Origin of the sequence: Filifactor villosus (assembly GCF_042652965.1) — a bacterium.
Lineage (GTDB): Bacteria > Bacillota > Clostridia > Peptostreptococcales > Filifactoraceae > Filifactor > Filifactor villosus.
The window spans coordinates 1-57,671 of sequence record NZ_JBHSHL010000042.1; the positions used below are offsets into that span (position 1 = coordinate 1).

The following is a 57,671-nucleotide window of genomic DNA, read 5'->3' on the forward strand; positions in this document are numbered from 1 at the left end:
ATTTGACAAAAAAATAAAGCATTTAGAATGCTTATAGTGATTTTTTCCCTTTTAAACTGTCAAACTCCCGATTCTAATTTTATGAAAATGGGGTATGTTTTTTTAGAGATGGTTTTGTAAGACCATCTCTTGTTTTTGTTTCAGAACGTCAGGAAAACACCTCATAATTCGAAAAAGTAGTAGAAATTTAGTTTTTCTTGAACAAACCCATTCCTGAAAGCTTTTATTTGGAGGGATTTCTACACTTTGTGAATCAAAGGGGAAGTCATTTTGTGCCTTTGTGCGTATTTCCTTAGTATCCATTTTTCGGTAATGATAAAGATATTATATTTGACAAGAAATAGTCGTTAAAATATAATAGTTACAAGAAAATTCAAAACACAGGAGGGGTTTTGTTATGTTGAAGACGAAAAAGTATTTTTACGATGGAGATCAAATATATGAAAGTGAGGAAGAGTGTAACGCGAGTACGATGGCAGAGTGGATACTCTCGGATCCGGAGCTGCCTGAACTTGAAGAGATCGTGATCGGTTGCTGGGGAGAGTCCTATGACAACAGTATTCAAGATCTTTTGGATGCCTTTGTAGCACACAAGGATAAGCTTCAGCACATCAAGAGCCTTTTTGTGGGAGATATGGGCTTTGAAGAGTGTGAAGTCTCTTGGATCGAGCAAGGGAATTATGAGGAACTGTTGAAGGCTCTTGTAAACTTGAGTAAACTTACTGTCAAAGGAAGTAACGGTCTAAGCTTCGGTAAGATAGACCATTCGAATTTGGAAGAATTGGAGATTATTTGCGGTGGGCTACCGGGAAGCGTTATGGAGCAAATCGCGGATGCACATCTTCCGAACCTCAAAAAACTAAACCTCTATTTAGGGGTGGAAGATTATGGGTTTGAGTCGAATCCCGTATATATTGACAAACTCTTGAATTCCGATGTGATCAAAAACTTGGAATATCTGGGCTTGGGTGATAGTGAGATCCAAGATGATATTGTAGAGGCGATCATGAAGTTGGATATGCTTGAGAATCTAAAAGTTTTGGATTTGTCCAACGGAACTTTGACCGATAAAGGAGGAGCTCTTCTTCTTGAGAACGAGGAAAGATTGAAGTCTTTGGAGAAGCTGGATCTGACCTACCATTTCCTCAGTAACGATATGATGAAGGCGTTTGAAGACTCATCGATCAATGCGGTCTTGGACGATCAGCAGGAGGCGGATGAGTACAATGGAGAAATGTGGTACTATCCGATGTTGACGGAATAATGAGACTTGTTTTGGTAGGAAGAGAAGGGAAGCGACACGATTACTTTCTTAAGGCTTGTCGAGAGAAAGGAGTGGAGCTTCTCTTTCTTGACATTGAAGGGAATTTTGAAGAAGGAAATCTTCACAGAGGAGATAGGGTAAAGATTGATCCGGTATCAAACGATACTATTTATCTCGATCAATTGAACCGTAATATGCAGGAGTATCACGGATATTTGAAGAGGTTGTCCGTGGTCGGGGGTGTTCACTTTTTGAATTCGCCCGTTTCAATCAAAGCGACTTTGGATAAGAGACGGTGTAAGCGGATTTTGAAAGAAAAAGGGATTTTAGTAACGCCGATACTCGATTTTTATGGTTTTTCATTTGAAGATTTGATGGAGTACTTGAGAAGAGAACGAATCAGTCGAATTTTTATAAAGCCGAATCTGGGTTCGGGTGCGGCAGGAGTTGCAAGTCTCAAGTACAATCCCAAGCTGGATGTCTGTATTATGCAGACCTCCCTGTTAAAGCAAGAGGGATATGTCAACACCAAAAAGGTGAGGACGTTTACGGACCGGGCGAGTATCCGTGAGATGGTGGACTTTTTGCTTAAGGAAGGAGCGGTAGTCGAACGATGGATACCCAAAGAAGCAGTGGGTCAAGCAGTATATGATTTGAGAGTAGTGTATCAGTTTTCGCATATCTCCTATATTCAAGCACGCGGAGCCAAGACTTCGGCGATTACAAACCTGCATTTGAACAACTTTCCTTTGACTATGGGGGAAATCGGTTTGACCGAGGAAAAGAAGATGGAGCTCGAAGAACTTTGTGCAAACGCAATGGCATGTTTTGACGGCTTAAACAGTGCCGGTTTCGACATTTTGCTCGAAAAAAATACTGAAAAGCCCTACATCATAGAGATCAATGCACAGGGAGATTTGATGCATAGGGATGTCTACGGAGAAAACAGAATCTATAAGGAACAGGTGGAAAGGATGATAAGAGGATGAAGAGGGCGGTAACGGAAGTTCCAAAGAGTGTGATAGGAGATCCACGTAAGGCAAGGATGTCAGTCAATATGAATGAGGTGGTCGGAGACTGTGACATCTTGTTCGTCTGTTTGGACACCCTGCGTTACGATGTTGCGAAGGAGGAAGAGATACTGGGGAATACGCCTTCTATCAATCGCTATGGTGGATGGGAGAAACGCCATGCACCGGGGAACTATACCTTTCCTTCACACATGGCGATGTTTATCGGCAACCTTCCTTCTCCCTCGGAGCCTGTGCCCCTCTACGAGAGGGAGAGACTCTTTGTTGCAAAGGAAAATCAAGCGATGGGAAAACTCCATCCCTACTCCTTCGTCTTTGAAGGAGACAGTTTTATCCGGGGGCTTGAACGAGCGGCTTACACGACAGTTTGTGTAGGAGGGGTAGGTTTCTTCAATAAGAGGACACCGATCAACAACATTCTACCGTCCTTCTTTATGGAATCGTATTGGAATACGAGGTTCGCGTGTCACATCAAGGAAAGCTTTGAGAACCAGATAAACTTTGTTGAAACTTGGCTCAAAAAGAGAAGGGAAGGAGAGAGGGTCTTTCTCTATCTGAATGTAGACAGTATCCACTATCCCAATTCCTTTTATATCGAAGGAGAAAAGGAAGATTCTCTCAAGACGCATGCAGCTGCCCTGCGTTATGTCGATGTTCATATAGAAAGGTTGTTTTCTCTTTTTAGAAAGAGGAACAAGACTTTTTGCATCCTGTGCTCGGATCACGGCACCTGTTATGGGGAAGAAGGGTATTACTTTCACTGTCTGTCTCACGAGATCGTCTACACGGTCCCCTATATGCACTTTTTTCTGTAATAGACGGGAGGTTGTTTGGCAAAAGACAACACATGGGATCGGAGAGCGTAAGGGGCTTGACCGCTCCGTTAGAACAGCTCCGAATGATTAGAAAAACCGGCATAACGTCAATTTTGTATGAAGGTCCAGGTTCTTGAAAGAGTTGATCCGAGAAACGTTGATGCTTTGTAAACTCGTAAGAGGATCAGGAGTTCATTTTGTGCGGCGTTTCCTTATACGATTCGTCCTTTGAATCATGAATCACGTCGAGTTGTATTCCATGAAAGCTCAAATGAATATTTGTGGTTGCAAAACGGATATACTACCATGATCTATTGCATTTATCCGATCGAGAAGTTGAAGTTCTGTGCTTACTCAAAACGTTCCCGGTAAATATATGTTCTGTTTACTTGACATTTTAAATGGAGAATAGGATGAATGTGTATTTCCGCAAATTTGGCAGAGGGAGAAAGAAATATGAAGGGGAAGGAAGATTACAGAAGCATCTATACGCAGTATATGTACAGTTATCCTCACAAAAGGACCTATGAAAAGGTGGAGAGGTTGGATCTGTCATTGTATAGGAGCAGGTTTCGAGGCAGGGAGATGGGGTTGTATATCCACCTTCCTTTTTGTCGAAGCAAATGCGGTTACTGCAATTTGTTTTCAGTCACAGGTGTAAAAGAGAGGGGGGCTTATCTATCGGCCGTGCGAAGGCACTCCGATCAAATGAAGCAAGAGGTGGACACATCCGAAACACGCTTTACCTCCTTTGTTTTGGGGGGAGGAACGCCACTCATCCTCTCTGAAAAGGAGTTGGAAGCTCTTTTTGTCCTTGCGCGGGATGAATATCGTTTTTCGTTTGAGAGCGGGTTTTCTGTCGTGGAGACTTCTCCCTATGAGGCAACAGGCGAAAAGTTGAAACTGTTGGAGGAAGTCGGGGTCAAGAGGGTAAGTGTAGGCATCCAATCTTTTTTGGAAGAGGAACTTAAGGTTTTGGAGAGGGTGCAGAGTACATCCGATATGTATTCTGCCTTGGAGAAAATTAAGAAATGTTCTTTTGAGGTCCTCAATATCGACCTTATTTACGGGATTCCCGGTCAGAGTGTGAAAAGCCTGATTTACTCCATCGAGGAGGCCCTGCGTTTTGAACCGGAAGAAATTTTTTTATATCCGCTGTATAAACAGGAAAATGCGAGACTCTATCACAAATTCGAAATGGATTTCGAGTTACAGCATCGCCTTTACCGAGAGGGGAGGAGGTACCTTCTCGAAAAGGGATATGTTCAAAACTCTATGAGAGATTTTTCGAAGAGAACGAAGACGGGAGCGGACTGTGGTTTTGAGAACACTTTATCCCTTGGTTGTGGAGGACGAAGCTATTTCGATGAACTTCATTTTTGTGAAAAGTACGTAAGTTTGCAGGAAGAATGTAGGAGGGAATATCGGGCCTATGTTGAGAAACAAGATTTTTTGAGGAATCTGTCCTTCTTTCTTCTGGATGAGGATGAGAGGAAGCGTAAGTATGCAATAAAAAATCTTCTCTACGTTACGGGACTCAGCTGTTCCGACTATAAAGAGAAGTTTTGCTCGGAGATAGAGGAGGACTTCCCCTTCCTGACAGAACTTTGTGAACAAGGTCAGGTCCGTCTTTCAGACGGAAGGTGGTATTTGACGGAGGAAGGATTTGGGTTTTCCGACAGGATCGGACCTTTGTTTATGTCCGAGAAGGTCAGGGAGAAGATGGGAAACTATGATTGAGACTATTTATTACAGAGGTTTTGTCAATTTCTGCAATTACAGCTGTTCTTACTGTCCGTTTTCCAAGAAGAAGAAAGAGCCCTCTCGAATTCGAAAAGATATGGAGGTTCTGGATAGGCTCTATGGGGAACTGAAGCAGGAGAAACTAAGGAAAAACCTTATGATAACTCCTTATGGAGAAGTGATGTGCCTGGAGGAATATCAAAAGAGGTTCATATCCTTTTCTTCCTTGGAACAGATTGCATATATAGGAGTTCAGACCAATCTTTCCTTTGAAGTAAACTCTTTCCTTAAGGAGGTTGTCAAACAGGGAGGAAGGCCCGATAAGATGGTGTTTTGGGCAACCTGGCATCCTGAGTTTGTAAGTCCTGAGGAGTTTGCAGCTAAGGTCAACCTCCTGTCCGAGTCATGCAAGATCTCGGTCGGAGCGGTTGCAAACGGGAACAACGTCGAGCAGATGAAGACAATGAGGAGGCTCTTGAACAAAAAGATCTATTTCTGGCTCAATGCGACGGACAAACTCCGAGTTTCATTTAAGGAGAATCAAATCGAGAAATTTTGTGAGATTGATCCCATGTTTTCTTACGAATTTTCGAGAAACAGAGAAGAGTTTAAGATCTGTGCTTCTCATCGAAACACCTATATGGACGGATATATTGTATCAAAAACTTGTTTTTTCAAGAAGAAAAAAAACATCGATATCACTTGTAGCGATCACAAGCAATGTAACTGTTATTTGGGCTATTCCAACTTTATCGACACCAAGCTCCGAACTTTTTTTGGAGACACCATCGCTTTCCGTCTTCCTCAAAAAAGGAAGTTTGAGTGTGTCTTCCTTGATTTTGACGGCATCCTTACCGATGGGGAAGGGAAGATGAGAAGTGATGTTTTCCCGATCTTGGAAGAATTGAGTGCAAAATCAAGGCTCTATTTGGCAACGGCTCGCAGTTTCGGATCGGTCAGGAGAAAGCTTGGCACAAAGATGGCTTATTTCAGAGGAGGGGTGTTTTCGGACGGTGCCGATATCAGGGAGGATTCCCTTCGTTTAAGGGAGAGGTTTTTGCTTGATAGAGACCTCGTGTCCGACATTTTCGAGAGCTGTGCGGGCTTTTCGGGCATCCATATCGACAAAGCTGAGGGCGAAGGAATATTGAGATTGGGACTTCCTTCTTCGGTAGCTGAGATAATGGGGGACGGGAGGATTCAAAGGAGGAGGTATGCTACGAAGTGCTATCTTCAACATAGGGAGGCCTCGAAAAAAAACGGAATTTTGAAGATTGTGGAAACCTATGGTTTGAACAAGCGGGATGTTTTGTTTGTGAGCGATAATATGCAGGACGACGAGGTGTTCAGGGAACTCCCCTATACCGTCTCTCCGCTTTGCAGGAAGGAGTTAAGGGAGAAGAGTTCATACAGCCTAAATTTGGAGCACCTGATTTGGATCTTGGAATAGTTGGATATCTTTCGTTTTCGTATCGGAACATTTGGATATTAATGCGATACCGCATACTTCAAAAAAATCAGCATAAAATCCATTTTGTACGAAGGATGAAATTCTTGAAAACATTGATATGACAAACTTTTGTCTTCTATAAAATCGAAGAAAAATCGGGAGCTTTCCTTTGTACGGCTTTTCCATAAGTCTTATTTGGTTCCACGTTATAAAGTGGAAGACCTTGCAACATAGTTGAAGTTGTTATGAATATCAAGGTTTCACAATACCGATAGTCATTTGATTTGTGCTCCGTAGAAGATAAAGCGAATGTTCGTGTTTACAAAACAAATGTAACTACACTTCCGATCCTATTATCTATTGAAGTTGTCCGGTCGTGAAGTTTGAATTCTACGATTACTCAAAACGTTTCCGACAAAGATATACTCTGTTCACCTGACGTTTTATGCCATTTATTGTTTTGAGTTGTGGATATAAACCGTTTGTGACCCGCAGAAGATAAATTGACTTTTCATGGTTTGAAAAACAGATATATCTACTACTTCTATTGAAAGATAGTATTAAACGAAGAATAGTATGAGGGAGAACAGTATCGGATAAATCTCGGGATAAGGATGCGATGTTGCTCTATATCAATAGCTGACAATATACAGAAAAGACCGTTTCGGAATATCCTATCCTCGAACGGTCTTTGTTATTACTTGAGTTGTATAGTTGTCAAAGCAGTCGGCTTATCGGGATCTACAACCTTTGCATACCTGCATCGTCTAATCCGCATAGTTATCAAAGTAGCCTTGGATCAGGATAATCGGAGTTCCCTTATCTCCGCTTCCGGAAGTCAAGTCGCACAGAGATCCGATCAGGTCGGTGAGGCGTCTCGGGGTGGTTCCCTGTGTCGCCATCGTACCTTTGAGGTCCTTATCCTTGTGAGAGATCGAATCTACAATGGCGGCCTTCAGTTCTTCCCCCTTTAAAGAAGCAAAGTCGTTGTCTGCGAGGTATTTCAACTTTAGTTCGTTCGGGGTACCTTCCAATCCGGCGGTATATCCCGGAGATACGACAGGGTCTGCAAGTTCCCAGATCTTACCGACGGGATCCTTGAAGGCTCCGTCGCCATAGACAAGGACTTCGAGATGTTTTCCGGTGCGTTCTTTGATTTGTCTCTGGACCTCGATCACAAATTCTCCACAGTTTCTGGGAAAGAGCTTGACGGTATCCTCTGTGGACTTATTTGAGCCCAACAGACCGTATTCCGTGTTGAAACCGCTTCCCTCTATGGAGGAAGTCATGATGTCGCTGAGGCTGAGTACCTGTTTTGCACCTTTGTTCAAAAGAATACGCTTGGTTCGCGCTCTGGTGTGGATATCACAGTTGAGAACGTAGGGGGTGTAGTCCAAAATTTTTGAAGGTTGATTGGACAGGATGACTTCGACCTCGCAGTTTTCTCCGAGGATGAGTTCCTTATAGTATTCGATATAATCCACACCTGTAAATACATGGGTCTTGTATCCGAACAGATCCCTGAATTCTTCTTCCGTAAGGCTGTCGGAGAAGGGATTGACGTCCTTTGCATCCAATTCGTCCAGGGAAATGAGGTGGTTGCCTACTTCGTCGGAAGGATAGGTCAGCATAAGGGTAATCTTTTTTGCGCCTTTGGCAATTCCTTTTAGGCAGATTGAAAAACGGTTGCGGCTCAAGATCGGAAAGATTACTCCGATATGGCTGTCTTCAAACTTGGATTTCACATCGCCTGCAATTTGGCTGACACTGGCGTAGTTACCCTGTGCCCTTGCGACAACAGCCTCGGTAACTCCCAACACATCTCTGTCATGCAATTCAATATGATCGCTTTCGCAGGCTTCCATCAACGAGTTTACCACCATGGAAGCAAGGTCATCTCCTTCCCTCACAATACCTGTTCGAATTCCTCTGGAAACGGTTCCTACACATCTGGACATAAAAATACTCCTTTACAATATATAAAAAATAGTAATTGAACACAAATTCAAAACCCGCACTCTATAACATCCACTCAATTATATAATAGAGAAATAGTATAGTAAAGATATCAGGGGGGATAAATTTTTCGGACAACACATTATAATACAAGTTTTTAAGATTGAAAAGGATTTTTTTCTTTTTTGAAAAATCCTATGTAATATAGGTACATACTATATTTAAATTATTTTTTCGATTCAAAAACTACAATTTAAAAAAGAAAAAAAGATATAAAATATGAACTTTTTATTTAAACTGATATAATAATATACGGATTTGTTGAAGATAAAAAAACTCACACGAAAAACTTTCGTGTGAGCTGTATATCAATGTAACAAAGCGCTTATGCTTAGAGCATATCCTCTCCGGGGTTCCAGTCCGCAGGGCACAGTCCGCCGGCTTGAAGTCCTTGGAGTACACGCAAGGTCTCGGAAGCGGAACGTCCTACATTCAAATCATGAACTACTTGATATTGGAGAACTCCTTCGGGATTGATGATGAAGAGGCCTCTCAATGCCGCTCCGGTCTCCTCGATATAGATGCCGTAGTCTTTGGACACCTGGTGTGTCGTATCCGCGGCAATCGGGAACTTCAACTCTCCGATACCGCCTTTTTCTGCAGCGAGCTCAATCCAAGCCTTGTGGGAGAACTCACTGTCCGTACTTACTGCCAATACATCCGCATTCAATTTTTGGAATTCTTCATAGTGGGAGTCCATAGACTTGATCTCTGTCGGACAAACGAAGGTAAAGTCTCTGGGATAGAAAAACATAACCAGCCACTTTCCTTTATAGTCATTTAATGTCAATTCCTTGAATTCTTTTCCGTCTCCTGTTGTAACAACCATTTTAAAATCAGGTGCGGGAACACCTACCATTCTGTTAGCCATAACATTCACTCCTCTTCCTTGTTCATAAAATTTAGAGAAACCCGATGTTCCTCCACTTCCAATAACATATCACAAACATTAACGAAATTCAATATCAAAATGAAATAATTACATTTAAATGAATGAATATGTCTTTGAAGTTGTTGCATTGCAATGTTTTTGTGAAAAAATCGGACCCGAATTTTCTCGGGGTGTTGTTGCAGGATATAAAAAGAATACTCGATGACAACAGGATAAATATCATACTGTTCTTCCTCATATAATAAAGTAAAGTATACCGATATACTTTCTCATCGGAGTTCAGGTTCTATCTGAAACTTCAAAATAAAATCAAAAAACCTTCCTTTCTCTCTCTTTTATGGGATAATAGACAAGATCGAGGTTGTAGTGTTATACTACTATTCCTTTGAATGATGGATATAACTAATCTTGTGATCCACAGAAGATAAAACAATGTTTCATGGTTTGAAAAATAGATATATCCATACTTCCATCGAAGAATAGTATAAGAGTGTAGACTGTTTTCTGATAACAGTATGCTTCTATCCGCCTTGGTTATCAAAACGAAGTTCTTCGGATCTGATAAAGGTACAATATTCGATATCGAGTGTTCAAACGGATCGCGGTATTGGAGGAAAATAGTTCGGTTTTGCAAGCGAAAGAAGTTGAAAAAAGCTGTGTGGTATAGAGCACCAAAAGAGGAACAGTCTAAAATATCCTTTGTAAAGTGCCGAATTGATGGTATATAATAGAAAAATAACTGAAATAGAGAACGGCCGGGCCGAATATGGAGTTGAAAGAAGATGTCTAACTACTGGTCGCTGAAGAATAAGGCGAAGGATGAGAAGAGCTCTGAACGGGAGCTTATATACAAGATCATAAGAGAACGGGGGATCAATGATATCCAAGAGTTCTTTGAACCGACGGACAAGTCCTTTCACGACCCCTTTCTGATGAAGGACATGGGAAAGGCGGTTGAGAGGATCAGAACTGCCGCCGCACATGCACAGAAGATCACTATTTACGGAGATTACGATGCGGACGGTATTTCCGCAAGCTCCATCCTTCAACGTTACTTTAAGGAAGAAGGCTATGAGTTTGATTACTATGTACCCGATAGGCGTAAAGAGGGCTACGGCTTGAACAAGTTGGCGCTGGAGAAGCTTCGAAATGCAGGTACTGACCTGGTCATCACCGTGGACTGCGGAATAAGTGCCTTGGAAGAAGTACGATTTGCAAAGGAGCTGGGGCTGGATATGATCATTACCGACCATCATCAGTGTCGGGAAGATCTTCCTGAAGCTGTTGCCGTAATCGATCCGCATCAAAAAGACTGCACCTATCCCTATACGAATCTTTGCGGAGCGGGACTTGCGTTTAAGCTGGTTCAAGCTCTTTCCGGGAAGGAGGCTTCAAGGTTGGAGCCTTATCTTGAAATTGCAGCGATTGCAACCGTTGGAGATATCGTCGAGTTGACAGGGGAGAATCGCGCCATCGTCAAGTTGGGATTGGAGAGTATCAACACGAAGGGACATAACCCGGGGATCCAATGCTTGAGAGAGGTAGCCGGCTTGTCACAGGCGAAGATCGACGCCTACCACATCGGCTATATGCTGGCGCCGAGGATCAACGCTTCGGGACGTATAGGCAGTGCGGAATCGGGGATCCGTCTGCTTACGGCGCAGGCTTGTGAGAAGGCGATGATCTACGCGGTTGAGCTCAATGAATACAACAGGGAGAGACAGTCAATAGAAGAAGAGATTGTAACATCGACTTTACAGGCTCTGGAAGCGGACGAACACTATTTAACGGAAGATGTCCTCGTAGTTGCGGGAGAAGGTTGGAATGAAGGAGTCATAGGGATTGTAGCTTCCAGATTGACCGAAAAATACTACAAACCTTCCTTCGTTATTTCGATTCGGGAGGATGGGATTGGAAAAGGATCGGGAAGGAGTATCCCGTCCCTACACCTCTTTGAGGCGATGAGCGAGATCCAAGAGGTATTCCTGGGGTTCGGGGGTCACTCTCAGGCGGCCGGCCTGTCGATAGAAGCAAATAGGATCGAAGAGTTTCGAAGACGAATCAACGAGGTGGCAGGCAAAAAACTGACCGTTCGGGACAGGAAGAGAAGTTTTAAGGCGGAGAGCGTTCTTGAAGCCGAGATGTTGAATCCCTCCTTGTTGAAGGAGGTTTCGGCAATGGAACCCTTCGGGATGAAGAATCCGCGTCCCCTTTTCATTGTACAGGGAGCCGAGCTTACTCAGATGAAGAGGATGGGAAAGAACGGCGAGCACTTCTCCGCCCTTTTGGGTTCACATCGGCTCGTAGGTTTTCAACAGGGGAATCTTGTTGAAGAGTGGAAAAGGGAACCGTGCTCGGATGTCGACCTCCTCGTGTCGATCGAAGAAAACGAATATAGATCTGTGACCTATCTTCAATCAAAGATGAGAGATTTTAAGTTTGTGCCAAGAAGACTTCGCCTGAAAGATTGTATAAGGTTTGCCGAACGCCTGTCGGAGTTTGGACAAAACTTCGGTGCTTCAAAAGATTTGAATGCGGAGCTGAAGCTGCAAGACAAGAAGCGAGTTACGGATCTCAGGGTTGCCTCTGAAGAAGAATTACAGAAGGAAGGGATCTGCTTTGTCACCGGACTTTCGCAAGTCTATCGGGACATGGTGACCTTCGTCTCTTATTCAGGCTTGGAACAAAGTGAGGTAAAGTTTTGCCCGGACATTGAAAAGATAGGGATAAGAGGCTATAATAGTATCGTTATTTGCGATTCTTTGGCATGGAAGCTCTGTCGTGATCTCGTCGATGGTAAGACGCTTCTCCTGCATCCCCGGTTTGAAAAAAACAGTGTGCAGGCGGCGCAGTTCGTACAGGATGCAAAAGCGGTACGCGTCTTTCTGGGCAAACTGGTTCAAAACAGGAAGACCCTGGTCTCTCGAACAAAGCTGGAGGCCATGGATGTCGATGCGAGGCTGAAACTCCTCCTGTGTTTAAAACTCTTCGAGAAATACTCGCTGATAGAGATAAGGGAAGAGAACGGAGATCTTAAGGTAAATGCCGTCACTTCTTCGGACCATGCTTGGGAAGAAGGGCTGCGAAGAATAAATGAGGAGATAGTTCAATTTTAGAATACGAAAACAAAGGGGTATGATTATGGACTTAAAATCAAAAATCAGAATCGTGGAAGACTTTCCCAAAAAAGGGATCAGTTTCAAAGATATTACAACTCTGCTCAAAGACGGGGAATATTTTCGAAAAACTGTGGATCTGATTGCAGAGCATTTGAGAGACAAACAGATTGATCTTATCGTAGGACCTGAAGCCAGAGGTTTCGTTTTGGGATCGGCTACGGCATATGCTCTGGGAATAGGCTTTGTTCCCGTGAGGAAGCCCGGAAAGCTTCCGGCGGAGGTAGAGAGCTATGAGTATGAGTTGGAGTATGGAAGTGATGTTTTGGAGATCCACAGGGATGCGATCGAGAAGGGAACGAGGATTGCCATTGTGGATGACCTTTTGGCGACAGGCGGAACGATGAAGGCCACAGTGGATCTGATAGAATCCCTCGGAGGAATCGTATCGGATTGTGTGTTTTTGATTGAGTTGGAAGAGCTTAAAGGCAGGGAAAAGCTCAGGGACAAGGAGGTATATTCCTTCGTTTCCTATCCCATTTAGAGAATTTTTTGAAATATAAAACAAAAGCTTGAAATTTCATATCAATCGTAGTATAATCAAGAATTATACTATTGACTTTTTAACACTTGTGTTATATAGCTGTATTTTACAATCGATCAGGTGCTTGAGAAAGTGATGTCGTTTTTTCGGTCGGTTCTGATCGGATAAGGGCAGGGACATCTCTTTGTGTTTCAAGTCGAGGCACCTTTCTTTGAAGTATTACAAAAAGAGAGATGGATTATAGTTCTTCCTTATAGGCTCACTCTTGAAAAGGGGGAGATTTGTAAGAGAGAAAGAGGGTGAATGGATATGTTGGAGAACCTGTTACAATTGATTTGTGAGTACAATCCCGATGCAAACCTTGATGTAATCATCAAGGCATTTCGTCTTGCGGAGAGGCAACACCGCGGTATAAAAAGGAAGTCGGGGGAAGAATATATCATTCATCCCGTGGAAGTTGCCAAAATCCTTGTTGAGATGCGTATGGACACCGATACCGTCGCTGCCGGCCTGTTGCACGATGTTCTGGAAGATACAAGTACGACCTATGAAGAAATGAAGAGAGAGTTCGGTCAAACCATTGCCGATTTGGTCGACGGTGTTACAAAACTCGGAACCATCAAATATAAGAAAAATCCGGAAGGTGAAGATGGCGAGGACGAAGCCTCCGCGGCAAATACCAAAAAGCCTAGGGATCTTGAAGAAGATGACGATAAAAAAGACAAGAAAGATAAGAACGATAGAGAGACCGAAGCGGAGAACATACGCAAGATGTTTCTGGCCATGGGCAAAGACATTCGGGTCATTTTGATTAAACTGGCGGATCGTCTTCACAATATGCGTACGATGAAATATATGCCTCCCGAAAAAGCGAAAAAGAAGTCCGAGGAGACTTTGGATATCTATGCACCGATTGCCAACCGTCTGGGTATCTTTCACATCAAATGGGAGATGGAAGATCTGGCGTTGAGGTACACGGATCCTGAAATGTATCAGGAATTGATTGAAAAAGTGGCGAAAAAAAGACAGGAGAGAGAAGCGTATATCTCCGAAGTCAAAGAGATTCTCACAAAAAAACTGGAAGAAAACGGGCTGAAATTTGAAATTACGGGACGTGCGAAGCACTTTTACAGTATTTACAGAAAAATGAAGCATCAGGGAAAGGATTTCGATGAGATTTACGACCTGACGGCGATTCGCGTTTTGGTGGAAACCGTTCCGGATTGCTATTCCGTCTTGGGATATGTTCATACCCTGTGGAAACCCATTCAAAAGAGGATGAAGGACTACATCTCCTCTCCGAAATCCAATATGTATCAATCCCTTCACACTACGGTCGTAGGGATGGACGGAGAACCTCTTGAGATCCAGATCAGAACGTGGGACATGCATAGGACCGCGGAATTCGGGATTGCCGCCCATTGGAAGTATAAGGAATCCTTCCGTGCGAAAGGCTCTGCCGATGAGGAGATGGAGAAGGAGCTTTCCTGGCTTCGTCAAATGACGGAGTGGCAGAAGGAAGTCTCCGATCCGGAAGAGTTTTTGAATTCCACACGGAGGGAGTTGTTTGCGAACGAGGTCTTTGTCTACTCGCCCAAACAGGAAGTAATGGAATTTCCGCGAGGAGCCTGCCCCTTGGACTTCGCCTACAAGGTACACTCTGAGGTCGGGCACAAGTGTGTAGGGGCGAGGGTGAACGGGAAGATGGTCCCGATCGACTATGAGTTGAAGACCGGTGACATCGTCGAAATCATCACCTCAGGTCATTCGCAAGGGCCGTCGCTGGACTGGTTGAAACTCGTAAAGACCTCTGGAGCCAGAACGAAGATAAGACAGTGGTTCAAGAAAGAAAAACGCGAAGAAAACATCGAAAAGGGCAGGGAGCTCTTGGAGAAACATGTAAAAAACTCCGGCTATCCCCTCGATAAGTTTTTGAAGACGCGTGCTCTTACTCAGGTCGCCAAGTCCTTCCAACAGGAAGATATTGAGAGTCTGTATGCGACCTTGGGCTATGGAGGGCTTCTTACCCATCAGGTCGTTCCCAGACTGAAGGAGATCTATGAGGCGGAGAATAAGGAGATTCTTGAGAAAAAAGCGGCGGAAGAAAGAGCGAAGGAAGCTAAAAAAGCAGGTGAAAGGTCCAAACTCGTAACTCGGGGAGCGAAAAAAACACGACCCGATACAGCCATCCATGTCAAAGGCATCGAAAACATCCTGATCAGGATGGCAAAATGTTGCAATCCGGTTCCGGGAGATGAGATCGTCGGCTATATCACAAAAGGAAGGGGAGTTTCCATCCACAGGACGGACTGCGACAATATAGAGCACGATCCCGACAAACAGGATAAAAGGGTGGAAGTATATTGGAATGAAAAGGTTTTGAAAGAAAAGGCCTTTGAAACCGAGGTTCGTATCATTGCTTACGATCGCAAAAACCTCTTCAACGACTTGACCATTGTTTTGGCGAACGAAAAGATAGATATAAACGGGATCAATGCCAAGACCAACTCCGACGGTATTGCGATTATGAGTTTTTTGATAGAGGTGTCGAGTGTCGAGGTTCTGCGTTCGATCATGAATAAACTCAAGCAGGTGGAAGGTGTCAGAGAGGTAACGCGAGGCAAGTGATCGAAGAACGATCCGATATGCCCGGGGGAGGAAGAAGGACTTATGCGTTTGGTCATTCAACGAGTTTTGAAAGCGAGCGTCCAAGTGGGCGCAGAAACAGTGGGACAGTGCAAAAGAGGGTATATGGTCCTTGTTGCCGTCACACACGAGGACACTCAAAAAGATGTCGCCTACTGTGTCGAGAAGACGGCGGGGCTTAGAATATTTGAAGATGAAGAAGAGAAGATGAATCTGTCGATACGGGATATAGGAGGTGAGATCCTCGCTGTTTCACAATTTACCTTGTATGCGGATACCCGAAAGGGAAAACGTCCCTCCTTTGTTCGATCTGCGAGACCCGACTATGCCGAAAAGCTCTACGAAGAGTATGTGGAAGGCTTGAGACAAAGCGGGATTCATGTGGAGACGGGCAGGTTCGGTGCGACCATGCAGGTGGAACTGATCAACGACGGACCTGTTACCATCCTGATCGACAGCAGTAAGCTGTTTTGATCGATCGGCGATTGACATATCTCTGCGAACCTTTTTGAAAAAAGTAGGGGAGGATGATGGCGAAAAACGAGTGAAACGGACTTCTGAACAGCTTCGATGACTTTCCGGAAAAGAGAAGGCGCAGGTGAGAACAGGTCCTCTCTGTGTTGAGAAAGGCGATCTGTGATATATAAAAAGGCGATGGTTCCTATCGCCTTTTAGCAATTGTAGAATAGGACAATACCGTGTAATTCGACAACTCAATATAGCATGATATCATATGAAGAATGAAATCGCTGAAAATGTTGATATGGCGAACTTTTGAATTTTATAAACGGAAAAGAAAGTCGGAAGTTTATTTTTGTGCGGTATTTCCATGGATAAAATGGAGGATGAGATGGAATATAAGAAATTTTCGGAGAATAGGTATGACATCAACAGCTACCTTTTCTTTGACAAAAACACGGGGTTCGCGGCAGTGATCGATCCGGGGATCAATTCAAAGGCCTTGATCACATTTATGGAAGAAAACAACTTGAATCTGTCGATGATCCTGCTCACTCACGGGCATGTCGATCATATCTTGGAGATTCCCGTGCTGTTGGCAAAGTACGATGCAAAGATCTATGCGCATCAGGAGGAAAAAACTCTGTTGGCGGATGCGAGTAAGAACCTTTCGGCAGCGATGGGACCCGCCAAGTTGGAGCTGGACGCCGACTACTATCTGGCGGATGGAGACAGTGTTCGGTTGGAAGACCTTGAGCTCAAGGTGCTTCATACTCCGGGGCACACCAAGGGAGGGATCTGTTTTTACAGCGAGACCGATATTTTCACGGGAGACACCTTGTTTCGCGGCTCGATCGGCAGGACCGACTTATACAGTGGAAACTATGACGAAATGCTCAATTCTCTTGTAAAGCTCTCCAAGCTGGATAGAAACTTGAAAGTATTTCCGGGACATGGAGGAAGCTCGACCCTCCAAAGAGAAGTGGATACAAACCCTTTCTACAGGGGATTGATATAAGAATAGGAGGAAGAACATGGATACCATTCACGGATTGAAAAGAACCAATTACTGTAATGATCTGAATATGGATTTTGTTGACAAAGAAGTGACCTTGATGGGTTGGGTGCAGAGGGCCAGAGACCTCGGAGGGCTCTTGTTTATCGATTTGAGAGACAGGAGCGGACTGGTGCAGATCACCTTTGACGTCAATGATGACAAGACCTTGTTTGAAAAATCGAAGGAAGTGGGCTCCGAATATGTCATTGCCGTTCGCGGAAAGGTCAGGGAGAGGAGTGCGAAGAACCCCAACCTTGCAACCGGAGACATCGAAGTCGTTGCAACCGAACTCAGGATCTTGAACGGGGCAAAGACACCCCCGATCTACATCAAAGATGACGACACCGTATCCGAAGAACTTAGACTGAAATATCGTTATCTCGACCTTAGAAAACCCAAGATGCAGTATAACTTTATGATGAGACACAAGGTCATGCAGGCGGTTCGTAACTTTCTGTCGAGCGAAGGCTTCCTGGAGATCGAGACCCCCATTCTGACCAAGCCCACTCCCGAAGGAGCGAGGGACTACCTTGTGCCCAGTCGTGTCAACAAGGGACACTTCTACGCCCTGCCTCAGTCTCCTCAATTGTTCAAGCAATTGCTTATGACATCGGGGATGGACAGATACTTCCAGATTGCCAAATGCTTCCGTGACGAAGACCTTCGTGCGGACAGACAGCCGGAGTTTACCCAGATAGACTGTGAGATGTCCTTTGTGGAGATCGATGATGTCTTGGATGTGACCGAGAGGTTGATGCAGAAGGTATTCAAGGATGTTCTCGATGTCGATATCAACCTTCCTCTGAAGAGGATGACTTGGCAGGAAGCGATGGATCGATACGGCTCCGACAAGCCCGACATTCGTTTCGGCTTTGAGATCAACGATGTGTCCGAGGTGGTAAAAGACAGCGGATTCAAAGTGTTTGAAGAAGCTCTGACGGCAGGCGGGACTGTAAGAGGGATCAACCTGAATGCGGTAGAAGAACAGTTCTCCAGGAAGGCGATCGATGCCCTCGGAGAAGTAGCCAAACTTTACGGAGCAAAGGGCTTGGCTTGGATCCGAATCAATAAGGAAGGAATCAACTCGCCAATCGCCAAATTCCTGTCCGAAGACTGTATGAAGGACCTCATCGAGAAGATGGGAGGAAAGGAAGGAGACCTTCTCGTCTTCGTTGCGGACAAAACCTCCGTTGCACTCAACGCGCTCGGACATATCCGTCTGGAAGCGGCGAAGAAACTTGACATCATCAACAAGGACGAATTTTCCTTCCTCTACGTGGTCAAGTTCCCCTTGTATGAGTTCGACGAAGAAAACGGACGCTATGTGGCGGCCCACCATCCGTTTACGGCTCCTGTCGATGAAGATATGGATATGTTCGACACCACGCCCGAGAAAATGCACGCGAAGGCCTACGACATCGTGCTGAACGGTGTCGAGCTCGGAGGCGGAAGTATCCGTATCCACACTAAGGAAGTACAGGACAAGATGTTTCAGGTACTCGGATTTACACAGGAAGAAGCGGAGGAAAAATTCGGTTTCCTTCTCAATGCCTTCCAATACGGAACGCCTCCTCACGGCGGGATCGCCTTCGGCCTTGACAGGATGTTGATGCTGATGCTCAAGAGAGACAGCATCCGTGAAGTGATCGCCTTCCCGAAAAATCAAAATGCGATCTGCCCCTTGACCGATGCTCCTGCAGTTGCAGATGAAAAGGCCTTGGATGAATTGGGAGTTGCCGTGGTTAAAGAAAAATAATACTGTTATGGAGATATCGCATAAATCAAAGAACAGAGAAAAACCGGTCTCATGCAAAGAGTAAAATTCTTGGAAGCGTTGCTTTCACAAGGTTTTTGATCTGTATAAAACAAGAGCGAGATATGCCTTTATGCGGTATCTCTCTTATAATATCATTTTTAATATAAGCTGATGTTTCGAATTATGCACTGTTGGCTAAGAATAAAATGAAGACTGAACTCTACATTGCTTCCCTTGAAGTGGAAATAAAATTTTTATTTTAAGAAAATAACTTTTTTACTTCGGAGCTTTAATTTTCGTAGAAAATCATCTTGACAGAAGGGCAAAAAAGGACTATAATCCATTGTAATTAAATATAAATGGCTTTGACGAAGAAGAGTAGCAGAAGATGTTTTGTTCAGAGAGGGAGTGGTCGGTGAAAACTCCTACAAAAGCTTTTGTGAAGACCGCCTTCCAGCCTTTCTCGACCGCGCAAGACCGCCTAAGAGATACGGGTATGCCCGTTACAGCTAAAAGAGTCCCAAATTGGGTGGAACCACGATATCATCGTCCCATGAGCAGTTTTGTTCGTGGGATTTTTTTATTTGGAAGTGGAAAGACAGATAAACTCCTGTACGAGCTTTGAGCTTTGTAAAAAACATCTAATACTCTTACCTGTCTAAATGGTTTATATCAATGGATTGTACTCCGCTGATACCGGGACGATTTTCGTCTCTGCGGGGAGGACGTTGTTGCGTTTCGATCAGGTCTCAGTACAAAATATGTTTTGGTAAATCGGGAGAATAAAAAAGAAAAAGGAGGAATCACCATGATTCAAGTAGTATTGAAAGATGGAAGCAAGAAGGAATTTGAACACGGAGTAAAGGCGATAGAAGTTGCCTCCGCCTTGAGCGAAGGTTTGGCAAGGAGTGCGGTTGCAGCAAAGATCAACGGAGAGGTGAGGGATCTGACAGCTGAAGTTCCTGACGGCGCCAATGTGGAATTTTTGAAGTTTGAAGATGCGGAAGGAAAGGATGTGTTTTGGCATACTTCGACACATATCATGGCACAGGCGGTGAAGCGTCTTTTTCCCGACGCGAGATTCGGGATAGGTCCCGCTTTGGACAACGGTTATTACTACGACATCGATCTGGAGCATAAACTCACTGCCGAAGACTTGGAAGCGATTGAGAAGGAAATGAAGAACATCGTAAAAGAAGACCTTCAGATCAGACGATTCGAACTTCCGCCGGCGGAAGCTAAAAAACTGATGGAAGACAGAGGCGAGATCTATAAGGTAGAGTTGATTGCGGACATCGAGGACAGGGGAGAAAACATTTCTTTCTACGAGCAGGGAGAGTATGTGGATCTGTGCAGCGGTCCCCACCTTCCCAGTACAAAGAAAGTCAAGGCCTTCAAGGTGATGAGCGTAGCGGGAGCCTACTGGAGAGGGGACCAGGCAAATAAACAACTACAAAGATTGTACGGAATCTCGTTTGAAAAGAAAAAAGAGTTGGATGATTATTTGAATTTCTTGGAAGAGGCTAAGCGAAGAGACCATCGAAAGATAGGAAAAGAGTTGGGCTTGTTCACTCTTATGGAAGAAGGTCCGGGTTTCCCGTTCTTCCTGCCCAAGGGCACTGTTCTTAAAAATGAATTGATGAAGTATTGGAGGGAGATCCACTATAAGGACGGCTATGTGGAGATCGAAACCCCCATCATTTTGAGCAGACAGCTTTGGGAGACTTCGGGTCACTGGTTCCACTACAAGGAGAATATGTACACCGTTCAAATCGACGAACAGGATTTTGCAATCAAACCGATGAACTGTCCCGGCTGTATGTTGACTTACAAGACGGAAATGCGTTCTTACAAGGACTTCCCGATAAAGATGGGGGAAGTGGGAAGAGTTCATCGTCACGAGCTTTCCGGAGCTCTTCACGGCTTGATGAGAGTCCGTGCCTTCACTCAGGACGATGCGCATATCTTTATGTTGGAGAGTCAGATCAAGGACGAGATCAAAGGAGTTGCGAAACTTATCGATGAGGTCTATAAGAAGTTCGGTTTCAGCTACCACGTGGAGCTCTCGACGAGACCCGAGGACTTTATGGGCGAGATCGAGCAGTGGGATCAGGCAGAAGCTTCTTTAAAAGAAGCTCTGGATGAATTGGGTCTTCCCTATATCATCAATGAGGGAGACGGAGCCTTCTACGGTCCCAAGATCGACTTCCACTTGAACGACTGCATCGGAAGGACTTGGCAGTGCGGAACCATTCAGTTGGATTACCAGTTGCCTGAACGTTTTGATTTGACCTATGTCGGTCAGGACGGAGAAAAACACAGACCGATCATGATCCACCGCGTCGCTTTTGGAAGTATCGAACGATTTATAGGAATTTTGATCGAGCACTATGAAGGAAAGTTCCCCGTATGGCTATCGCCTGTCCAAGTGAAAATTTTGCCGATTTCCGATAAATATATGGACTATTGCAAGGAAGTATATGATATACTCTATAGTAAGGGTATCCGTGTCGAACTGGATGACAGGGCGGAAAAAATCGGATACAAGATAAGGGAAGCGCAACTTCAAAAAATACCTTATATGTTGGTCCTTGGAGAAAAAGAAGTACAGGATAGTGTGATATCCGTTCGTTCGAGAGATGACGGAGAACTGGGGCAGATGAAGTTGGATGATTTCCTATCTAAGATCGTTGAAGAGATAGAAGAAAGACGCAACTCTATCAAAAAAGAAGAAGAATAGTCGGAACACGGATCTGCATTTCAGGCTTATTCTTCCGTCAGAAAGGATGGTATTCATGATCAAGTTGTGCGAGGAGATACTGCTGAACTCCGATCCTTCTGTTGCAGATTTGTTTGAAAACGACTTCCTCATAAAAATGCTCTCGAACCAACATCCGTGTATGATCCATGCCATAGGTGATAAGAAGACCTCCCTTGCAGACAGGATCGAGTATATCGAGGGTCTGCTCTCGAAAAAAAGAAGGAAGCCCGTTTACCGTATCCTCTACACGGAGGAATATCGGATGCTTGACGAAGAACTGTTCAAGCAGGGTTATGAGAAGGTTAATGAGGGTTCGGTCAAATATATGGACATCCGTAAGATCCAAAAAGAACTCTTCACCTTTGCCACCTTCATCCAGAACGGAGTCTTTGCCGAATCGTCTCTGGAATCTTTCTGGGTGGACAGGTATAGGGAGTTTCACGGGATGAAGGCGGAGCAGTTAAACATCTTTGTTGACAATATGAGACGCTCGCAGGAGGATTTTTATTACTTTACTCTGATGCAGCAAAATACGATGATAGGGCTTGCCTATGCGGCCATGGACAGGGGGATCTTCGCCATCCGTGACGTAGTCGTGGCACCTCGGTATCAAGGTCTGTCCTATGGCAGAAGATTGGTCATGAGTATGCTCAGTTATGCCTTCAAAAATGAGATCGAGCATGTCATCATTCCCATTGATGTCGAGAACGAAGCGGCTAACAAGCTCTTCAACCGTATCGGTTTTGAAAATGCCTATCACTATTGGCAGAGATATAAAAATATACTTGACAAGTAAAACTACACATAGTACAATATAGGAGTTAATCAAGCAGGGATATCCGTCTCTCACCATACAACGAAAGTGTTCGTATGGTTCATATCTGGATTAGATTTCTTATTGTCTACTATGGATATAAGGCGGATTGCTATGCTGTCCGCCTTTTTTTGTGCGGCAAAATCGTAGTTTATATTGGAGGTGTATCGCTATAAAAGAACAACAAATTAACGAAGCAATTCGTGATAAAGAAGTACGGTTGATTGGAGAAGACGGCGAGCAGTTAGGCATCATGTCATCCAGACAGGCGATGGAAATTGCCACAGCTAAAGAATTGGACCTGGTCAAAATCTCGCCCAATGCAAATCCGCCTGTATGTAAGATCATGGATTACGGAAAGTATAAGTATGAATCGGCTAAGAGAGAGAAAGAATCAAAGAAGAAACAAAAAATTGTTGTCCTTAAAGAATTACGACTTCGTCCCTTTGTAGAAGAAAACGACCTTAAGACAAAGGCGAAGATGGGATTGAAGTTCTTGGATAACGGAGACAAGCTGAAGGTGTCGGTGCGTTTCCGTGGAAGAGAATTGGGACATAAAGACATAGGATTCACTGTACTGGAAAAATTTGTTGAATTGATTCGAGAAAAAGGTACACCTGTTGACAAACCCAAAATGGAAGGAAGCAATCTTGTCATCATGATTGAACCGAATAAAAAGTAAAAATATCATAAGGAGGATACATCATGCCAAAGATGAAAACCCATAGAGGTGCAGAAAAAAGATTTAAGATGACCGGTTCCGGGAAACTGAAAAGAGGAAAAGCTTACAAGAGCCACATCCTTACAAAGAAGACTGCTAAGAGAAAGAGAAACCTGAGACAGTCCGGCATTGTAACAAAAGGCGATCAGGATCGTATCTCGAGATTATTACCCTATCTATAAAATTTAACTGTGAGGAGGATGTAACGTGGCTAGAGTAAAAAAAGCGGTAAACGCGAAGAAAAAACATAAAAAAATATTGAAACTTGCAAAGGGATTCCGAGGAGCGAGATCCAAATCCTTTAGGCCTGCAAATGAATTTGTAATGAAGGCATTGAGCCATGCTTATGTGGGAAGAAAACTCAAGAAGAGAGACTTCAGAAAGCTTTGGATCCAAAGGATCAATGCCGGAGCCAGAGCAAACGGCATGAGCTACAGCAAGTTTATTAACGGATTGAAAAAAGCGGGTATTACCTTGAACAGAAAAATGCTTTCTGAAATGGCGATTCATGATCCGCAAGGCTTTGCAGGTTTAGTTGAAGTTGCAAAAAAAGCGGCATAGAGGAAAAGGTTGTTGTGATTTTATTCACAGCGACCTTTTTTTATTACACATTGTCGAAGAGGTTTGTTTATACTATTCTCCGTTTGAAATGTCGGGTATGAAACATCTATCATTGCCAAAAAAACAATTTGATACTATTCTCCAATAAAAGCATGGATATATCTGTTTTTTGACAACGAGAAGCTGTTTTATCTTCTATGGGTCATAGATTGTTTATATCCACAATTCAAAGGAATAATAGTATGAGGAGGATATATTTCAAAGCGTTTAACCTGTCAATTTTAATAGATACAGCATTAACGAGAACCTCTCGCTTGTGTAGCAGTTATACTACTATTCGCTGGAAGTGAAGTTATATTTGCACCTGCAAACACAAAAGTTTGTTTTCTCGCCCGTGGGAATAAAGGGTGCCGGATGATATCCAAAAGTTCAAATAGATAATAGTATAGCGGTATTTTGTACTGTGAGGTGTTTTCTTAAGAGTAGGTATCGTTGCTCTTTAACCGGACTTGCGCGGTGAGAGGAATTGTGCGTGTATTGTTTTTTCGATGCGGAAGGATACATATCGCAACAAATCGAACATCGAAACTTTGAAAAATTAAAACGGAGAGCTTTTCAGTACATTTGTAATAAAAAGATTGTTGGTTTTTTCTTTATTTACACATTTAAAACAACAATCTTGACGAATAATTTTAGAAAAATGAAAAAATAATCATGGAAATTTTAAAATAACCTTGGAATATTTCTATGGTTATCATATAATGAAAGGGTAAAGGAGAGAAGTTTGGAAAGGAGAGTAGCCATGAACTTTGAAAAAGTATCGGTTGAGAAGCAGGAACGGATCTGTATTGTAAAGATCAATAATCCTAAAGCATTAAATGCTCTCAACTCTCAAGTGATCGAAGAACTGAATCAGGCATTTGACAACATAGCGGCGGACGATGACATCGATGTTGTGATTTTGACCGGAGAAGGCAAGGCCTTTGTTGCGGGAGCGGACATCTCGCAGATGAGCACTCTGAATGCGGAGCAAGGTAAGGAGTTTGCGATTGCGGGTGCAAAGGTATTTCGCAAAATAGAACTGCTCAACAAAGTGGTAATAGCGGCTGTAAACGGGTTTGCCTTAGGTGGTGGTTGTGAACTTTCGATGGCCTGCGATATTCGTATTGCTTCCTCCAAGGCGAAATTCGGTCAACCGGAAGTAGGTTTGGGAATTACCCCCGGATTTTCCGGAACTCAGAGGTTGCCGAGGATCGTAGGACTTGGAATAGCGAAGGAATTGATTTATACGGCTGATATCATCGATGCGAATGAGGCCCATCGTATAGGTTTGGTCAACAAAGTCGTCGAGCCGGAAGAACTTATGGACAAAGCGCTTGAAATGGCTAAAAAAATTGCATCAAAAGGGCAGATCGCTGTCAGAAACTCCAAAGAGTGTATCAACCGCGGTATCGAGACCGATATCGAGACGGGAGTGTACTACGAAGCTGCCCTGTTCGGGATGTGTTTTGCGACCGAAGACCAAAAAGAAGGAATGAAGGCCTTTCTGGAAAAGAGACCTCCGGTCTTTAAAAAGCAATAGACACAACGATTGGAGCACACCTTTGAAATAGTGTGGTATGGAGTGTAGAGGACGGTTTTCGTCTTTGCTCCGACAAATAAACAAAGCATGTAAAATGGAGGGAAGTATCATGAAAGTATGTGTAGTCGGAACGGGTACAATGGCTAGTGGAATTACTCAAACTTTTGCTGTAAAGGGATTTGAAGTTATTGAGAGAGGTAGAAGAGAGTCTTCCATCGAAAAATCCAGGGCAGGAATCGAGAAAAATCTGGAAAAACTCGTTTCCAAAGGAAAGATGGAAGATGCGGCGAGAAATGACGCCTTGGCCAAGATTACTTACACAATGGATTTCAACGAATGCAAAGACGCCGATCTGTTTATTGAGGTAGTAGCGGAAGATATGCCTACCAAGCACGAGCTTATTGCACAGATCGAGGAAGTTGCAAAAGACAGTGCCATTATTGCAACAAACACATCTTCACTTTCCATTACGGAAATTGCGGCACCTACAAAAAATCCGTCCAGAATCATAGGAATGCACTTCTTCAATCCTGTTCCTATGATGAAACTTGTTGAGATTATCAAGGGTCAAGTAACAAGTGATGAGGTTCATGACAAGGTATACCAAATCTCTCAAGAGATTGGGAAAACCCCTGTCAGTGTAAACGAAGCACCGGGATTTGTTGTAAACAGGGTACTGATCCCCATGATCAACGAAGCTGTAGGTATTCTGGCAGACGGTGTAGCGAGCAAAGAAGAGATCGACACCGCTATGAAACTGGGTGCGAACCATCCGATGGGACCTTTGGAGCTTGGAGACTTGATCGGTTTGGATGTCGTGTTGGCGATCATGGATGTACTCTACAACGAGTTCGGAGATCCGAAGTACAGAGCACACACCCTGCTTCGCAAACTTGTTCGTGCAGGAAAACTCGGAAGAAAAACCAAAGAAGGATTCTACGATTATCACTAGAAAATTTTTGAGACTTGGAGTAATATAAAAGCAGTACAATCGCCAGATTGTGTATCAAATTTTAAGGAGGAAGTATGAGTATGAGAGAAGTTGTAATCGCAAGTGCCGTAAGAACGGCTATCGGAAGTTTCGGAGGAGCATTTAAAGATGTTCCGGCTGTAGATTTGGGAGTTGCAGCGGCAAAAGAAGCAATCAGCAGAGCAAACATCAAACCGGAGATGATCGATGAGTCCTACATCGGCAATGTATTGTCCGCAGGACTTGGACAAAACGTTGCAAGACAGGTTGCTTTGGGAGCCGGCATTCCTATCGAAAAACCGGCGATGACTATTAATATGGTCTGCGGTTCGGGACTTAGAACCGTGTCCTTGGCTGCTCAGCTCATCGGAGCGGGAGATGCGGATATCATCCTTGCCGGAGGAACCGAAAATATGAGCATGGCTCCTTATACCATTCCGAATGCAAGATGGGGAGCGAGAATGGGAGATAAGGGTATCGTTGACACCATGGTTAATGACGGATTGACCGACGTATTCAACCACTATCATATGGGTATTACTGCAGAAAACATCAACGAGCAGTGGGGACTCAGCAGAGAAGAGCAGGATGAACTTGCATTGGCGTCTCAGTTACATGCGGAAGCGGCTCAAAACGAAGGAAAGTTTGTGGAAGAAATCGTACCTTACACCATCAGTACAAGAAAAGGCGATGTTGTCGTAGAGAAAGATGAGTTTATCAAACCCGGAATGACAATGGAAAAACTTGCAAAGTTAAAGCCCGCCTTCAAAAAAGACGGTAGTGTAACGGCAGGTAACGCTTCGGGTATCAACGACGGAGCTGCAATGCTTGTCATTATGTCCAAAGAAAAAGCGGATGAGCTTGGAATTACTCCTTTAGCCACCATCGTATCTTACGCGAGTGCAGGGGTTGACCCGAGTATTATGGGAATCGGACCTGTTCCGGCAAGCAAAAAAGCATTGGAAAAAGCCGGACTTACGATCGATGATATGGACTTGATCGAAGCGAACGAGGCGTTCGCGGCACAATCCTGTGCAGTAGTCAAAGATCTCAACATTCCAAGAGAAAAATTGAACGTAAACGGAGGAGCGATTGCTCTTGGTCACCCGATCGGTGCATCCGGAGCGAGGATTCTTGTGACCCTTCTTCATGAAATGAAGAGAAGAGATGTTAAGCACGGTCTTGCAACTCTTTGTATCGGCGGAGGAATGGGAACCTCTCTTATCGTAAGAAGATAGTAAAATAAAAGTAAAATACTGCACTTTTTTGAAAAAGTGCAGTATTTTACTATTTGCTCAAAATTACAGAAAAATCTTTTAATAATTGCAAAACAATTTACAGAAAATATAGTCCGAAAAGAATAATTCTGACTATTATTGCCAAAAATCAGTATTCAGGGAGATATATTGAAATATTGTTAAAAAAATATTAAAAATAGCTTGGAAATTTTCTCAATAAGCTATATACTAATAGAGTATATGTTGTGAAATGGTTTTACATAAAACAACAACAAGATTTTACAACAAATTCAATATATTATCCAAAATTAAGGAGGAAAAAACATGGATTTCGGTTTGTCAAAACAACATATTTTAATGCAACAAATGTTGCAGGAATTCGCTCAAAACGAAGTGAAGCCGCTTGCCGCAGACGTTGATGAAGAGGAAAGATTTCCGGAAGAGACCGTAGCTAAGATGCAAAAAGCCGGTTTCTTGGGAATCCCCTTTCCCAAAGAGTATTCAGGAGAAGGCGGAGACTATCTTGCTTACATCATGGCTGTAGAAGAGCTTTCCAAGGTCTGTGCTACTACGGGAGTTATCGTTTCGGCACACACATCTCTGTGCTGTGCACCGATTTATGAGCACGGAACGGAAGAGCAAAAGCAAAAGTTCCTTGCACCCCTGATCAGCGGAAAGAAATTGGGTGCCTTCGGTTTGACTGAGCCCAACGCAGGAACAGATGCTGCGGGACAACAGACCACAGCTGTTTTGGATGGAGATGAGTGGGTTCTTAACGGAACAAAGATCTTCATTACAAACGCAATCTATGCGGATACCTATATCGTAATGGCTATGACAGACAAATCTCAAGGAACAAGAGGAATTTCGGCCTTCATCGTAGAAAAAGGAACTCCGGGATTCAGCTTCGGACTGAAAGAAAAGAAAATGGGTATTCGAGGATCCGCAACCGCAGAGCTTGTATTTGAAAACTGCAGAATTCCTAAAGAAAACCTTCTTGGACAATTAGGAAAAGGCTTCAAGATTGCAATGCAGACCCTTGACGGAGGACGTATCGGTATCGCTGCTCAAGCACTTGGAATTGCTGAAGGAGCTTTGGATGAGGCAGTTGCTTATGTAAAAGAGAGAAGACAGTTCGGCCGTCCGTTGTCCAAATTCCAAAACACACAATTCCAACTGGCAGATATGTCCGCAAGAGTGGAGGCTGCTAAAAACCTTGTTTACAAGGCAGCTTGGAAAAAACAGAACAAACTTCCTTACAGCGTGGATGCCGCTACCGCTAAATTGTTTGCAGCAGAGACCGCAATGTATGTAACGACAAAAGCAGTTCAACTGTTTGGTGGATACGGATATACAAGAGATTATCCGGTTGAAAGAATGATGAGAGATGCGAAGATAACCGAGATCTACGAAGGAACTTCAGAAGTTCAAAGAATGGTTATTGCAGGAAGTTTATTGAAATAAGAAAGGGGAACATGACAAATGAAGATCGTAGTTTGTATAAAACAAGTACCGGATACAACCGAAGTTAAGATTGACCCGAAAACAAATACATTGATCCGTGACGGAGTACCGTCCATTATCAACCCTGACGATAAAGCGGGATTGGAAGCTGCTCTTAGAATCAAAGATGAGACAGGAGCGGAAGTAACCGTTCTTTCCATGGGACCTCCACAAGCCGACATTGCGCTTAGAGAAGCTCTGGCAATGGGAGCGGACAGAGCCATCCTTGTTTCCGACAGAGCATTCGGAGGAGCGGACACTTGGGCGACTTCCTCAACTATTGCAGGAGCACTCAAGAAGTTGGAGTATGATTTGGTCATTGCAGGACGTCAGGCGATTGACGGAGATACCGCACAGGTAGGACCTCAAATCGCAGAACACCTTAAATTACCTTCCGTAACTTATGCAGAAGACATTAAGTTGGAAGAAGGCGCAGTTGTAATCAAGAGACACTTTGAAGACAGATATCACTTGATCAGAGTAAAAACTCCCTGCCTGATCACCGCATTGAAAGAACTGAATGAGCCCAGATATATGAAAGTATCGGGAATCTTTGATGCATACGGTGAAAAAGAAGTTGAAGTTTGGGGAGCGGCGGATATTGATGTAGATCCGAGCAACCTGGGATTGAAAGGTTCACCGACCAAGGTTAAAAAATCCTTTACCAAGGGAGCAAAAACGGCAGGAAAACTGTTTGACAACCTTGCTCCGGCAGATGCGGCAAAATTGATTGTCGAAAAACTTCATGAAAAATATATTTTCTAAGGCATTGGAACAAACTGTACGAATGAAAACGATTAAATGTTGAATATAGGAGGGATTTTTGTGAACCTTTCAGATTTTAAAGGTGTTTTGGTATTCACGGAGCAAAGAGACGGAGAACTACAAAAAGTTGCTTTGGAACTTGTAGGAGAAGCAAGAAGATTGGCTGATATATTGGGACAGGAAGTAATTGCGGCACTGATTGGAGACAATGTAGGGGGACTTAAAGACACATTGATTTCCCATGGAGCGGACAAGGTAGTAAGAGTGGACAATCCGATGCTTCACTACTTTGTGACCGAGCCTTACACGAAGGCGATGATCGCTGTGATCGAAAAAGTAAAACCTGCGATCGTACTCTTCGGAGCAACCTCCATCGGACGTGACCTCGCTCCCAGAGTATCTGCAAGATGGCATACAGGTTTGACCGCAGACTGCACAAGTCTGGCTATCGAAGAAGGAACTCAAAACCTTTTGATGACTCGTCCGGCTTTTGGAGGAAACATCATGGCTACCATCGCTTGTCCGGACTTCAGACCTCAAATGTCTACCGTTCGTCCGGGGGTTATGCAAAAACTGGATGCAGATCCAAACAGAACAGGTGAAATGATCGACTTGAACGTTGAGTTTACCGATGTGGACATGAACGTTGAGATCATTGAAGAAGTAAAAGAAACCCAAAAACGTGTCAACATCGAAGAAGCGGAGATCCTTGTATCTGCAGGTCGTGGAGTCGGTGGAGCCGACAAGTTGGGACCTTTGGAAGATCTTGCAGAAGTATTGGGCGGAAACGTATCCGGTTCTCGTGCAACCATCGATAGCGGTTGGTTGCCTAAGGAGCGTCAAGTAGGACAAACGGGAAAAACCGTTCGTCCGACCCTGTATATGGCTTGCGGTATCTCCGGAGCGATTCAGCACTTGGCAGGTATGGAAGAGTCCGACTTCATCGTTGCGATCAACAAAAACCCTGAAGCACCGATCTTTGAAGTTGCAGATGTAGGAGTAGTAGGAGACCTTCACAAGATTCTGCCCTTGTTGACAGAAGAACTTAAGAAAATGAAGGCAGCTGAAGAAAGCAAATAAACCAAATAAAACTTTTGTAAAAAGACCTGTGTACACAGGTCTTTTTTTATCGGATCTTTTGTTTTATACTATTTTTCAATAGAAGTATGGATATATCTATTTTTCAATGACGAAAAACTATGTTGTCTTCTATGGGTCACAGATTGTTTATATCCACGATTTAAAAGGATAGTAGTATTACATTTGTGCGGTATTGCTCTATTATTCAATTGAAATGAAAAAAGTCCGTTCGATCCTGCTTCAGATCTTCTCTTCGTCTGTATGCCGTTGTATAAAAAAGTTGACATAAGAATTGAAATGACTTAATATTATACATAGATAAACGATATCTTCCACCATAAAAAATATACTTGAAGGGATAGGAAGCTCGTGTCCACAAGGCTCAAACAATGTGTTTCAAAATCAATTCTTGTTTTTTCCGATTGAACCTGTAACTGTTTGGAAGAAGATTCGAAAGGTGATGACTGCGGTTTTAGGGCATGCTGTAATTCGGTATCGAGGAACTGTACTCTATGGACTTTGAGAAGGTAGTTAGTCTGTAGAGTGAGATATTTATACACCTTGATTGAACAATACCGGGAAGAGGGATGTCGAGAATATGAGGTTGTAATCATTGCCTTGGTTTTGAGTACAAAGGGCTTAAAAAAATTATGTATTGTTTTGTACTCCATTGCCTTTTGAAAACATAGAGGAAGTTAAAGTTTGAAAGGGTGGTATTTTGGAGAGAAGATATCAAAAGCGACATAAAGCGGATGGAGGTAGACTATGAAGTGCAGAAATTGTAATGCTAAACTTGAAGAAGGTGCCTTGTTTTGTACGCAGTGTGGAACAAAGATAGAGGAGCAACTGGAGTTTCAAGAAGAGCCGAACAAGGAAGTTGAGAGAGAAAAACCGTTTGCCCAAGAGCCTATACAAGAGGTAGATCAAGCAATACATCAGGAGGATGTCAAAGAAGAAACCGTTGTTGAAATGCCGGATCTTAAAACGAAGATAAACCTTGAGAAAGAGACGGATGAGAAGGCTTCCTCCGCTGCCAAAGAAGAGATGTTTGAGGCGCAACAACCGCCGGATGAACATATAGAGATGCACGGGATTACAGTTGAAGAAGTTCCCGTATCACAGGAGCTTGTGGTCCAGAAGGAGTTTGTCTTCTGCGGCCACTGTGGAACGAGGATGGAAGCAGGAGGTATGTTCTGCGAAAATTGCGGAAAACCTCTATCGGAAGAACCCTTGCTTTCTTCACAAAATTCCAAGAAGGCTCTGCCTGTTAAGAAGATCTTGGCTGTGCTTGTTGTCCTTGCTCTCGTCTTTGTGGGGGTACAGGGGGTAAGGCAGTTGTTTTCAGGATTCGGAAAGGGGAAGGCTGCAAAAGAGGTTTACTATCTCAAGGGAAGTGAGATGTATTGTATCAAACCGGATAGCAAAAAAACGGAACCTGTTCTTTATGCCGAAAACATTTATCTTGAAGAAGGTGTTGAGGAAGTATACGGTTGGAACTATCTCTATCAGTTGAAGAGCAAGGACGGTAAAATCAATTTCATCGTTGAAGACTACAACACGATGGTCGGGACCTTCACCCTCTCCTACAAGATAGGAAATAAAGAGAAACAGGAGATCGACGATGATGTTGAATCCTATATCGTAACAGACGACAACAAGGTCCTCTATATAAAAAATGAGAACCTCTACCTGTCGGATCTCAAAAACAGGGAGAAGATCGCTTCCGGAGTAATGGACTATCTCCTCGATAAGGATCAAAAAATCATCCTGTGGACGGAGCCCGAGTCCGCTTCCGCCTCTTCAGAGGTTAAGTATTCCCTTTATTATCAAGACATCCGGATGAAGAAGGATAAGGTGGAATTGGAAGATGATATCACTGCACTTCTATCTCACAGTGAAGACTTCAGTAAGCTGTTGATTCGAAAAGACGATGCTTTGTATATGATCAGAAATTTGAAGGATGAAGAAAAACTTGTCGATGATGTGGAAAGTGTTTACTCTATAGATTTTGACAAGGAGAGTTTCTACTATACGCAGAGCAATAAGATCAAAATAAAGGCGATGGATGCTGTCATCGATGATATGAAAGCGAAGGATGCGGCAATGAAGGAGCCGAACCGTAAAGACTATGAAAAAACGGAAACATCCCAAGGATTTTTCTCCTACACCTATACAACAGTCGATGATAAATACTACGAAGACAAAAGGCTCTATGATGAAAAACAGCAGAGGGATCGTTTGAGAACTTCTTTGCAGAGGAAGACCTTGGAGCTGGACGGTTCAAAACTTTATTACTACACGGGCAAAGATAAACAACTTATTAAAGAAGATGTTTTGATGATAGGAGGAGAACAGTTCAACGAGGAAAAATCGGAGTACTATATCATCTATTATGCTCTTGATACGGAAACCGAGAATAAAATAAAACTCTCCGAGATCACATATGAAGGGTATTTGGAGAGCCAACTCTGGACTCTTCGGGAAGCGGTCAAAAAACCTTTCTTAAACATGGCGGGTAAAGATATTGAGTTAAAAGTGGATAAGGATGTGAGCTACATCTATCCTTATGAAGTATCGGGAACAGAGCTCTATGCCACTGTAAACAAACTGATCGATACGGAAGAAGCTAAAGATGCACTGGTGTCCATTTCACTAAGCGACAAAGATGCCGGAACCGTCACCGAAAAGGATGATAATGTAAACAATATCTATTCCATCGAAGATGGAAATGTATACTACTTTAAGAATCGTCCGGATTCTTTTGAAAGCCTTGTGTTTTCGGGAGACTTCTATCGTAATGGAGAGCTTTTGGCAGAAGAAGTAAGAGAAGTACGCTTCTTAAAGGATAAGTCCGGGATCTTGGTCTTGTCGGAGGGGGATCTCTTCCTCTTGAAAGGAAAGGATAGGAAAAAAATCGCTGATGATGTCGAATTTTTCTCATTCTTCGATGAAAGATCCATCGTTGTGTTGAGAGACTATAACCGTGATCGAATGGAAGGAGATCTGGAATATTTTAACGGAAAAGAACTCAAACCCTTGGATACGGATGTAAAAATGATTGTCGATCATGTCGAATAAGGAGCGGTGCCCCCTGTATCGGGGGCATAGATTCAAGGAGGCGATTGTATGTTTTGCACAAAATGCGGAAACACAATATCGAAAGAAACAAAGTTTTGCACAAAATGCGGTGCTCCTGTTGCGAATAATAGTGTAAGCGGCAAGAGAGAAGTACCCGCAAAAAGCAAAAAAAGCGGGATTTTGGTAAACCTTCTCTTTGTTCTTCTGTCCCTGCTGATCATTGCGCTAATAGCAGGAATGGGCTACTTTGTATTCAAGAATTTCCCAAGTCCCTTCTCCTCAAACAAAACGGTAGAGCATGAGGAAACGGAATGGAAGACGGAAAAATCAAAGGATGATGATGAAAAGAAAGAAGAGGAGGATACTTCGTCGAATTCAAAGGAAGAAGGTTCAATGTCACAGGAACAGGAAGAAACATCCGGAGCCGAACAACCGTCTAAAACCGAAGTTCAACCGGGACAGTCCATTGAAAACGGAATCCAACCGAGCCAACCTCCCAATTCTGCAATGGCAGGTTTTATGATCTCGGACAGTGCGGTGCGTTACTTGGCAAAGGAAGACCTCTACGGTTTGAGCAAAGAACAACTTCGAATTGCAAGAAATGAAATCTATGCAAGACATGGAAGAAAATTCAAGGATGAGGCCCTACAGGATTACTTCAACAGTCAGGAATGGTATATGCCCCTGATAGAGGCCGATGAGTTCGATAAGATGGTAAAACTCAGTGATGTGGAGCGAAAGAACCTCGACTTGATCAAATCGGTTGAGAACTCCATGCCTTAATGAATATAAGACCACAACGAATATTGAAAGTAGAAAAGCTCCCTGTTTCGAGCATTGACTTTAAAGAAAAGGAGACAGGGAGAAGTTTCATATAGGAGAAGAATGGAGCAGAGTCTTTTGGACAGGATAAGTTGAGCAAGTATTTCCAAGAGCATTAAAATCAGGCAAAAAGCCGGTGCTTTCACACATCGATATTCTTACCGATTTCAGCTGTGCGGTTAACTCGTTTGTATTATGATAAAAACACAAACGAAGGGTAACTATCAATATGCGATTACACCGGTGTAATCTTGCTTTTTATATGGATATAAGGTCTTTTTCTTCAAAAGAGAAACCGGACCGGACAGGAAGGAGAATGTTAAATGGCGGATATTTTTTCGAAGGGATTGACGACCCTCAATGTCGCAACCTCGACTTTTTTGGAAGAAAAGAAGATTCAAACTCATATAGACAGTTTGAATGAGGAGATCGCCCTCCTTGAGAGAGAAATCGGAAACTTTGTCTTTAGATCATGGGCGGATCACCAGGATGTTTCTGTGGAATCTTTTAAAGATAAGTTGGAGCTGATTTTGCAAAATCAAAAGAAGATTTTGGAGTGTAACGAGAATATAGAAGAACTTAGGAAGAAAAAGCATGAGATCTTGGGAACCAAGCAAAAAGGATTTTGCCCCAACTGCGGAGAGCCGCACGAAGCGACGATGAACTTCTGCAAAAAATGTGGAAGCAAACTTTCTTAAGTAAAAGTGCAGGACAAACTCGGAGATAGCGTGGAGGTGGCTTTGTGAGCAATGACTTCCACATATTATCTCTTGTTGAACATACTGTGAAGTCGGTCGATGTTTTTGTGCTATCGGCTTGAGTCGGAACAAACAGAAATCTCTATGGTTATCATAACGAAAAGATAAGCATAGAGATTTTTTGTGGACAGGCAGAAGGCTTGAACTATAAATAATTCTAAACCTTCGATCAAATCTATGATATAATAAAAAGAACGGGTAGAAAAATCGGAGGAGAGAAGGAGGAAGATCATGCGTCCTATTGTTGCAATCGTAGGAAGACCCAATGTCGGCAAATCGACATTGTTCAATAAATTGGTAGGAAGTCGCGTAGCCATCGTCGAAGACACGCCGGGAGTAACACGCGACAGAATATACGGGGAGGCGGAGTGGCTGTCCAAGTACTTTACCGTTATCGACACGGGAGGGATTGACACGCAGTCCGATGAGATTATTCCCGCAAAGATGAGACAGCAGGCGGAGCTTGCGATGGATATGGCGACCGTCATCCTCTTCGTCGTCAACGGAAGGGACGGAGTAACGCCTCAGGACAGGGATATCGCCCTGCAATTGAAAAAGACGAAGAAACCTGTTGTTTTGGTCGTAAATAAGGTAGATAATAAGAATCTGCCCGAGGACTTCTATGACTTTTATGAGCTTGGGATCGGTGAACCCATAGCGATATCCGCAGCAGTAGGACTTGGGATAGGGGACCTCCTCGACATCGTAATCGAGCACTTCGATGCGGATGCCGATACCGAGCAGGACGAAGATCTGATTAAGGTCGCCATCGTCGGCAAACCCAATGCCGGCAAGTCCTCCATCCTCAATCGAACTCTTGGAGAAGAACGGGTCATCGTCAGCCCGATTGCAGGCACAACGAGGGATGCGATAGATACCTATGTTACCATCAACGAACAAAGATACCTCTTCATCGATACGGCGGGAATAAGGAAGAGGAGCAAGATCGATGAAAATGTCGAGAAATACTCCGTCATCCGCTCCTATGCCGCGGTCGAACGTGCTCATGTCGTCCTTATGATCATCGATGCACAGACAGGGATCAGCGAACAGGACAGCAAGATCGCAGGGATCGCCCACAACTTGGGCAAGGCCGTCGTCATCGTCGTCAACAAGTGGGATCTGATCGAAAAAGATAACAACAGTGTCAAAGAATATACCGCATCTATTCGGGAAGAGCTGCCCTTTATGACATATGCGCCTATCATCTTCATCTCCGCGGTTACGGGGCAGAGATTCGATAAGATTGTAGAGATGATCAACCTCGTCTACGCGGAATCGATCAAGAGGGTCGCAACGGGGCTTCTCAACGATGTCATAGGAGAAGCGGTCATTATGAACCAACCTCCCTCCGATAAGGGCAAGAGACTCAAGATCTACTACGCTACACAGGTTAGCGTCCAGCCGCCGTCCTTCAGCGTCTTTATCAACGATAAGGACCTCTTTCACTTCTCTTACCAGAGATATTTGGAGAACAAAATTCGTGAGAACTTCGGGTTTGAAGGAACGCCGATTGTATTTTTTAAACGGGAAAAAAGGAGCTAATCGATGTCATTTTGGGAAATCTATAATTGGAAATTCGTGCTTTTGTTGATCCTCATTGCCTACCTCGTCGGGAACATCTCACCTTCCTATCTTTTGGCAAAGAGGCGGAAGAACATCGACATCCGCACCGTCGGTTCGGGCAACGCCGGCACGACCAACACCCTTCGCTATATGGGCAAGAAGGCGGCCGTGATCGTACTTCTCATCGATGCCTTAAAGGGATCGGCGGCGTCCTATATGGGCTACCGCTTGGGCGGAATCGAGATAGGATACCTCTGTGCTCTGGCTGTGATCGTGGGCCACGTGTTTCCCGCTCTTTTGAAGTTCAAAGGAGGAAAAGGAGTTGCCACTTCGATCGGCTCGATTGTCGTCTTGGCACCCTACCTTGTCTTGGTTGCACTGATTATTGCCCTTCTGGTTATTTGGAAAACACGCTATGTCAGCTTGGGAGCGATGACGGGAGTCTTTCTCTACACCGTGTTGATGATAGCGACCGGAGCGAGGGGAATCCCTTTAGCAGTGGCGATCCTGCTATCGGTCTTTATTGCCTTTACGCACCGAAGCAATATTGTAAGACTCAAAAACAAAACCGAGAGAAAACTGGGTGAGAAGGTCGAATAAAACTCATTCGTCTAAAGAACGCAACAACGAAGGAGACACTAAAGACAATACCGCATAATTTGAAACAGCGGAAGAACTTCCGTTTTTCCCGGACAGATATATTTTCGGAAAGGATCGCTTATACTATTTTTCGTTTGAAATCTCAGGTCATAGAATATATTATTACCGGAAAACGATTCGGATTGATCGTATGCTTCAAAGTACTCAGGTAGTCACTTTAAATAGACAATAGTATCAGAGGCTTTCTATATCTTGCGAAACAACGGAAAAAACTATTTTGTATCTTTGTGCACTACTTCCTAAATAAACAACAGACGAAATACGTAAGGATAAGGAGAAGAAAGATGGAAAAAATCTGTGTGATAGGAGCGGGAAGCTGGGGAACGGCTTTGGCGGTTACCCTGGTCGACAACGGCCATGATGTCGTCCTCTATATGAGGAGGAAGGAGCAGTATGAAGAGACCCTCTCGACGGGAAAAAATCTTCGTTACTTCCCCGATAAGGTCCTTCCCGAAGCGTTAAAATACTCCAATTCTTTGGACGAAGCCCTGGAAGGTGCCGGTGTAGTCGTATTGGCGGTATCTTCTCAAGGCAACAGGGAAACCATGGAGAACATCAAGGCTCTGGTAAGCAAAGATGCCGTCATCGTCAATGTGTCCAAGGGGTTGGAGAAGGGAACGGGATCCCCCTGTTCACAGATCTCCAAGGAGATCCTTCCGAATCATCCCTTCGCCGTTCTTTCGGGCCCCTCTCATGCGGAAGAAGTCATGCTCAGGATGCCGACCGCTTTGGTCTGTGCATCCGAAAAGCTTGAGATCGCCGAAAAGATCCAGGACATCTTCTCCAATCACTATATGAGGGTCTATGTCAACGAAGATGTCGTCGGAGTGGAGCTCGGAGGAGCTCTCAAAAATATTATCGCCTTCGGCATCGGAGTGGTCGACGGCCTGGGCTTTGGAGACAATACCAAGGCGGCGATCATGACGAGGGGGATCGCCGAGATCACGAGATTCGGAGTAAATATGGGAGCTAAGGTCGAGACCTTCCGCGGTCTTGCAGGAGTGGGAGACCTTATCGTGACCTGTACCTCCATGCACTCCCGTAATCGAAGGGCGGGCATCCTCGTAGGCAAGGGCTATCGGCTGGAAGAGGTACAAAAAGAGATCAATATGGTTGTCGAAGGGATCATTGCCACAAAGGTCATCGGAGAAATGGCGAAACAAAGAGGAGTCGAACTGCCCATTACACAGGAGATCTATAGTGTACTCTTTGAAGGCAGTGAAGTGAGAGATTCCGTCAAAGCCCTTATGGGTAGGGAGAAAAAACACGAAGTGGAGCGTTTTTAGCTCCTGTTATCTATAAAAGATTGAAGGAGGCTCGGACTTGCTTTTGACTGTTCTTTGATCTCTTCATATAAGAATATAAGAGCGTATATTTACAAAAGTAGAAACATTGTAAACATACGCTTTTTTTGTTAGAATAAAACAAAGGAACAATAGTACGAGATATTGATTTGAGAAGGAGGCCCCCAATGCTTAGGATCGCGATCTGTGATGACGATAAGGCCCTGTGTGCCGATTTGGAGAAGAAACTTGAGGAGTATCGAGGAGTATTTCACCTTGATATGGAAGTGGAAGTTTTTTATCGGGCAGAGACTTTGGTAACCTACCTGGAACAGGGTAACTCCTTCGACATCATCCTTCTCGATATCGAACTTGAAACGATGACGGGAGTCGGTGCTGCCCGTAAGATACGCAGAGAAATGGACGATTATATCACCAAAATCGTGTTCATCTCGTCAAAGGAAGGCTATGAACAGGAACTCTTCGATGTTCAACCGCTGAATTTTCTGCGTAAGCCCATCGACAGCCGGAAGCTGTTTAAGTGTATCGAGCTTGCAGCCAAACTTCTCGAGAAGGGCAATGAGGTCTTTGAGTATAGGGTCTCAAGAGAGACGAGAAGGGTGCCTGTCAAGAAGATCCTTTACTTTGAAAATAACCTGAAGAGGATGAAGATCGTTACGACTACGGGAGAAGAGTATTTTTATGCCGGGCTCAAATCAGTATTGGAGCAACTGCCGGCAAGCTTTGTATCGACTCACGTATCGTATATTGTCAACTATGACTATATCGAACGGATCGACAGCAAGGAGGTAACGATGACTAACGGGAAGGTGATCCCCGTCAGCAAGGGTCGGATCAAAGACCTCTACGAGATGCAGGCGATAAGAGGGAGGGAGGTCCGTGATGTCAACCTATGAACTGGTATTTCTTTTAACGACACCCCTACATTCCTTGAGTGTCTTTCTCTTGTTTCGGAGTGTTTTTTCCGAGAAGAGGGAAGACTATAGAGCGTTTTTGGAACTTGTGTCTTACGGGATCTATACGATCCTTATTATTGTAGTGTTTTGGTTTATAAGACGGCCTGTGGGATTTTTGGTCTTAAATATACCCTCTTTTTTTATACTGTCGCTTCACTATAAGTCCGAGATCCTTCAACGTAGCATAAGAATTATAAGCTCTTACTTTGTGTTGTTGATCTTAGAGGTTTTGATTGTAGGATCGATAGGTTTTTTTGAGGTGGATATTGTTGAACATATGAAGTTTGATTCAATATTTGGCATTATTATAACAAGGGTGATAACTGTCGCGGTCTGTTACTTGATGTATCGTTATAGAAAGATCATCAAGAAGGAAAAGAGCATCCCGAACTACTACTATCTGATCGATATGCTGATACTGATCGGGACCTTGTACCTGTTTATTACATCTCTGGAGAAAGATTCTCTCACCCTGATTCATATCGTTATCAGCAGTATGATTGTAATTGTTGTCAACGCATTGGTCTATCTTACGGAAGAAAAGATCTATTCCTTTATGCTGATCCGCAATGAGGCGGTCACACTGAAATTGCAGACGGAAGCCTACGAAAATCAGACCGAGATCATCAACCGTTCTCTCTCGGAGATCAGAGCTCTCAAACATGATATGAAAAACCACCTCCTCTACATCGACTCCCTCTATCAAACCGAGGGAGGAAAACAGGCAAGAGGGTATCTCCGCTCTGTTTTGCAACAGATGGAGGGAGATAGGAGACAAATCAGCTCCGGAAATTTTATCGTAGACAGTATCTCCAACCTTAAACTGAAGGAGATCCATAAAACGGGTGCGGATGTCAGAACGGACGTAGCGATCCCGAAAGAGCTTAACATCCTCGCCTATGACCTGATCGTGATCCTCGGCAACCTCTTCGACAACGCAATAATCGCTTTGGAGAAGATGGGGAAGGGACCCAAGCTATTTTCCTTTGCCGTCAAGGAGAGCAAAGGAACCTTGATGGTGTTTATGGATAACAGCTTCGATGGAAGGATCCGTGAGGAAAAAGGCAGACTCCTAACGCTTAAAAAAGAACAAGGCGAACACGGAATGGGGCTCAATAATATAAGAAGGATCGTTGATAAGTACGGAGGAGAGATGGAAGTGAGCTATGCTGGAGATACCTTTTCCGTTTTCCTGATCCTGCCCTACAAGGTACCTCCTTCCAAAGAAGGGTAGAAAAGACGGAAGCGCGAGTCGTATGCTGTCATCCGTTTGAATCGTCGATACAAACGGCTTGCATCCCCTAAATTTCGGAACGGTTTCTTGTATTTATAGGGGCGGATCTTTTCGTACATTCGGAGAACGGTATGATATACGGATAGGGCTTACTTTTCTTGACGATCAAAAAAACGAATGGGAGCGAAGAAACTCCTGAAGGAAGTGTCCCATAGTCCGAATATCTGAACTTCAACGGACTGTTTATCGAACGTTAATATTATTCTGAGAGAACTGCCGGAAGCGTTAGTGTGTACGAGATGAGGGCAGTCTAAAACGGGTGCGGGATTTGAACCGTATCCACAGGAGATAATAGTATCAAGTCGAAACAACAAGCCGAAGAAGTTCTTTTTTTATGCGATTATAGAAGTGAAGAAGTAGAACCGTTCCGGAAATTCCCTCGAATAAGCTAATTCTTCCATCGAAGAAAAAATATAAATAAAGATATGGTAAGATAGGATCATCAGAAGAGGGTAGAGAACGTGAGGAGTAGTCTGAAGGGAAAGAAAATATCTTGTTATACTTTACTTTATTATACGAGGGAAATAATAGACCAAGGGGAAGTTATTCCATTGATTTCCAGACGCCGGATGGTGTTCCGGAAGGAACTGTATCGGTTAGAGTATCAGAATCAAACTTTTAAGGAGACACTGCATCATTTAAAAAGACATATTGACACTACTATTCTTTTGAACAGTGGATATAAACAATCTGTGACCCATAGAAGACAACATAGTTTTTCGTCATCGAAAAATAGATATATCCACACTTCTATTGAAAAATAGTATGAAATCGGTGTTATAAGAGGGGTATATATTTCTTAAAACCATACGTTTCATGGGATTTTTGTTATCTGTAAATTAAGAGCAGAAACGCTGTGTACCTTTGTGTGGTATTTCCTTAATTGATTAGAGGGGATGAGGTGGTATGAAAAGAAAAATAATGATCGTTTTCTTTATGGTTGCTCTTTTTGCGGGTGCAGGTCTTTTTTTTAGAGCTACATCTCAAAGTTTAGGTGTTTCTACATCTGAAGGACAGAAAACGGAGCAATTCCAAAACCGTCAAGTAAGCAAGGAGTTGGATCGGTCGGATAAAAAATCTCATCTTTTGATGGACAACTTTTGCATTGATACCGGAGGAAGATATTGGTATCAAACGGAAGGAAATATCGCCTATAAGATGAGCGTGAAAAATGAAAGACCGACAGAAATGAAGGTCACCATCTTTACTCCCGACAATGAAGAGTTTGATTTTCTCGTGGGTCCGAATGATACAGACGAGTTTACGACAAATGATGCAAAGGAAGGAAGATATGAGATCGACTTTCAAAATGAGGAAGGAGATCCCGAAGGCAGATTCAGTTTGGAGGTTTCCGAGGTTCCTTTTTTAAACAAAAAACCAAAGCCGAATAAGGAACAGAAAAAACAGTCGGATAAAAAATCTCATCTTTTGATGGACAACTTTTGCATTGATACCGGAGGAAGATATTGGTATCAAACGGAAGGAAATATCGCCTATAAGATGAGTGTGAAAAATGAAAGACCGATAGAAATGAAGGTCACCATCTTTACTCCTGACAATGAAGAAGTATATTTTGTTGTAGGTCCGAATGATACGGGCGAGTTTACGGTAAACGAGGCAAAAGAAGGGAAGTATGATATCGACTTTCAGAATGAGGAAGGAGATCCCAAAGGTAGATTCAGTTTGGAGGTTTCCGAAGTTCCTTTCTCTAAAACCGAATAAGGGATACTATCTGTTTGAATTTGTCAAAATCCCAAGATAAAAGTTCTTGGGATTTTTCAAAGGGAATTATTAGTAACAATATAAAGAATAAAATATAAAAAATTAATAAATTATTTAAATATTGTATAATATATTTATAAATTAATCAATACAAACCGGTTTTGCAACTTATCTATGGAGGTGGCGATTTATGAAAAAGGCAAGATGGCTAAGTCTATGTTTTGTTCTTTGGCTTACGGCGGTTTTTTGTATAACTTCCTGTGCACCCAAGGCTCAGGAGGATATGAAGCTCGTTTTTCTCAAGAGTTATGGGGATATCAAGGCAGTTGAAGGGGATAAAAACGGAATTTGTCTGAGCTTGATCCTCTATCATTATGACGATAGGTTCGAGAAGAAGGAGGTCGTCTCCGACAACGGGATATTTGGAAGTCTTCTGTCCAAGTTTGGGATCGGCGAACAGGTCTTAGTCCAAACCTTCCCGGATGTGAGTTTTGTGAGTGATGATATCGAGGTCGTCAGTTATAAACTTATGGATACGGGAACAAGGAACAAAGATGCCCGACTGTTCAATCTGGATATCTTTTATAAGTTGAACGGCAAGACGGATGCTGCGACCTATGAGGTAAATCGCATAAGAATCGACGATAGGGAGTTTGACATCGGAAGTCTGTATTTTTTCCCGGTGTCGGGGGATGAAAATAAGGACGGAGATCTCGTCTTAAAGTCCGTTTCGGCAGCTGTCTTCGGAACGGGTCTGAAGGATTTTTTGGCAGAGCTTGGTAATGATACACAGGAGGATATTGTTCTCGAAGAAGTGGATCTGAGACACTTTGAAGATTTTAAGGCCAAGTTCATCCTCGGTGATGGAGGAAGAACGACGGAGAGTGATTCTGCAAAGGGCTTGAAGATCGGGGCGAGAAGTGTCGGGGAGTTGAGGGTGGAATTCACAAAAGCGCCGGAAGGGTACGATGTCTTTTATGTTTCTCCCGTGATACGCTACTACGATACGAAGAAGGAATTGAAGGAGATTCCCATAGAGTATTTTTTAAGCGGTTCGATCATGGATGAGAAGGAGCTTGGGGAAGCAGCGGATAAGTACCGAATGTCCGGAGCAACACTTGCGGATTAATACTATTCTCCGTTTAAAATATCAAGGAAACGGAATATATGTCTACCAAAAAGGTTTTGAGCAATCGTAGAATTTAAACTTCGCGACCGGACAATTTTAATAGATAACAGTATAAAATTCCCGTAAAAAAATCGATTGAAAATTTTACTTGGGCACAGCTCTTGTAGAGATAAGATGGGAGAAAGGTTACAGGAATGTTACGAACTTGACGGGGGAGAAACTATATATTATTATAAATGCAACGGATTATTTTGAAAATCTGTTATTGTGGACGTGTTCTTGATAAGGTCGAAGTGTTCCGGATGTTTTAGGAAGATACCGCATAAATCGAAACACAGAGAAAAACCGGTTTTATGCAAAGGATAATATCCTCGTAGTACTATTCTCCGTTTGAAATGCCTAATATACAGACTTGTCACTGCCAAAAAAACAACTTGGATGATCCTATGCTTTGAAACATTCAACCTGTCAATTCTGATAGATCATAGTATAAGTATGGATGTCACAAGGTTTTTGTGTCGCATAAAGCAAGAGATCCCTTTGTGCGGTTTCGGCTTATAACAACGTCCTAAACCCATAGGGTATGTTTAAGGAGGCGAATATGAACAAAAAAGACAAAGTGTTTTCGGCCTTACTCCTCTTGTGTTCGGGGATCGTTCTTTCCTGCTTGATCTATCAGCTGACTCTGTCCGAGGAAGAAAGGCATCTTCTTTTGATGAAGGAGTATGAGGTCCTGACCTTGGACGAGATGGGAGGAGTAATATCGGATCTTTCTCCCGCCGTGATCTACATCGGTTCCGCATCTTGTGAGCCGTGTTTGACAAACGGCGAAAGTCTGCATCGGTTCGCCAAGTCGCTGGGCACGAAGAGGTATTATCTCGATATCGGTGCTATGAGCGAGGAAGAGGCGGATCGGTTTAAGATCGAGTACAACATTGCTGATATACCTGCCTTTGTTTCGATCTCGGAAGAAGGGATCGACCTTATCACAAAACAGGTGTTGGAGGAGAAAGGAGTTATCGATGAATAGCAAAAAGATACAGGTGCCTATAGGGATGGCGGTACTGTATAATATCCTCCTGCTTTTGCTTTTGATGCAGCTCTTCCACAGTGTTTATTTCCATCAAAAGCTGGCTACCGCAACCTACCTTGTTCTTATCGGAGTAGCTTATTGGAGGGATATCGAGGTAAGGAGATCCTACTCTTTCGGGAAGAAGGCGATATATCACGTTATGATCGCGCTTTGCCTGCTGTACGGTTTCTACGCGTTGTTTGCCTGAGAGATGAGCGCTATATCCGAGGAACTGTGGCATTAAGTGACAAAAATAAAAGACGGATCTTCCTCCTCTTCGACTGGAGAGGAGGTACATAGACAAGGAGAGAAAACTATGAAGTTGTGGAAGTTTAATTCGGTAAAGTTCACTTTTTTGATGACTGTAATGGAAACCTTGATGACGATCTATCTGATGAGCAAACTGTCTACCTTGGTAACGGACGATCTCGACACTTTGAAGAAAAATGTCCTGATCTTATTGGGCCTCTATCTTGCCGAGCGCGGTCTTCAGTGTTTCAAACTCTATTCGCAGCAGGTATCGAGTTACTATATACGAAGACAGCTCAATGACAGAGTAAGTCATCATTACCGAAGTATCAGTCATTCAAAGTTTAAGAGCAAGACGGTCGGAGAGAGGACTTCGATGTATGTCAACGATATTCCTCAAGTGGTGGGTCTCCTTTTTGGGAAGTTGATCGATGTGACCTACAGTTTGGCTTTGATCTTTTTTGCACTCGGTGCGCTTTGGAGGATCAGTACCATGGTATTTGTGATCTCGGCGATATTGACCGTGGGGATGATTTTTGTTCCGCAGTTGTTTTCCAAACGTCTTTCGATGGCGATCTCAAGTTCGCAGTCGGAGAAGGAGAAGTTCTTGGGCAAGATGACGGAGCTGTTGACGGGATTTTTTGTCTTTGTGTCCACTTGTTCTTTGCCCAAGTTTATGTCAAGGGCACAGAAGGTGAGCGAGTCGTATGCAAAAGCCGTCACCGATGTGGATATCTTTGCGGCGGAGATGACGGCAGTGCTGAATTTTGCAGGAAACATTCTGACTTTGACGGTCCTTGGTCTGACCTCTTATATGGTCGTTCAGGGGCAGGTGGCGGTAGGCACGCTGTTGTCGGTCATCGGGATCGTACCTTTGGTGGGGGATGCCTCCCAACTTCTGCTTACCAACTACACCTTCTACAAGTCCGGCAAGGAGTTTTATCAGAGCAGGTTTGGGGAGATCGAGGAGTTTTACAGCAGTCATTTGACAAAACCCTTCCTCCGAAGAAAGAAGGATATCGGTGAAGAAAGTATCCTGCCTTCTTCTGTGCAGATCGAGGAGATCCGGGTGGAGAACCTGAAGATCCTGTACGAAAACAAGGAGATAGCCGTGAAGGACATCCGCTTTCAAAAAGGGAAGAAGTATGTGCTGACGGGAGAGAGCGGCTGTGGAAAGAGTTCGCTTTTGAAGGTGATCTTGGGCGAGGTAGAGGACTATGAGGGAGAGGTGCTCATCGACGGAGTAGCCAAAAACAAGGGCGATACGCTCTACGATACCATCGCCTATATGAGTCAGGACAGTTTCCTGTTCAAGGAGAGTATGGCGGAAAACATCAAGACCGGGAACGACTCCGCTAAGGTGGAAGAACTGTTGGAGCGGGTCGGTATGCAGGAGTTGGGTGGAGAATATCCGATCGAAGAGAATGGAAAAAACCTCTCCGGAGGACAGAAACAGAGGATCGCCTTTGCGAGGACCTTGGCTCTTTCAAAAAAGGTGTTGTTTATGGATGAGGCGACCGCCAACTTGGATGCCAATACAGCGAGAATGATCGAAGGGGCGGTCTTGGACAGTGATATGACGGTGGTTATGATCACGCATCATCTGAACGATGAGATCAGACAGAAGGCGGATGAGATCATAGATTTGGGAGGAAGGATTGCTTAGACGGAAGGGGCAGTTCGTTGATTCCACCGAACACAAATACATTTGAGGGAATGTTGCATAATTCAAAAAGTGACATGAAGCCGCCTTTGAGGGGAAACAAATTCTTGAACATTTTCATTTGAAGGAACTTCTCTATCTTACAAAACAATATAAAGAGAATCTTTTAGCCTTGAGGGTATGTCCTTATAAAGATAGGTAAAACAAACCCGGCATATTGATTTCTATCAAGAATGTGAAAGGGGGATGGCGGGAGAGAAAATGAATGTTATGAAAATATTGGAAGCACAAAATTTAAGCAAGCGGTACCGCGAGTTTGAATTGAAGGATATCGATCTGTCAATCGAAGAAAAAGAAGTTGTCGGATTTATAGGGAAGAATGGAAGCGGAAAAAGCACGGCTATGAAAATTTTGGCAGGGATCCTGAATGAAGACGGAGGGAGAATCTTGTTTGAAGGGGTTGATATCGTCGCCTCAAATCGAAACACTTTTAAGGAGAATATCGGCTACATAGGAGAGTATCCCGACTTTTTCGGAAAAGAGAGTTTGAAAAATATAACAAATTTCTACAAAGATTTCTATAAACGTTGGAATGACAGATCCTACAAAGATGTGATCCGAAGATTTAATCTGAATGAAAAGAGCCTTATGTCGGAATTGTCAAAGGGAATGAAGGTCAAGTATGCTCTGTGTCTGGTTTTGGCACATAGCCCCAAACTTTTGATTTTGGACGAGATCACATCGGGGTTGGATATTGCAGTCAGGGCGGAAGTCTTAGAGATGTTGAGAGAGTATGTCGATGGGACTTCTTCCGGTATTCTTTTTTCGTCACACATATCGGAAGATATGGATAAACTCGCGGACAGGTTGATTTTTTTGAACAATGGGAAAATCGTCTACCGATGTTCTGCTGATGAGCCGGAAAGAGAGAAGTTGAGTTTTAATGAACTTATCAATCGCAGCGTATAAGGGAGGATATCAATGGCTTTGAGGAGTTTATTGAGAAAATATTTCATAATGAACAGAAAAAACAGCTTGATCGGTGTGGCGGCAGCCGCTTTGTTCTCCTGTATCATAGTGGAGGGAGCCGAATATTACGCAGTATCTTTGTTGATGTCTCCAAGTCTATTGTTTTCGTTTATAGTAGGAAAACTCTGCTATATGGAAGACGAGAGCTCGACGCGAATTTTTTTGCTCTCTCTCCCCATAGGGAGAAAGGAGTTGATCCTTGAGAAGAATATCGTTTCCTACGGATGTATCATTGCAGGTCTGATCCTATCCAATCTCATCTTTTTTGCAGTAAATGTCATTTGGGGTAGAGAGATATACTTCAATTTGTCTGTGAATTTGATTATGGCGAGTTTTTTGATCTTCTACAACAGTATTTATCTCGTTTTGAATTACAGCTTTGACTACTCGAAAACGCAGTTCACGTCGTTTATTATCATGGCTTTGATGATGGTCTTGTTTAAGTTCAGAAAGGGTGTTTTTTATACTGTATCCGGATCCGGCTTGACGACCGTATCCGTTGTACTTTTGTTGTCGGTAGTTGCTTTGAATGGTTTAGTGTTCAAAATACTCGGAGAGAAGCAGAAGAAAAGAATGTCATTGAAAAGAAGAAGGTAATATGGGCATTTGTTTGAAGAATGCTCTGTCAAACAAATGCTCTTCATAAGGTACGGGTATAAGAAAAAATGGAGTCCAGGCTATTTTTTGTAAATGATGTGAGAGTTGCAATGGAAGATAGAGTGAAAGAGAAGGGAGGATCTTATGAGAAGGTTGAAGATGATGATCTGTGTTGTTGTGCTTCTTCTTTCGGCCTGTGCCAAGGAGGAAAAGGCAGAAAAACCTGTGGTCTATCTCTATCCGGATAGAGAAATGCAGGTCGAGGTCAAACTTGATTATGAGGGAGATCTGCTTTTAAGCTATCCCGAGTACAGGGAAGGCTGGAGGGTAAAGGCACGACCGGACGGGACCTTGATCTCCTCCGATGACGGGATGGAGTATTCCTACTTGTTTTGGGAAGGCGAGGACGACCACAGGTATGAGATGAGCAGGGGTTTTGTGGTAAAAGGCGAAGATACTGCTGAATTTTTGCGGGAGAAGTTATCGCTTCTGGGACTTACACCGAGGGAGTACAACGAATTCATCGTATACTGGTTGCCGAGGATGAAAGAGAATGCTTATAATCTTATATGTTTTCAGGGAGAAGAGTATACAAAGAGGGCGAAACTTTCCATAGAACCTTCTCCCGACAGTATATTGAGAGTGTTTATGGTATATCAACCCTTGGATGCTCCGATTTCTGTGGAGGAACAGGAGCTTCGGAGTTTTGAGAGAAGAGGTTTTTCTGTCGTTGAATGGGGAGGAAAAGAACAGAGACCTTAATGTTGGAGAGATGTCTCATAATTTAGAGAGAGGAAAAACGGTTTCACACGAAAAACAAAGTTTCCGAAACCGTTCTTGTTAGTTTGAGTGTGGATATAAACAATCTGTGAACGTAGACGATAAGACGATTTTTCGCGGTCAAAAAATAGAGATATCCATAGTTCTATGTATTTTACGGGCAAGAAAATTTCGTTTTATCTCCTATGGAGTACGAAGTGACGATATCCATAATTCAAACAAATAATAGTGTTATATCACGGAGCGAGATGTAAAGAAGGAGGAGGCTTGAAATGAAAAGTTTTGTGTATCACGTCCCGACCAAGGTGTACTTTGGAGAAGGACAGTTGTGTCATTTGGGAGAAGAATTGAAGCAGTGCGGAAAGAAGGTTTTGCTGTCTTACGGGGGAGGCTCTATCAAAAAGAGCGGTCTGTATGATCTCCTGCTCGAAGAGATGAAGAAGGCGAATCTGGAGGTTTTTGAGCTTGCGGGGATCGAACCCAATCCCAGGATCGAGTCGGTTCGCGAGGGAGCTCGTCTTTGCAAGCAACATGACATTGATGTGGTGCTTGCAGTAGGCGGAGGTTCGACCATCGATGCGGCGAAGTTTATTGCGGCGGGTGCTTGCACCGACGATGATCCATGGGATTTTTTCGTTGCGGGAGCACCGATCGACAAGGCTCTGCCGCTGATCACGGTCCTTACTCTCTCTGCTACGGGTTCGGAAATGGATTCCTGCGGGGTAATCAGCAATATGGAAACCAACGACAAGCTGGCACGTTACTCCGACCATGTATTTCCCAAGGTGTCCTTCCTCGATCCCACGTTGACTTACACAGTCAATGAATATCAGACAGCCTGCGGTTCGGCGGACATCCTTTCGCATATTTTTGAGGTCTACTTCAATATGAATAAGGATCTATATATGCTCGATACCGTGATGGAGGGCTTGATGAGGACCGTCATCAAATATGCCCCGATTGCACTTAGGGAACCTGAGAACTATGAGGCGAGGGCAAATCTGATGTGGGCATCGAGCTGGGCGATCAACGGATTTATTAACGGAGGAAAACAACAGGCTTGGAGTTGCCATCCGATGGAACATGTTTTGTCCGCCTACTATGACATTACTCACGGTTTGGGATTGGCGATCCTGACACCGAGATGGATGAAGTACTGCTTGGATGAGACGAGGGTCTCCAAGTTCTATCAGTTCGGGGTCAATGTGTTCGGTATTGATGCTTCGCTTGAGCCGCTGGAAGTCGCGGAACGTGCGATCGAGGAGTTGAGCACCTTCTTCTTTCGGACCTTGGGTCTTAAGAGCAGGCTCTCCGAGGTCGGGATCGACGATACGCATTTCGAGCAGATGTCACAGAAGGCTTGCAAAGGAGGAGTTTTGGCCGGGTTTAAACCTTTGGGCAAGGAAGATATCAAGAAGATTTTTGAACGTTGTTTGTAGACAAGAGGGTTTCATAGAAGGGTGTTTTCTCAAGTTGACAAAATAAAAGGGAAAGAAAACACTGAAAAAATGACCGGCTTAGGAGGAAGGTCTTCTCAGGTATGGAAAGATGATCGTACCTGATTCAGGAAAGTAGTTTCCTTAAGATACGGACAAACGGAGCAGACAGGTGGAGAAGAGGTCTTCTCCGTTTGTCTACTCCGTTTTTTGTTCCAATTCCAAGAGGAGTTCTTCCCACGAAGACATGGTTTCTTCGAGAAGAGAGGATACATCCTCTTTTTCTTTTTGGACTCGCATTGATTCAGTAGGAGAGGAGTAGATCTCCTCTCTACACAGTTCTCCGTCCAGGAAGGCGAGACGTTCTTCGAGGTTTGCGATCGATTCTTCCAAGTTGGATACCTTCTTTTTTATACTTCGCAGTTCTTTTTCTTTCTCCTTGTCTTTTTTCTTCTGTTGTTTGACTTGGGTCTTGTTGATGACCTCCCGAGTTTGGAGGATATCCATGGCTTCTTTTTGTTCCGCAAGTTTTTCCTGATAGTAGTCGTAGTTGCCCAGATATTCTTCCAACCCGTTCTCAGTGAGTACGAGGATGCGGTCGGCAACCTTGTTTAGGAAGTAGCGGTCATGGGAGATAAAAAACAGGGTCCCTTCATAGGCAGTCAGGGCATCTTCCAAAATCTCCTTGGATTGAATGTCCAAGTGGTTGGTGGGCTCGTCCAGAAACAGGAAGTTCGAGGAGGAGAGCATTAGTTTGAGCAGAGAAATCCGCGACTTTTCTCCACCGCTCAGAGAGGAGATGAGTTTGAATACATCATCGCCCATAAAGAGGAAGGCGGCGAGCATATTGCGAAGCTCCGTTTCTTTCAGATGGGGATAACTCTGCCACACCTCTTCAATTACCGTGTTGCGTTCATCCAGGTCGGAACGGGTCTGATCGAAGTAGGCAATCTGTACATTGGTCCCGTAGTCAACTTCACCGGAATCGGAGGTTTCTCCTCCCAGCAGAATCTGAAACAGGGTCGTTTTTCCGCTTCCGTTGGGGCCGATCAGGGCAACTTTTTCTCCGCGGTAGATATCGATGCAAACATTGGAGAAGAGGTGTCTGTTCCCATAGGATTTTTGAAGACCTCTTGCATGCATGACTTCATAGCCGCTTTGAACGGACGGAGAGAAGGATATTCTCGCCTGTTGTTCCATCGACCGGGGTTTGTCGATACGTTCCATTTTTGCAAGGAGTTTCTCGCGACTTCTCGCTCGTTTGATCTGTTTTTCTCTTCCGAAGGCACGGAGCTGCCTTATGATGTCGCGTTGCCGTTTCAGTTCGGCTTGGTTGTCTTTGTAGTTTTTGAGGGCGACCTCTTCATCCAAGTCCTTTTTTTCCAAATAATAGCTGTAGTTTCCCCGATAATCAAAAAGGGTTTTGTCTCGGATCTCCAGGGTACGACCGATCAGTTGATCAAGGAAGTAACGATCGTGAGAAATAACGATGACATTTCCCTTGTAGAGCTTGAGATAGACCTCCAGCCATTGTACGCTGTTCATATCGAGATGGTTGGTCGGCTCATCAAGCAGGAGGAGGTTGGGTTTTTTGAGGAGGAGTTTGGAGAGCATAAGTCTGGTCATCTCCCCTCCGGAGAGGGTATTGACCTTCTTATTCATCTCTTCCTCACTGAAACCCAGGCCAATAAGAATACCCTTTGCTTCGGAGTTGTAGGAATATCCGTTCATCAGAGAGAACTCTTCACTTTTTTGACTGTATTGTTTCATCAAAGAATCTAAGAGAGTGCTGTTCTCACTGTTCTTTGCAATCTTTTGTTCGAGTGTTCGAAGTTCCCTTTCGAGTAGCATAACATCGTGAAAGACATCCAAGACTTCTTCGTAGAGGGTGTTGTCGGAGCGGATGCTGATGTTCTGTTCCAAATAACCGATGCCGGTATCTTTGGAGAGGAATACATTCCCTGTGTCGGGGCTGAGTTCTCCCGCTATGATCTTAAAGAGGGTGGACTTGCCGGCGCCGTTGATGCCGACAAGACCAACCTTTTCATACTCGTTGAGGGAAAAGGTGATGTCCTTGATGATGGTATCGACACCGTAGGATTTGGATATATTGTTCAATGCCAAGGTTATCATAATTATTCTTCCTTTGTATAAAAATCTCAACCGCTTTCCTTGCGATCTTTTTTGGGACGAATGGCAGTTGCGGTCAAGTCGATTGAAAACGATGCCATGTATCACATTGTACACAGACATCGGGATTATGTCAAATAGAGGGAGAACCTACGAGTTTGGGCAAGGCTCTTATCCTTACGAGAGAACCTTGTGTTTTTTTTACTTATACTATTCTCCGTTTGAAATGTCGTGTATCAAATCTATATCATTACCGAAGAACAACTCTTGGAGGAGGGTATGCTTCAAATCGCTCCTCCTGTCCATTTCAATAGGCAATAGTATGAAACAAGTCCCGCATAAAGAAACGAATTGTAGTTTTGAAAAACAAAAAAACTCCAAACGGTTGCCTTTTTGAACGGGACACTACATCTTATACTATTTTTCAATATATTTTTCAATAGAAGTATGGATATATCTATTTTTCGATGACGAAAAACTATGTTGTCTTCTATGGCTCACAGATTGTTTATATCCACTATTCAAAAGAATAGTAGTATTAGGTTTCCTCCTGAAACATTAGAGAAAAGGCGATGCTCAGGAAGATGATCGGGATCCAAATCGAATGTAGATGCAGGTAACGGGCTGCAATAGCACCCGATACTGCACCCAGGAAGAAGACGAAGATGATAAAGAAGTAGCACAGACTCGTCTTTCCCGATACGACCTCCTTTGTTATGTGATAGTGGCACAAGAGGGTGGTTGCACTTTTGAGGTTTCCTATACACATCGTAGTTGCATAGGTGTTGTTGTGGAACTTGCCGAAGGCGACGACCTGCATGGCACAGACGAAGGAGAGCATCATATTGGCAAGGGTATTGTAACGTGAAGAAAGAAGGCCTGCACAAAATAGGAGGAAGATCTCCATAAGGAGGACGAATTGTCTCCAATGAAGTTTAGACTTTGATCTCGACATCAGCTTTATCCTCTGGCAAAGATAAGCTCCACCCACGAACGAGAGGAGAGGAAAAAGATAGGTGACGGCCTTTTTGTAGTCTCCTTCCGCGAGGTTTTGTCCCAAGAGTACGATGTTTCCCGTCTGTGCGTTGACGAAGACCTTTCCTCTGCATATGTAGGAGTACGCATCCTGAAATCCCCCTGATAGGGTAAGAAATATACCGAGACGAAGGGACTCCGACATTTGATACTTCGTTTGCATAGTCAACCCCCTTTGAAAATGATGTCATCTCTATTTTACCACAGTTTCAGCGATTTCTAAAGGAAGGATGAGAAATAAGAAGTTTGAATCGCCGCCTCGTAGATTGGCAGGATCTGCACCAATAAGTCTGCGAAATTGATGTACTTACACCGTTATCGCTAAAAATGGATAGATTGAACACTTTGGAGTATAGAATCTTTCGAGTCATTTTTGATCGTTATATGTTCCGTAACCCCGGGATTTTAAACGGAGAATAGTATGAACAAGGTTCGAGATCGTGTGCAAACTGTATCGTCTATAAAAACCGTGATACGGTTTTATTTCGAATACTGCTTTTTCAATAAACAGGGATGTTGTCCGGTTGAATCGTTTGTATCAATTCCCGTATTTTGAAGAAAAAGAATGTATTTCGCGTTTGTGGATGAGGATATGTGGACACTTTGCATCAAACACCGTCAAGCGCTATCTCAATGCTACGGGCAAAATAAAATAAATTATTTTGTGGTGAAACTTATTTTTCATGTACGAAATATGGTATAATAGATAAAGAATTAACAGGTTGATGTGGAAGTTACGATGATAGAAATTGTTTTAGAAAAAGATAGGTGGGAACAGATGGATTCAAAGAAGAAAATATCAATGGCAGTAATAAGAAGATTACCGAAGTACCATAGATATTTGAAGGAGTTGTTGGAGAAGGAGGTCTATCGTATCTCGTCGAAGGAGTTGAGCGAGATCATAGGCTTTACCGCTTCTCAGATCCGACAGGATCTTAACAACTTCGGAGGATTCGGTCAGCAAGGTTACGGTTACAATGTAGATGAATTGTATGAAGGGATTACAAAGATCTTATATCTCAGCCAACCCTATAATGTCGTCATCATCGGAGCGGGAAATATGGGACAGGCGCTTGCGAACTATCCGTGGCTCCAAAATTCGGGTTTTAGAATAAGAGCCTTGTTTGATGTCAACCCGAGGTTGATAGGACTTAAGATAAGGGATCTGGAAATCTACGACATCGAAGAGTTGGAGGCTTATATCGAAAAGAACGATATCAATATCGCCTTTGTCTGCACACCTAAAGAAAAGACCCAAAAGATTGCGAATGTATTGTCCAAGACTTCGATCCAGGGAATTTGGAACTTTTCTCCCGTTGACTTGAAGGTAAACAGTAATATTGTTGTGGAAAATGTCCATTTGAGCGACAGTTTGTTCGTGCTTTCCTATCTTCTCAACAACAGGGAGGAAAGTGAGGAATAAAACTCGCCGAAAGTAGGGGAGGTTTATTCGACGAATAAGAAAAATCGTTTCGGCATTTATGGAGTATCGATGATTGAAGATACGATAGAGCAGTGGTTGGGATTTTTTTCAGTTAGGCTCTTAACGTTGTTTTATACTACTATCCGTTTGAACGGCTGATGTCGACGATGCTGACTTTTTTATGCCTGAAATACTTTATTTTGATGATGGAGGCGGATACAATAGTATCAAAAAAAGAGCAGATCTCATACTGTTATTCATTTGAACAGTTGATAATTCGGCTTGTTCTATGGGTGTTATAAAACAGGTGTTTGTGAGTGTGGATATATTGTACTTCCATCAGAGAATAATCTCATACTATTATTTGCTTTGAATGATGGATATCAACGATTTGTGTCGCATAAAAGAGAGAACGAATTTTCGTGGTTGCAAAACGGGTATAACCATACTTTTATGGAAGAATAGTATCAAACCGCGGTTTGTCGCTGTTATTACAGTGTTTACCGCGGTTTTTTTGTCGAAAAAAAACACCCTACACAAGGGTGTAAGGTGTTTTTGTGAAATCCTTTGGATTTTAGTACCATCCTCTAAGTTTCATAACATCAGCAACTTGTTTGATTGCATACATATAAGCTGCTTCTCTCGGTGTTACGGAGTAGTCTTCTTTTACTTTCCAAACATTGTTGAACGCTTTGACCATTTCTTTTTCCTGTTTTTCTTCTACTTCAGCCTCAGACCAGTAATATCCGTATCTGTTTTGTACCCACTCGAAGTAAGAAACAAGTACGCCACCGGAGTTTGTCAAGATATCGGGAACAAGAGTGATTCCTCTTTCTTTCAATGCAACGTCTCCTTCAGGTGTTGTAGGTCCGTTTGCAGCCTCGCAAACCAATTTGCAGTTCAATTTGTTAGCAACTTCGGTTGTAATTACGTTTTCCAAAGCTGCAGGTACGAAGATATCGGTTTCAAGAGCCCAGAACTCATCCATGGAGATCTTCTTAGCTTTCGGATTAGCGTTAGGATAATCAACAAGGTTTCTGTGCTCGTTGAAGTAAGCCAACATATCAGCAAAATCCAAACCTTCTTCGCTGTAGATCGCATATGTTCCTACGGAAGGAGCCCACTCAGCGATCGCTACGATTTTTGCACCTTGTTTTTGGATGTTTTTCACTGTGAAACGTCCAACGTTACCGAAGCCTTGAACCGCTACCTTAGCGCCTTTGATGTCGATTCCGCATTTTGCAGCAGACTCTCTTACAACGATGGAGACTCCGAATCCGGTTGCTTCGTTTCTTCCTTCAGAACCTCCGAATGCAACGGGTTTTCCGGTGATAACGCCGATGCTCATTTCTTCGCCGTTCAATTTAATGAACTCATCAACCATCCAGGACATGATTTGTCCGTTTGTGTTTACGTCCGGAGCGGGGATGTCAATTTTGTCGCCAAGATATTTGTGAAGTCCGCGTACCCAACCTCTGGAGATTTGCTCCAATTCGTTTTGAGAAAGTTCTAACGGGTTACATGTAACTCCACCTTTTCCCCCACCGTAGGGAAGACCCAATACTCCGCCTTTGAATGTCATCCAAATGGAAAGAGCTTTTACTTCATCGGGATTTACATCCGGATGGAAACGAACTCCACCTTTGCAAGGACCTACTGCAGAGTTGTGAGCGGAACGATATCCTTTGAAGATCTTCAAGCTTCCGTCATCCATTTTTACAGGGATGGAAACTTCGATCATTCTTTGGGGCTCTTTCAAAAGTTCATACACTTCGGGAGCGGCATTCAATTTTTCACAAGCGTTTTTAACCTGTAACTGTGCATTCAAAAAAGGATTCAAAGATTCATTAGCCATGGTAAACACTCTCCTTTAAATATTATTATAATTTGATGATAGGTTCGTTTCTCTCTAGGACAGGCTTCATTTTGCTATGTAAAAGCCATGGATACGGTTTTGTAAATGGCTGTGATAAAGAGAACCAAACCTCGTATTGATACAAAAATATCAAACTACAATGTAATTATATATGATAAAAATGGATAATGCAACCGATATATTGTGAAATATTTTAGTGAAACGTTACATACGAAATCTCAAGGGGGTGACTTTTCGTTAAAAAACGGCTCGAACGATGGAAGAAAAGTTTTTTATAATCGAAAGAAAAAATCCGTAGTTTGTCTTTG

Annotated in this window: 45 protein-coding genes and 1 other annotated feature; of the genes, 40 read left to right on the forward strand and 5 right to left on the reverse strand. The window is 43.4% G+C overall.

The window, feature by feature from the left end; all coding sequences use genetic code 11:
* Positions 1-397: 397 nt before the first annotated feature.
* From ACFO4R_RS09075 to ACFO4R_RS09095, 5 genes are all read left to right on the forward strand, one after another.
* Positions 398-1,264 (forward strand): STM4015 family protein, encoded by an 867-nt coding sequence (locus tag ACFO4R_RS09075; RefSeq protein WP_379788778.1) that lies wholly within the window; start codon positions 398-400, stop codon positions 1,262-1,264.
* Positions 1,237-2,253: an STM4014 family protein gene (locus ACFO4R_RS09080; protein WP_379788779.1), complete on the forward strand. Its 1,017-nt coding sequence runs from the start codon at positions 1,237-1,239 to the stop codon at positions 2,251-2,253. Before ACFO4R_RS09075 ends, ACFO4R_RS09080 begins: the two co-directional genes overlap by 28 nt.
* Positions 2,250-3,110, forward strand: a complete 861-nt coding sequence (locus ACFO4R_RS09085; protein ID WP_379788780.1) for an STM4013/SEN3800 family hydrolase — start codon at positions 2,250-2,252, stop codon at positions 3,108-3,110. The genes ACFO4R_RS09080 and ACFO4R_RS09085 overlap by 4 nt, the downstream gene beginning before the upstream one ends.
* A gap of 456 nt (positions 3,111-3,566) precedes the next feature.
* Positions 3,567-4,850 carry an STM4012 family radical SAM protein gene (locus ACFO4R_RS09090; protein WP_379788781.1) on the forward strand — a complete coding sequence of 428 codons (1,284 nt, stop codon included), beginning with the start codon at positions 3,567-3,569 and terminating at the stop codon, positions 4,848-4,850.
* Complete coding sequence (locus tag ACFO4R_RS09095) at positions 4,843-6,303, forward strand: STM4011 family radical SAM protein (RefSeq protein WP_379788782.1); 1,461 nt, start codon at positions 4,843-4,845, stop codon at positions 6,301-6,303. The genes ACFO4R_RS09090 and ACFO4R_RS09095 overlap by 8 nt, the downstream gene beginning before the upstream one ends.
* Positions 6,304-7,070: 767 nt before the next feature.
* On the opposite strand, the gene ACFO4R_RS09100 is transcribed toward ACFO4R_RS09095, so the two are convergent.
* Positions 7,071-8,261, reverse strand: a complete 1,191-nt coding sequence (locus tag ACFO4R_RS09100) for a coenzyme F420-0:L-glutamate ligase (RefSeq protein ID WP_379788783.1) — start codon at positions 8,259-8,261, stop codon at positions 7,071-7,073.
* A 389-nt stretch (positions 8,262-8,650) separates the two neighbouring features.
* Positions 8,651-9,190 carry a peroxiredoxin gene (locus ACFO4R_RS09105; protein WP_379788784.1) on the reverse strand — a complete coding sequence of 180 codons (540 nt, stop codon included), beginning with the start codon at positions 9,188-9,190 and terminating at the stop codon, positions 8,651-8,653.
* Positions 9,191-9,993: 803 nt separating this feature from the next.
* Between ACFO4R_RS09105 and recJ the strand changes: the two genes are divergently transcribed.
* The 34 genes from recJ (at position 9,994) to ACFO4R_RS09275 (ending at position 50,902) form a co-directional block, all read left to right on the forward strand.
* Entirely contained in the window at positions 9,994-12,327 is a 2,334-nt protein-coding gene (gene recJ, locus ACFO4R_RS09110; protein WP_379788785.1) for a single-stranded-DNA-specific exonuclease RecJ, read from the forward strand.
* A 25-nt stretch (positions 12,328-12,352) separates the two neighbouring features.
* Positions 12,353-12,871 (forward strand): adenine phosphoribosyltransferase, encoded by a 519-nt coding sequence (locus tag ACFO4R_RS09115; protein ID WP_379788786.1) that lies wholly within the window; start codon positions 12,353-12,355, stop codon positions 12,869-12,871.
* Positions 12,872-13,180: 309 nt separating this feature from the next.
* Complete coding sequence (locus ACFO4R_RS09120) at positions 13,181-15,499, forward strand: RelA/SpoT family protein (protein ID WP_379788836.1); 2,319 nt, start codon at positions 13,181-13,183, stop codon at positions 15,497-15,499.
* A gap of 42 nt (positions 15,500-15,541) precedes the next feature.
* Complete coding sequence (gene dtd, locus ACFO4R_RS09125; protein ID WP_379788787.1) at positions 15,542-15,991, forward strand: D-aminoacyl-tRNA deacylase; 450 nt, start codon at positions 15,542-15,544, stop codon at positions 15,989-15,991.
* Between the two features lie 376 nt (positions 15,992-16,367).
* Positions 16,368-16,994, forward strand: coding sequence for an MBL fold metallo-hydrolase (locus tag ACFO4R_RS09130; RefSeq protein ID WP_379788788.1), 627 nt, complete (start codon positions 16,368-16,370; stop codon positions 16,992-16,994).
* 16 nt (positions 16,995-17,010) lie between these two features.
* Complete coding sequence (aspS, locus tag ACFO4R_RS09135; protein WP_379788789.1) at positions 17,011-18,789, forward strand: aspartate--tRNA ligase; 1,779 nt, start codon at positions 17,011-17,013, stop codon at positions 18,787-18,789.
* A 356-nt stretch (positions 18,790-19,145) separates the two neighbouring features.
* Positions 19,146-19,346, forward strand: a binding site (T-box leader).
* A gap of 251 nt (positions 19,347-19,597) precedes the next feature.
* Positions 19,598-21,529 (forward strand): threonine--tRNA ligase, encoded by a 1,932-nt coding sequence (thrS, locus tag ACFO4R_RS09140; RefSeq protein WP_379788790.1) that lies wholly within the window; start codon positions 19,598-19,600, stop codon positions 21,527-21,529.
* A 55-nt stretch (positions 21,530-21,584) separates the two neighbouring features.
* Positions 21,585-22,346, forward strand: a complete 762-nt coding sequence (locus ACFO4R_RS09145; protein ID WP_379788791.1) for a GNAT family N-acetyltransferase — start codon at positions 21,585-21,587, stop codon at positions 22,344-22,346.
* A 151-nt stretch (positions 22,347-22,497) separates the two neighbouring features.
* Entirely contained in the window at positions 22,498-23,046 is a 549-nt protein-coding gene (infC, locus tag ACFO4R_RS09150) for a translation initiation factor IF-3 (RefSeq protein WP_465254262.1), read from the forward strand.
* Positions 23,047-23,069: 23 nt separating this feature from the next.
* On the forward strand, positions 23,070-23,267 hold the full coding sequence (gene rpmI / locus ACFO4R_RS09155; protein ID WP_379788792.1) for a 50S ribosomal protein L35: 198 nt from the start codon (positions 23,070-23,072) through the stop codon (positions 23,265-23,267).
* A 25-nt stretch (positions 23,268-23,292) separates the two neighbouring features.
* Positions 23,293-23,646 (forward strand): 50S ribosomal protein L20, encoded by a 354-nt coding sequence (gene rplT, locus ACFO4R_RS09160; RefSeq protein WP_379788793.1) that lies wholly within the window; start codon positions 23,293-23,295, stop codon positions 23,644-23,646.
* A gap of 802 nt (positions 23,647-24,448) precedes the next feature.
* Complete coding sequence (locus ACFO4R_RS09165) at positions 24,449-25,228, forward strand: short-chain-enoyl-CoA hydratase (protein WP_379788794.1); 780 nt, start codon at positions 24,449-24,451, stop codon at positions 25,226-25,228.
* A 109-nt stretch (positions 25,229-25,337) separates the two neighbouring features.
* A complete protein-coding gene (locus ACFO4R_RS09170; protein ID WP_379788795.1) occupies positions 25,338-26,180 on the forward strand; it encodes a 3-hydroxybutyryl-CoA dehydrogenase in 843 nt (280 codons plus the stop codon).
* 80 nt (positions 26,181-26,260) lie between these two features.
* Positions 26,261-27,436 (forward strand): acetyl-CoA C-acetyltransferase, encoded by a 1,176-nt coding sequence (locus tag ACFO4R_RS09175; protein WP_379788838.1) that lies wholly within the window; start codon positions 26,261-26,263, stop codon positions 27,434-27,436.
* A 324-nt stretch (positions 27,437-27,760) separates the two neighbouring features.
* Positions 27,761-28,900, forward strand: coding sequence for an acyl-CoA dehydrogenase (locus tag ACFO4R_RS09180; protein WP_379788796.1), 1,140 nt, complete (start codon positions 27,761-27,763; stop codon positions 28,898-28,900).
* Between the two features lie 18 nt (positions 28,901-28,918).
* Entirely contained in the window at positions 28,919-29,704 is a 786-nt protein-coding gene (locus tag ACFO4R_RS09185; protein WP_379788797.1) for an electron transfer flavoprotein subunit beta, read from the forward strand.
* 60 nt (positions 29,705-29,764) lie between these two features.
* Entirely contained in the window at positions 29,765-30,784 is a 1,020-nt protein-coding gene (locus ACFO4R_RS09190; RefSeq protein WP_379788798.1) for an electron transfer flavoprotein subunit alpha/FixB family protein, read from the forward strand.
* Positions 30,785-31,549: 765 nt separating this feature from the next.
* Complete coding sequence (locus tag ACFO4R_RS09195) at positions 31,550-33,862, forward strand: zinc ribbon domain-containing protein (protein WP_379788799.1); 2,313 nt, start codon at positions 31,550-31,552, stop codon at positions 33,860-33,862.
* A 48-nt stretch (positions 33,863-33,910) separates the two neighbouring features.
* Positions 33,911-34,645, forward strand: coding sequence for a YARHG domain-containing protein (locus ACFO4R_RS09200; protein ID WP_379788800.1), 735 nt, complete (start codon positions 33,911-33,913; stop codon positions 34,643-34,645).
* 362 nt (positions 34,646-35,007) lie between these two features.
* The gene (locus ACFO4R_RS09205) at positions 35,008-35,382 is read left to right on the forward strand and encodes a zinc ribbon domain-containing protein (protein WP_379788801.1); all 375 of its coding nucleotides are present in this window, start codon (positions 35,008-35,010) and stop codon (positions 35,380-35,382) included.
* Positions 35,383-35,673: 291 nt separating this feature from the next.
* Positions 35,674-36,987, forward strand: a complete 1,314-nt coding sequence (der, locus tag ACFO4R_RS09210) for a ribosome biogenesis GTPase Der (protein ID WP_379788802.1) — start codon at positions 35,674-35,676, stop codon at positions 36,985-36,987.
* A 3-nt stretch (positions 36,988-36,990) separates the two neighbouring features.
* The gene (gene plsY, locus ACFO4R_RS09215; protein WP_379788803.1) at positions 36,991-37,608 is read left to right on the forward strand and encodes a glycerol-3-phosphate 1-O-acyltransferase PlsY; all 618 of its coding nucleotides are present in this window, start codon (positions 36,991-36,993) and stop codon (positions 37,606-37,608) included.
* Positions 37,609-37,952: 344 nt separating this feature from the next.
* A complete protein-coding gene (locus tag ACFO4R_RS09220; protein WP_379788804.1) occupies positions 37,953-38,954 on the forward strand; it encodes an NAD(P)H-dependent glycerol-3-phosphate dehydrogenase in 1,002 nt (333 codons plus the stop codon).
* 185 nt (positions 38,955-39,139) lie between these two features.
* Positions 39,140-39,868 (forward strand): LytR/AlgR family response regulator transcription factor, encoded by a 729-nt coding sequence (locus tag ACFO4R_RS09225; RefSeq protein WP_379788805.1) that lies wholly within the window; start codon positions 39,140-39,142, stop codon positions 39,866-39,868.
* On the forward strand, positions 39,855-41,162 hold the full coding sequence (locus ACFO4R_RS09230) for a sensor histidine kinase (RefSeq protein WP_379788806.1): 1,308 nt from the start codon (positions 39,855-39,857) through the stop codon (positions 41,160-41,162). The genes ACFO4R_RS09225 and ACFO4R_RS09230 overlap by 14 nt, the downstream gene beginning before the upstream one ends.
* Positions 41,163-42,128: 966 nt before the next feature.
* The gene (locus ACFO4R_RS09235; RefSeq protein WP_379788807.1) at positions 42,129-42,944 is read left to right on the forward strand and encodes a hypothetical protein; all 816 of its coding nucleotides are present in this window, start codon (positions 42,129-42,131) and stop codon (positions 42,942-42,944) included.
* A gap of 190 nt (positions 42,945-43,134) precedes the next feature.
* Positions 43,135-44,073 carry a hypothetical protein gene (locus ACFO4R_RS09240; RefSeq protein WP_379788808.1) on the forward strand — a complete coding sequence of 313 codons (939 nt, stop codon included), beginning with the start codon at positions 43,135-43,137 and terminating at the stop codon, positions 44,071-44,073.
* A 601-nt stretch (positions 44,074-44,674) separates the two neighbouring features.
* Complete coding sequence (locus ACFO4R_RS09245) at positions 44,675-45,103, forward strand: hypothetical protein (RefSeq protein ID WP_379788810.1); 429 nt, start codon at positions 44,675-44,677, stop codon at positions 45,101-45,103.
* Positions 45,096-45,353 (forward strand): hypothetical protein, encoded by a 258-nt coding sequence (locus tag ACFO4R_RS09250; protein WP_379788811.1) that lies wholly within the window; start codon positions 45,096-45,098, stop codon positions 45,351-45,353. The genes ACFO4R_RS09245 and ACFO4R_RS09250 overlap by 8 nt, the downstream gene beginning before the upstream one ends.
* Positions 45,354-45,461: 108 nt before the next feature.
* On the forward strand, positions 45,462-47,060 hold the full coding sequence (locus ACFO4R_RS09255) for an ATP-binding cassette domain-containing protein (RefSeq protein WP_379788812.1): 1,599 nt from the start codon (positions 45,462-45,464) through the stop codon (positions 47,058-47,060).
* Between the two features lie 243 nt (positions 47,061-47,303).
* Complete coding sequence (locus ACFO4R_RS09260) at positions 47,304-48,026, forward strand: ABC transporter ATP-binding protein (protein WP_379788813.1); 723 nt, start codon at positions 47,304-47,306, stop codon at positions 48,024-48,026.
* 12 nt (positions 48,027-48,038) lie between these two features.
* Positions 48,039-48,683, forward strand: a complete 645-nt coding sequence (locus ACFO4R_RS09265) for an ABC-2 transporter permease (RefSeq protein WP_379788814.1) — start codon at positions 48,039-48,041, stop codon at positions 48,681-48,683.
* Between the two features lie 144 nt (positions 48,684-48,827).
* Positions 48,828-49,445 carry a hypothetical protein gene (locus ACFO4R_RS09270; RefSeq protein ID WP_379788815.1) on the forward strand — a complete coding sequence of 206 codons (618 nt, stop codon included), beginning with the start codon at positions 48,828-48,830 and terminating at the stop codon, positions 49,443-49,445.
* Positions 49,446-49,735: 290 nt separating this feature from the next.
* The gene (locus ACFO4R_RS09275) at positions 49,736-50,902 is read left to right on the forward strand and encodes an iron-containing alcohol dehydrogenase (protein ID WP_379788816.1); all 1,167 of its coding nucleotides are present in this window, start codon (positions 49,736-49,738) and stop codon (positions 50,900-50,902) included.
* Between the two features lie 195 nt (positions 50,903-51,097).
* Here ACFO4R_RS09275 and ACFO4R_RS09280 read toward each other — a convergent pair whose 3' ends face one another.
* Positions 51,098-53,032, reverse strand: a complete 1,935-nt coding sequence (locus ACFO4R_RS09280) for an ABC-F family ATP-binding cassette domain-containing protein (RefSeq protein ID WP_379788817.1) — start codon at positions 53,030-53,032, stop codon at positions 51,098-51,100.
* 535 nt (positions 53,033-53,567) lie between these two features.
* A complete protein-coding gene (locus tag ACFO4R_RS09285) occupies positions 53,568-54,227 on the reverse strand; it encodes a YoaK family protein (RefSeq protein ID WP_379788818.1) in 660 nt (219 codons plus the stop codon).
* A 615-nt stretch (positions 54,228-54,842) separates the two neighbouring features.
* Here ACFO4R_RS09285 and ACFO4R_RS09290 point away from each other — a divergent pair.
* Positions 54,843-55,487: a redox-sensing transcriptional repressor Rex gene (locus tag ACFO4R_RS09290; RefSeq protein WP_379788819.1), complete on the forward strand. Its 645-nt coding sequence runs from the start codon at positions 54,843-54,845 to the stop codon at positions 55,485-55,487.
* Between the two features lie 574 nt (positions 55,488-56,061).
* Here the strand turns inward: ACFO4R_RS09290 and ACFO4R_RS09295 are convergent.
* Entirely contained in the window at positions 56,062-57,342 is a 1,281-nt protein-coding gene (locus tag ACFO4R_RS09295; RefSeq protein WP_379788820.1) for a Glu/Leu/Phe/Val family dehydrogenase, read from the reverse strand.
* Positions 57,343-57,671: the final 329 nt, after the last annotated feature.

Excerpts from the sequence above, each read along its gene's own strand:
- ACFO4R_RS09075 (WP_379788778.1), top strand. The coding sequence starts at position 398 with ATGTTGAAGACGAAAAAGTATTTTTACGATGGAGATCAAATATATGAA.
- ACFO4R_RS09085 (WP_379788780.1), top strand. The coding sequence starts at position 2,250 with ATGAAGAGGGCGGTAACGGAAGTTCCAAAGAGTGTGATAGGAGATCCA.
- ACFO4R_RS09090 (WP_379788781.1), top strand. The coding sequence starts at position 3,567 with ATGAAGGGGAAGGAAGATTACAGAAGCATCTATACGCAGTATATGTAC.
- ACFO4R_RS09095 (WP_379788782.1), top strand. The coding sequence starts at position 4,843 with ATGATTGAGACTATTTATTACAGAGGTTTTGTCAATTTCTGCAATTAC.
- ACFO4R_RS09100 (WP_379788783.1), bottom strand. The coding sequence starts at position 8,261 with ATGTCCAGATGTGTAGGAACCGTTTCCAGAGGAATTCGAACAGGTATT.
- ACFO4R_RS09105 (WP_379788784.1), bottom strand. The coding sequence starts at position 9,190 with ATGGCTAACAGAATGGTAGGTGTTCCCGCACCTGATTTTAAAATGGTT.
- recJ (WP_379788785.1), top strand. The coding sequence starts at position 9,994 with ATGTCTAACTACTGGTCGCTGAAGAATAAGGCGAAGGATGAGAAGAGC.
- ACFO4R_RS09115 (WP_379788786.1), top strand. The coding sequence starts at position 12,353 with ATGGACTTAAAATCAAAAATCAGAATCGTGGAAGACTTTCCCAAAAAA.
- ACFO4R_RS09120 (WP_379788836.1), top strand. The coding sequence starts at position 13,181 with ATGTTGGAGAACCTGTTACAATTGATTTGTGAGTACAATCCCGATGCA.
- dtd (WP_379788787.1), top strand. The coding sequence starts at position 15,542 with ATGCGTTTGGTCATTCAACGAGTTTTGAAAGCGAGCGTCCAAGTGGGC.
- ACFO4R_RS09130 (WP_379788788.1), top strand. The coding sequence starts at position 16,368 with ATGGAATATAAGAAATTTTCGGAGAATAGGTATGACATCAACAGCTAC.
- aspS (WP_379788789.1), top strand. The coding sequence starts at position 17,011 with ATGGATACCATTCACGGATTGAAAAGAACCAATTACTGTAATGATCTG.
- thrS (WP_379788790.1), top strand. The coding sequence starts at position 19,598 with ATGATTCAAGTAGTATTGAAAGATGGAAGCAAGAAGGAATTTGAACAC.
- ACFO4R_RS09145 (WP_379788791.1), top strand. The coding sequence starts at position 21,585 with ATGATCAAGTTGTGCGAGGAGATACTGCTGAACTCCGATCCTTCTGTT.
- rpmI (WP_379788792.1), top strand. The coding sequence starts at position 23,070 with ATGCCAAAGATGAAAACCCATAGAGGTGCAGAAAAAAGATTTAAGATG.
- ACFO4R_RS09165 (WP_379788794.1), top strand. The coding sequence starts at position 24,449 with ATGAACTTTGAAAAAGTATCGGTTGAGAAGCAGGAACGGATCTGTATT.
- ACFO4R_RS09170 (WP_379788795.1), top strand. The coding sequence starts at position 25,338 with ATGAAAGTATGTGTAGTCGGAACGGGTACAATGGCTAGTGGAATTACT.
- ACFO4R_RS09175 (WP_379788838.1), top strand. The coding sequence starts at position 26,261 with ATGAGAGAAGTTGTAATCGCAAGTGCCGTAAGAACGGCTATCGGAAGT.
- ACFO4R_RS09180 (WP_379788796.1), top strand. The coding sequence starts at position 27,761 with ATGGATTTCGGTTTGTCAAAACAACATATTTTAATGCAACAAATGTTG.
- ACFO4R_RS09185 (WP_379788797.1), top strand. The coding sequence starts at position 28,919 with ATGAAGATCGTAGTTTGTATAAAACAAGTACCGGATACAACCGAAGTT.
- ACFO4R_RS09195 (WP_379788799.1), top strand. The coding sequence starts at position 31,550 with ATGAAGTGCAGAAATTGTAATGCTAAACTTGAAGAAGGTGCCTTGTTT.
- ACFO4R_RS09200 (WP_379788800.1), top strand. The coding sequence starts at position 33,911 with ATGTTTTGCACAAAATGCGGAAACACAATATCGAAAGAAACAAAGTTT.
- ACFO4R_RS09205 (WP_379788801.1), top strand. The coding sequence starts at position 35,008 with ATGGCGGATATTTTTTCGAAGGGATTGACGACCCTCAATGTCGCAACC.
- der (WP_379788802.1), top strand. The coding sequence starts at position 35,674 with ATGCGTCCTATTGTTGCAATCGTAGGAAGACCCAATGTCGGCAAATCG.
- plsY (WP_379788803.1), top strand. The coding sequence starts at position 36,991 with ATGTCATTTTGGGAAATCTATAATTGGAAATTCGTGCTTTTGTTGATC.
- ACFO4R_RS09220 (WP_379788804.1), top strand. The coding sequence starts at position 37,953 with ATGGAAAAAATCTGTGTGATAGGAGCGGGAAGCTGGGGAACGGCTTTG.
- ACFO4R_RS09225 (WP_379788805.1), top strand. The coding sequence starts at position 39,140 with ATGCTTAGGATCGCGATCTGTGATGACGATAAGGCCCTGTGTGCCGAT.
- ACFO4R_RS09230 (WP_379788806.1), top strand. The coding sequence starts at position 39,855 with ATGTCAACCTATGAACTGGTATTTCTTTTAACGACACCCCTACATTCC.
- ACFO4R_RS09235 (WP_379788807.1), top strand. The coding sequence starts at position 42,129 with ATGAAAAGAAAAATAATGATCGTTTTCTTTATGGTTGCTCTTTTTGCG.
- ACFO4R_RS09240 (WP_379788808.1), top strand. The coding sequence starts at position 43,135 with ATGAAAAAGGCAAGATGGCTAAGTCTATGTTTTGTTCTTTGGCTTACG.
- ACFO4R_RS09245 (WP_379788810.1), top strand. The coding sequence starts at position 44,675 with ATGAACAAAAAAGACAAAGTGTTTTCGGCCTTACTCCTCTTGTGTTCG.
- ACFO4R_RS09250 (WP_379788811.1), top strand. The coding sequence starts at position 45,096 with ATGAATAGCAAAAAGATACAGGTGCCTATAGGGATGGCGGTACTGTAT.
- ACFO4R_RS09255 (WP_379788812.1), top strand. The coding sequence starts at position 45,462 with ATGAAGTTGTGGAAGTTTAATTCGGTAAAGTTCACTTTTTTGATGACT.
- ACFO4R_RS09260 (WP_379788813.1), top strand. The coding sequence starts at position 47,304 with ATGGCGGGAGAGAAAATGAATGTTATGAAAATATTGGAAGCACAAAAT.
- ACFO4R_RS09265 (WP_379788814.1), top strand. The coding sequence starts at position 48,039 with ATGGCTTTGAGGAGTTTATTGAGAAAATATTTCATAATGAACAGAAAA.
- ACFO4R_RS09270 (WP_379788815.1), top strand. The coding sequence starts at position 48,828 with ATGAGAAGGTTGAAGATGATGATCTGTGTTGTTGTGCTTCTTCTTTCG.
- ACFO4R_RS09275 (WP_379788816.1), top strand. The coding sequence starts at position 49,736 with ATGAAAAGTTTTGTGTATCACGTCCCGACCAAGGTGTACTTTGGAGAA.
- ACFO4R_RS09280 (WP_379788817.1), bottom strand. The coding sequence starts at position 53,032 with ATGATAACCTTGGCATTGAACAATATATCCAAATCCTACGGTGTCGAT.
- ACFO4R_RS09285 (WP_379788818.1), bottom strand. The coding sequence starts at position 54,227 with ATGCAAACGAAGTATCAAATGTCGGAGTCCCTTCGTCTCGGTATATTT.
- ACFO4R_RS09290 (WP_379788819.1), top strand. The coding sequence starts at position 54,843 with ATGGATTCAAAGAAGAAAATATCAATGGCAGTAATAAGAAGATTACCG.
- ACFO4R_RS09295 (WP_379788820.1), bottom strand. The coding sequence starts at position 57,342 with ATGGCTAATGAATCTTTGAATCCTTTTTTGAATGCACAGTTACAGGTT.